The 57,671-nt window shown below is 38.3% G+C and carries 51 protein-coding genes and 6 pseudogenes (2 of these 57 only partly in view); 31 read left to right on the top strand and 26 right to left on the bottom strand.

Annotation, left to right across the window (positions count from 1 at the left end; translation table 11 throughout):
* The 3 genes and pseudogenes from ACU8V8_RS08165 to ACU8V8_RS08155 form a co-directional block, all read left to right on the top strand.
* A pseudogene (locus ACU8V8_RS08165) lies at window positions 1-1,026 on the top strand (protein kinase domain-containing protein) (it extends 797 nt beyond the left edge of the window).
* Between the two features lie 65 nt (window positions 1,027-1,091).
* Complete coding sequence (locus ACU8V8_RS08160) at window positions 1,092-1,523, top strand: DUF3859 domain-containing protein (protein ID WP_446889424.1); 432 nt, start codon at window positions 1,092-1,094, stop codon at window positions 1,521-1,523.
* Between the two features lie 114 nt (window positions 1,524-1,637).
* Entirely contained in the window at window positions 1,638-1,826 is a 189-nt protein-coding gene (locus ACU8V8_RS08155) for an SEC-C metal-binding domain-containing protein (RefSeq protein WP_446889423.1), read from the top strand.
* Between the two features lie 159 nt (window positions 1,827-1,985).
* Here ACU8V8_RS08155 and ACU8V8_RS08150 read toward each other — a convergent pair whose 3' ends face one another.
* Window positions 1,986-2,507, bottom strand: coding sequence for a TetR/AcrR family transcriptional regulator (locus ACU8V8_RS08150; protein ID WP_446889422.1), 522 nt, complete (start codon window positions 2,505-2,507; stop codon window positions 1,986-1,988).
* A 110-nt stretch (window positions 2,508-2,617) separates the two neighbouring features.
* Here ACU8V8_RS08150 and ACU8V8_RS08145 point away from each other — a divergent pair, with 110 nt between their 5' ends.
* Window positions 2,618-2,803 (top strand): hypothetical protein, encoded by a 186-nt coding sequence (locus ACU8V8_RS08145; RefSeq protein ID WP_446889421.1) that lies wholly within the window; start codon window positions 2,618-2,620, stop codon window positions 2,801-2,803.
* 45 nt (window positions 2,804-2,848) lie between these two features.
* Here the strand turns inward: ACU8V8_RS08145 and ACU8V8_RS08140 are convergent, their stop codons facing one another.
* Window positions 2,849-4,060 carry a porin gene (locus ACU8V8_RS08140; RefSeq protein WP_446889420.1) on the bottom strand — a complete coding sequence of 404 codons (1,212 nt, stop codon included), beginning with the start codon at window positions 4,058-4,060 and terminating at the stop codon, window positions 2,849-2,851.
* A 282-nt stretch (window positions 4,061-4,342) separates the two neighbouring features.
* On the opposite strand from ACU8V8_RS08140, the gene ACU8V8_RS08135 reads away from it, so the two are divergent.
* The 6 genes and pseudogenes from ACU8V8_RS08135 to ACU8V8_RS08110 all read left to right on the top strand — a co-directional run bounded on the left by ACU8V8_RS08135 (window position 4,343) and on the right by ACU8V8_RS08110 (window position 12,549).
* A complete protein-coding gene (locus ACU8V8_RS08135) occupies window positions 4,343-5,929 on the top strand; it encodes an ABC-F family ATPase (protein ID WP_290209076.1) in 1,587 nt (528 codons plus the stop codon).
* A gap of 152 nt (window positions 5,930-6,081) precedes the next feature.
* Complete coding sequence (purE, locus tag ACU8V8_RS08130; protein ID WP_446889419.1) at window positions 6,082-6,564, top strand: 5-(carboxyamino)imidazole ribonucleotide mutase; 483 nt, start codon at window positions 6,082-6,084, stop codon at window positions 6,562-6,564.
* A 1-nt stretch (window position 6,565) separates the two neighbouring features.
* Window positions 6,566-7,714, top strand: a complete 1,149-nt coding sequence (locus ACU8V8_RS08125) for a 5-(carboxyamino)imidazole ribonucleotide synthase (RefSeq protein WP_446889418.1) — start codon at window positions 6,566-6,568, stop codon at window positions 7,712-7,714.
* Between the two features lie 133 nt (window positions 7,715-7,847).
* A complete protein-coding gene (locus ACU8V8_RS08120) occupies window positions 7,848-8,780 on the top strand; it encodes a YeiH family protein (protein ID WP_446889417.1) in 933 nt (310 codons plus the stop codon).
* Window positions 8,780-9,952, top strand: a complete 1,173-nt coding sequence (locus tag ACU8V8_RS08115; protein ID WP_446889416.1) for an endonuclease/exonuclease/phosphatase family protein — start codon at window positions 8,780-8,782, stop codon at window positions 9,950-9,952. The genes ACU8V8_RS08120 and ACU8V8_RS08115 overlap by 1 nt, the downstream gene beginning before the upstream one ends.
* 103 nt (window positions 9,953-10,055) lie before the next feature.
* Window positions 10,056-12,549, top strand: a pseudogene (locus ACU8V8_RS08110) (prolyl oligopeptidase family serine peptidase).
* Window positions 12,550-12,551: 2 nt separating this feature from the next.
* On the opposite strand, the gene rrtA reads toward ACU8V8_RS08110, so the two are convergent.
* A complete protein-coding gene (gene rrtA, locus ACU8V8_RS08105) occupies window positions 12,552-13,163 on the bottom strand; it encodes a rhombosortase (protein ID WP_446889415.1) in 612 nt (203 codons plus the stop codon).
* Window positions 13,164-13,250: 87 nt separating this feature from the next.
* On the opposite strand from rrtA, the gene ggt reads away from it, so the two are divergent.
* The 3 genes from ggt to ACU8V8_RS08090 all read left to right on the top strand — a co-directional run bounded on the left by ggt (window position 13,251) and on the right by ACU8V8_RS08090 (window position 17,709).
* A complete protein-coding gene (gene ggt / locus ACU8V8_RS08100; RefSeq protein WP_446889414.1) occupies window positions 13,251-15,005 on the top strand; it encodes a gamma-glutamyltransferase in 1,755 nt (584 codons plus the stop codon).
* 190 nt (window positions 15,006-15,195) lie between these two features.
* A complete protein-coding gene (locus tag ACU8V8_RS08095) occupies window positions 15,196-16,890 on the top strand; it encodes an NAD-dependent malic enzyme (RefSeq protein WP_446889413.1) in 1,695 nt (564 codons plus the stop codon).
* Window positions 16,891-16,998: 108 nt separating this feature from the next.
* A complete protein-coding gene (locus ACU8V8_RS08090) occupies window positions 16,999-17,709 on the top strand; it encodes an SIMPL domain-containing protein (RefSeq protein WP_446889412.1) in 711 nt (236 codons plus the stop codon).
* A gap of 74 nt (window positions 17,710-17,783) precedes the next feature.
* Here ACU8V8_RS08090 and ACU8V8_RS08085 read toward each other — a convergent pair whose 3' ends face one another.
* Window positions 17,784-19,133, bottom strand: a complete 1,350-nt coding sequence (locus ACU8V8_RS08085) for a DUF2254 domain-containing protein (protein WP_446889411.1) — start codon at window positions 19,131-19,133, stop codon at window positions 17,784-17,786.
* A gap of 109 nt (window positions 19,134-19,242) precedes the next feature.
* On the opposite strand from ACU8V8_RS08085, the gene ACU8V8_RS08080 reads away from it, so the two are divergent.
* From ACU8V8_RS08080 to miaE, 3 genes and pseudogenes are all read left to right on the top strand, one after another.
* On the top strand, window positions 19,243-19,617 hold the full coding sequence (locus tag ACU8V8_RS08080; RefSeq protein WP_446889410.1) for an MAPEG family protein: 375 nt from the start codon (window positions 19,243-19,245) through the stop codon (window positions 19,615-19,617).
* A gap of 293 nt (window positions 19,618-19,910) precedes the next feature.
* Window positions 19,911-20,543 carry a sulfotransferase gene (locus tag ACU8V8_RS08075; protein ID WP_446889409.1) on the top strand — a complete coding sequence of 211 codons (633 nt, stop codon included), beginning with the start codon at window positions 19,911-19,913 and terminating at the stop codon, window positions 20,541-20,543.
* Between the two features lie 73 nt (window positions 20,544-20,616).
* A pseudogene (miaE, locus tag ACU8V8_RS08070) lies at window positions 20,617-21,190 on the top strand (tRNA isopentenyl-2-thiomethyl-A-37 hydroxylase MiaE).
* Between the two features lie 120 nt (window positions 21,191-21,310).
* On the opposite strand, the gene ACU8V8_RS08065 reads toward miaE, so the two are convergent.
* Entirely contained in the window at window positions 21,311-22,036 is a 726-nt protein-coding gene (locus ACU8V8_RS08065; RefSeq protein WP_446889408.1) for a metallophosphoesterase, read from the bottom strand.
* 191 nt (window positions 22,037-22,227) lie between these two features.
* On the opposite strand from ACU8V8_RS08065, the gene ACU8V8_RS08060 reads away from it, so the two are divergent.
* From ACU8V8_RS08060 to ACU8V8_RS08035, 6 genes are all read left to right on the top strand, one after another.
* A complete protein-coding gene (locus ACU8V8_RS08060) occupies window positions 22,228-22,650 on the top strand; it encodes a hypothetical protein (protein ID WP_446889407.1) in 423 nt (140 codons plus the stop codon).
* A 505-nt stretch (window positions 22,651-23,155) separates the two neighbouring features.
* A complete protein-coding gene (locus tag ACU8V8_RS08055; protein ID WP_290208386.1) occupies window positions 23,156-23,545 on the top strand; it encodes a response regulator in 390 nt (129 codons plus the stop codon).
* Between the two features lie 7 nt (window positions 23,546-23,552).
* Entirely contained in the window at window positions 23,553-24,458 is a 906-nt protein-coding gene (locus tag ACU8V8_RS08050) for an AAA family ATPase (protein ID WP_446889406.1), read from the top strand.
* A gap of 18 nt (window positions 24,459-24,476) precedes the next feature.
* On the top strand, window positions 24,477-25,475 hold the full coding sequence (locus ACU8V8_RS08045) for a DUF58 domain-containing protein (RefSeq protein ID WP_446889405.1): 999 nt from the start codon (window positions 24,477-24,479) through the stop codon (window positions 25,473-25,475).
* The gene (locus ACU8V8_RS08040; protein ID WP_446889404.1) at window positions 25,459-27,450 is read left to right on the top strand and encodes a transglutaminase family protein; all 1,992 of its coding nucleotides are present in this window, start codon (window positions 25,459-25,461) and stop codon (window positions 27,448-27,450) included. Before ACU8V8_RS08045 ends, ACU8V8_RS08040 begins: the two co-directional genes overlap by 17 nt.
* Window positions 27,447-28,766 (top strand): Na+/H+ antiporter family protein, encoded by a 1,320-nt coding sequence (locus ACU8V8_RS08035; protein WP_446889403.1) that lies wholly within the window; start codon window positions 27,447-27,449, stop codon window positions 28,764-28,766. The genes ACU8V8_RS08040 and ACU8V8_RS08035 overlap by 4 nt, the downstream gene beginning before the upstream one ends.
* A gap of 157 nt (window positions 28,767-28,923) precedes the next feature.
* Here the strand turns inward: ACU8V8_RS08035 and ACU8V8_RS08030 are convergent, their stop codons facing one another.
* From ACU8V8_RS08030 to ACU8V8_RS08020, 3 genes and pseudogenes are all read right to left on the bottom strand, one after another.
* Window positions 28,924-29,355 (bottom strand): acyl-CoA thioesterase, encoded by a 432-nt coding sequence (locus ACU8V8_RS08030; RefSeq protein ID WP_256825947.1) that lies wholly within the window; start codon window positions 29,353-29,355, stop codon window positions 28,924-28,926.
* Window positions 29,356-29,360: 5 nt separating this feature from the next.
* Window positions 29,361-30,177: pseudogene (locus ACU8V8_RS08025) on the bottom strand (M23 family metallopeptidase).
* Window positions 30,170-31,027 carry a 6-carboxytetrahydropterin synthase gene (locus ACU8V8_RS08020; protein ID WP_446889402.1) on the bottom strand — a complete coding sequence of 286 codons (858 nt, stop codon included), beginning with the start codon at window positions 31,025-31,027 and terminating at the stop codon, window positions 30,170-30,172. The pseudogene ACU8V8_RS08025 and the gene ACU8V8_RS08020 overlap by 8 nt, the downstream one beginning before the upstream one ends.
* A 205-nt stretch (window positions 31,028-31,232) precedes the next feature.
* Between ACU8V8_RS08020 and fabA the strand changes: the two genes are divergently transcribed.
* Complete coding sequence (gene fabA, locus ACU8V8_RS08015) at window positions 31,233-31,748, top strand: bifunctional 3-hydroxydecanoyl-ACP dehydratase/trans-2-decenoyl-ACP isomerase (protein ID WP_087533817.1); 516 nt, start codon at window positions 31,233-31,235, stop codon at window positions 31,746-31,748.
* A gap of 64 nt (window positions 31,749-31,812) precedes the next feature.
* On the opposite strand, the gene rmf is transcribed toward fabA, so the two are convergent.
* Window positions 31,813-31,983 carry a ribosome modulation factor gene (rmf, locus tag ACU8V8_RS08010; protein WP_058558798.1) on the bottom strand — a complete coding sequence of 57 codons (171 nt, stop codon included), beginning with the start codon at window positions 31,981-31,983 and terminating at the stop codon, window positions 31,813-31,815.
* A 419-nt stretch (window positions 31,984-32,402) separates the two neighbouring features.
* Between rmf and acuR the strand changes: the two genes are divergently transcribed.
* The 5 genes from acuR (at window position 32,403) to ACU8V8_RS07985 (ending at window position 37,027) form a co-directional block, all read left to right on the top strand.
* Window positions 32,403-33,038 (top strand): acrylate utilization transcriptional regulator AcuR, encoded by a 636-nt coding sequence (gene acuR / locus ACU8V8_RS08005; RefSeq protein WP_446889401.1) that lies wholly within the window; start codon window positions 32,403-32,405, stop codon window positions 33,036-33,038.
* A gap of 47 nt (window positions 33,039-33,085) precedes the next feature.
* Window positions 33,086-34,084: an acrylyl-CoA reductase (NADPH) gene (gene acuI, locus ACU8V8_RS08000; protein WP_446889400.1), complete on the top strand. Its 999-nt coding sequence runs from the start codon at window positions 33,086-33,088 to the stop codon at window positions 34,082-34,084.
* A 119-nt stretch (window positions 34,085-34,203) separates the two neighbouring features.
* Window positions 34,204-34,620 (top strand): VF530 family protein, encoded by a 417-nt coding sequence (locus tag ACU8V8_RS07995; RefSeq protein ID WP_290208392.1) that lies wholly within the window; start codon window positions 34,204-34,206, stop codon window positions 34,618-34,620.
* Between the two features lie 282 nt (window positions 34,621-34,902).
* Entirely contained in the window at window positions 34,903-35,823 is a 921-nt protein-coding gene (locus tag ACU8V8_RS07990; RefSeq protein WP_446889399.1) for a hypothetical protein, read from the top strand.
* Window positions 35,789-37,027 carry a methyl-accepting chemotaxis protein gene (locus tag ACU8V8_RS07985; protein ID WP_446889398.1) on the top strand — a complete coding sequence of 413 codons (1,239 nt, stop codon included), beginning with the start codon at window positions 35,789-35,791 and terminating at the stop codon, window positions 37,025-37,027. Before ACU8V8_RS07990 ends, ACU8V8_RS07985 begins: the two co-directional genes overlap by 35 nt.
* Window positions 37,028-37,462: 435 nt before the next feature.
* Here ACU8V8_RS07985 and ACU8V8_RS07980 read toward each other — a convergent pair whose 3' ends face one another.
* From ACU8V8_RS07980 to ACU8V8_RS07940, 9 genes and pseudogenes are all read right to left on the bottom strand, one after another.
* On the bottom strand, window positions 37,463-37,864 hold the full coding sequence (locus tag ACU8V8_RS07980) for a GFA family protein (RefSeq protein ID WP_446889397.1): 402 nt from the start codon (window positions 37,862-37,864) through the stop codon (window positions 37,463-37,465).
* Window positions 37,865-38,199: 335 nt separating this feature from the next.
* Window positions 38,200-38,367, bottom strand: a complete 168-nt coding sequence (locus tag ACU8V8_RS07975; protein WP_446889396.1) for a hypothetical protein — start codon at window positions 38,365-38,367, stop codon at window positions 38,200-38,202.
* Between the two features lie 95 nt (window positions 38,368-38,462).
* The gene (locus tag ACU8V8_RS07970) at window positions 38,463-39,440 is read right to left on the bottom strand and encodes a hypothetical protein (RefSeq protein WP_446889395.1); all 978 of its coding nucleotides are present in this window, start codon (window positions 39,438-39,440) and stop codon (window positions 38,463-38,465) included.
* Window positions 39,441-39,770: 330 nt separating this feature from the next.
* On the bottom strand, window positions 39,771-41,168 hold the full coding sequence (locus ACU8V8_RS07965) for a M28 family peptidase (RefSeq protein ID WP_446889394.1): 1,398 nt from the start codon (window positions 41,166-41,168) through the stop codon (window positions 39,771-39,773).
* Between the two features lie 171 nt (window positions 41,169-41,339).
* Window positions 41,340-42,692 carry an NADP-specific glutamate dehydrogenase gene (gdhA, locus tag ACU8V8_RS07960; protein ID WP_446889393.1) on the bottom strand — a complete coding sequence of 451 codons (1,353 nt, stop codon included), beginning with the start codon at window positions 42,690-42,692 and terminating at the stop codon, window positions 41,340-41,342.
* Between the two features lie 304 nt (window positions 42,693-42,996).
* Window positions 42,997-44,240: pseudogene (locus tag ACU8V8_RS07955) on the bottom strand (lipoprotein-releasing ABC transporter permease subunit).
* The gene (gene lolD, locus ACU8V8_RS07950) at window positions 44,230-44,928 is read right to left on the bottom strand and encodes a lipoprotein-releasing ABC transporter ATP-binding protein LolD (protein WP_446889392.1); all 699 of its coding nucleotides are present in this window, start codon (window positions 44,926-44,928) and stop codon (window positions 44,230-44,232) included. Before lolD ends, ACU8V8_RS07955 begins: the two are co-directional and overlap by 11 nt.
* Window positions 44,921-46,135, bottom strand: a complete 1,215-nt coding sequence (locus ACU8V8_RS07945; protein ID WP_446889391.1) for a lipoprotein-releasing ABC transporter permease subunit — start codon at window positions 46,133-46,135, stop codon at window positions 44,921-44,923. The genes lolD and ACU8V8_RS07945 overlap by 8 nt, the downstream gene beginning before the upstream one ends.
* Before the next feature lie 141 nt (window positions 46,136-46,276).
* Window positions 46,277-47,146 carry a LysR family transcriptional regulator gene (locus tag ACU8V8_RS07940; RefSeq protein ID WP_446889390.1) on the bottom strand — a complete coding sequence of 290 codons (870 nt, stop codon included), beginning with the start codon at window positions 47,144-47,146 and terminating at the stop codon, window positions 46,277-46,279.
* 118 nt (window positions 47,147-47,264) lie between these two features.
* Here ACU8V8_RS07940 and ACU8V8_RS07935 point away from each other — a divergent pair, with 118 nt between their 5' ends.
* Together ACU8V8_RS07935 and fghA are read left to right on the top strand one after the other, a co-directional pair.
* Window positions 47,265-48,386 carry an S-(hydroxymethyl)glutathione dehydrogenase/class III alcohol dehydrogenase gene (locus tag ACU8V8_RS07935; RefSeq protein WP_087533826.1) on the top strand — a complete coding sequence of 374 codons (1,122 nt, stop codon included), beginning with the start codon at window positions 47,265-47,267 and terminating at the stop codon, window positions 48,384-48,386.
* A 56-nt stretch (window positions 48,387-48,442) separates the two neighbouring features.
* Window positions 48,443-49,285: an S-formylglutathione hydrolase gene (gene fghA / locus ACU8V8_RS07930; protein WP_446889389.1), complete on the top strand. Its 843-nt coding sequence runs from the start codon at window positions 48,443-48,445 to the stop codon at window positions 49,283-49,285.
* Here fghA and ACU8V8_RS07925 read toward each other — a convergent pair.
* The gene (locus ACU8V8_RS07925; protein ID WP_446889388.1) at window positions 49,239-49,619 is read right to left on the bottom strand and encodes a hypothetical protein; all 381 of its coding nucleotides are present in this window, start codon (window positions 49,617-49,619) and stop codon (window positions 49,239-49,241) included. The two genes, fghA and ACU8V8_RS07925, sit on opposite strands and share 47 nt — an antisense overlap.
* A 249-nt stretch (window positions 49,620-49,868) precedes the next feature.
* Between ACU8V8_RS07925 and ACU8V8_RS07920 the strand changes: the two genes are divergently transcribed.
* Complete coding sequence (locus tag ACU8V8_RS07920; RefSeq protein WP_087533865.1) at window positions 49,869-50,297, top strand: MgtC/SapB family protein; 429 nt, start codon at window positions 49,869-49,871, stop codon at window positions 50,295-50,297.
* Between the two features lie 38 nt (window positions 50,298-50,335).
* Here ACU8V8_RS07920 and ACU8V8_RS07915 read toward each other — a convergent pair whose 3' ends face one another.
* From ACU8V8_RS07915 to ACU8V8_RS07885, 7 genes and pseudogenes are all read right to left on the bottom strand, one after another.
* Window positions 50,336-51,934: an ABC-F family ATPase gene (locus ACU8V8_RS07915; RefSeq protein ID WP_290208402.1), complete on the bottom strand. Its 1,599-nt coding sequence runs from the start codon at window positions 51,932-51,934 to the stop codon at window positions 50,336-50,338.
* A gap of 134 nt (window positions 51,935-52,068) precedes the next feature.
* Window positions 52,069-52,686: an NUDIX hydrolase gene (locus tag ACU8V8_RS07910; RefSeq protein WP_446889387.1), complete on the bottom strand. Its 618-nt coding sequence runs from the start codon at window positions 52,684-52,686 to the stop codon at window positions 52,069-52,071.
* Window positions 52,687-52,772: 86 nt separating this feature from the next.
* Window positions 52,773-54,329, bottom strand: coding sequence for a SulP family inorganic anion transporter (locus ACU8V8_RS07905; protein WP_446889386.1), 1,557 nt, complete (start codon window positions 54,327-54,329; stop codon window positions 52,773-52,775).
* 153 nt (window positions 54,330-54,482) lie between these two features.
* Window positions 54,483-54,941: an Lrp/AsnC family transcriptional regulator gene (locus tag ACU8V8_RS07900; RefSeq protein ID WP_058558840.1), complete on the bottom strand. Its 459-nt coding sequence runs from the start codon at window positions 54,939-54,941 to the stop codon at window positions 54,483-54,485.
* An 89-nt stretch (window positions 54,942-55,030) separates the two neighbouring features.
* Window positions 55,031-55,672, bottom strand: a complete 642-nt coding sequence (locus tag ACU8V8_RS07895) for an MBL fold metallo-hydrolase (RefSeq protein WP_446889608.1) — start codon at window positions 55,670-55,672, stop codon at window positions 55,031-55,033.
* A gap of 1 nt (window position 55,673) precedes the next feature.
* Window positions 55,674-57,475: pseudogene (locus ACU8V8_RS07890) on the bottom strand (M14 family metallopeptidase).
* A 168-nt stretch (window positions 57,476-57,643) separates the two neighbouring features.
* A protein-coding gene (locus ACU8V8_RS07885) for a beta-ketoacyl synthase (protein ID WP_446889385.1) crosses the window boundary here: on the bottom strand, window positions 57,644-57,671 show its end. The gene runs 1,871 nt beyond the window's last position; 28 of the gene's 1,899 nt are visible here — the last part of the coding sequence; the start codon falls outside the window, past its right edge; the stop codon is at window positions 57,644-57,646.

Raw genomic sequence — 57,671 nt, 5'->3', positions numbered from 1 at the left:
CGCACAAGTTATTCCGGCTAGTTCGCTTGGGCTACCTATGGAATTAGCAAAAGTAATTGATGGCATGTTATCTAAGGAAAAACACATAAGAGATGGTGCCGGGGACTATTTTATGCGTAATATGCCTACCATGGCAAAAGCTTACTTGCCTCAGCTTAATATCCATAAAAATATAAAAGCGCATATTCCCTTTTGGTTTGGTACAGACGCTGAATTACCAGATACCGTAGTATACAGTTCCCGCAAACAGTTTTTACGCCAAGCTGATCATAAACAGCAGCTGCTTGATGTGAACGATGCCCAACTAGATCGTTACTACAAAGAATTTTTATTTGATACTGGCGATACTGAAAAAGCGTTCTTAGCTTCAATAAGCCGCTTAGCTAAATACCCCGTTGTTGGCGGGTTAAGCTTTCATTGGAAAGAAGAGTCACTGTACGTAGAGTCGTCTTTGATTATGCATGATGAAAGTTTGGCTGATGCATTTACTCAAGCGGTAAATAATACTGTGATGTTGGCACAAGGAATTAATCAAAAAGGGCTGTTCAAATGTTGCTTATTTGATGCTCGTAAAACAATTCAGTTAGAGCGAGATGGTACAGGGGCATTTAAATTTGAGCAGTTACCCGAACTCGAATACGAAGTTATGAATTTAAAAAGCAGTGATGTAACCCGACCCCATTCATACTTTGAAGATGGTAAAGACCCGGATGAACAACTACAACTTCCTAAAAAGTGATAAAATGTGTATTTGAGCTAAATCAAATTCATCACACAGGGTGTATTATTTTTGAAGCACTTCCCGATAGAATGAAAATTCACCACTACTATCGTTTGCTTGATGCAAATAAAGAGGACGAATTTAAACGATTGCTTAATAAGCTAATGCAATACGCTGTGAGTATAACTGATGTCGGTGTAGCTGGGTTTATGAAACTGCCTTATAAAAATACCCGAAAATTCTCACTCTGTGAAAAACAAGCCGATTTTTTCTACCCTAAAGATCCAAAGCGCTTTGAGGCTTAAAGCTTTGGTAAACAGTATGAGGTTAAAGCGAGTTAATTAAATAATGCGTAATAGGAATATCAATAATGGCAAAAATTAAACCATTAGTATCAATGCAAAGCTATGGTATTTATACTCAATGGGACTCATCGTCAAAAGAATTGCCACAGATACAATCGTTCACGACCAAAGTACCCGCAAAGCTTGATATTGAATTTGGTTTCATCATTAATATCAAAAAAGCGAAGGGGGAAAAAATTCATTTTTGTATTTACCACCCAGATATCCCCGATGATGATGGTATCGCCATGGCTCCATTTGAAGGTACTGAATATATAAAAAATAATGACTGGCACTTTTACCTAGGCGACACTCTATGGCAGCCTATAAATAATAAAATAGGTGATTGGCGGATGACCATTGAATTGAACTCAAAAATTATTGCAGATAAAACTTTTTCAGTATGTGAACAAGAGGCGATGTCTGAAATTGAGTTTTGGCAAAAGCGAGGTTATTAGTTTTTAGGCTAGTATTATTAAAGCGTTTTATTTATTAATAAACAGCTCTCGCGATACACCATAGGTTATGGTTATAATATAGCATAACTAAAAAACACTAAAAGTATCACGATTATGAATCAAACAAATGAAAGTATATCAAACACAGGCTTGAGGCCTGAAGAATCAACCTGTACAAATACAAGCTGTTGTCCTCCTCCACAGAGTCCACAAGTACGAACTGCCCCAAAAGTTGGCCGCAACGATCCATGTGTTTGCGGTAATGGACGCAAGTATAAAAAATGCTGTGGTAAAAACGCATAGAGTCAGTTTTATTAAGTAACTAGTTAACTTAATAGTTACTTATTGTTGTTTTAAGCGTTAAAAACACAAGCAAGAACACATCATACATTATTTCTTTAGTTAAATAATAAATTGCTTCGGTGGATAAATTAAAAGTTTTAAACAAAGTGGGGGATTTTCTCACAATAGTGCTAGTTTGTTGGTCAACATTCTTAACATCGTTTCGGGTTTAGGGTGTGTTTCATTTAAACCGCTAAGCAGAGTCATAAAATAACAATCCATCATTACGGTAGCTTTTACTTCATCATATTGAGGTTGTTCACTAAAGAGCATTTTTTTAAATTCGTTGAGCTGAAAATTAAAAAAATCTGCTTGCCAAATTATATCGCTGATTAACACTTTACTAAATTCTTTATTTTCACAATAAAATGTAAATAAGGGCAGTGCATAATGGCGTAACTTCAAACGAGGAGAGTGTTGTTCATCAGTTAAAGCTGCTGTAGTTATGATGTTATCTATTTGCAATAACATACCAGCTTTAAGTAAATCAATTTTGTTTTCAAAATGGCTAAAAACCGTTCCGGCTGCAACACCTGCATTATTTGCAATTGCTCTGGTTGAGGTTGATTCATAGCCCAGCTCTATAAATAGCTCCCAAGCTGCGGCTAAAATTTTATTTCGTGTTATTTCTTTTTTACTCATATTTCAATGCTTTAATTTTTATATTACTTAAAAAGTTTGAATTGCCTTGCTTTATTGAGCGTGCTCAATTAAATTTATGAGCGTGCTCATTTCTAAAGGGGAAATACACAATGAATATCATAAAACGCGTTATAGGCTTCGTTTTATTTATACCTTTTATCTTTTTTTATTCTTACATGCTTGGCCCTATACTAAAAGCGATATTAGTTCCTGGGGGCATAATATTATTATGGCTTATTTTAGGTCCGAGGGAGGGTTATAAAGCAATAAAAAAAGCGTTTATTGAGGAGAGATAAAGAGAGTGTTGCTCGTTGAACCAAAGTAACGAGCAACATTTCATTTTATAATACGTAGTGGAAGCCGATTGCAATACCATCATCTTCTGATAAGCTCATTTGTTCTTCTTGCTGTTTGTCTGCACTTGCAAAGTCACTAAAATCTTTTCTTGCTTCGAGATAAACAAGGGTATTGTCATCAAACAAGTAATGAACGCCTAACACGCTAAATTGTCGTTTAAAGGTGTCATTTGGATCAGCATTAAAGTTGGGTTGGATAACATAGTCGTCACCTGCATCAAAGACGTTGTATGCTAAAAATGTGCGAATGTTGTTGTCGAATCTATACGAGACAAGAGATTCTAGTCCAACGGCTTCCTTAATTAACCTGCCTAAGTTATCTGTATCATGGTTTTTGTTTTTATTTAAATTTGCAGCAGCATAAAATCCTTTTGCATCAAAATTACCATAAGTAATACCTGCACCATAAATTAAGTCGACCGCTGTTTGCATTGTGGCATCAGTGCCATAAACGATATTAAATTCACCGCGGTTAAAACCTGCTGTAAGGGTCAATTTATCACTCAACGTATAGGTAAGTGCTGCACCGTATGTAGAATTAAACTCAACTTTTTGCGCTAAGTTACTTTGGTTATTAAATAGTGTTTCGCAATCAGATTCTGAGATTGCTTCTACATCACATGTATAAAAGTCATTATTTTTAAACTGTACTTGAGCTGCAATACTCAAATCGCCGTAATTATTTCGGTATTGGAGTAATTTATCGCCACGGCCTGTACCATTTATTGCACCGTCATCTTTGTTATAGGTATAGACACCTGCAGCATTACCGTCCCATACTAGGCTGTAGTTAGTACTGTATACAACGTCGTACCATGCACCCCATTGTTTACCTATCGTCAGTTGACCATATTGATCGTGGGCAATGCCTACATAACCTAAACGATTATATAAAAATTCATCTTGGATTGATTCAAATCGGTTGTTATAAATGATATCGCTACTACCAACAGGATTAACTCCCCATTCAAGCAGGGCGATTGCAGACCAATGTTCTTTTAATTGTCTTTTAAAATCAAAATTTATACGCGAGGCACCATTTACTATTTCAGTTTGTCCTTGAGTGTGGATGACCCTTGCATCAATAAACCCACCAATTGTTAGTGAATTAGTCGAGTCATTATAGATCTCAAGTGCTTGCACACTACAAGAGCTGAAAATCGTAGCGGTTAAAAGAGTAGATAGTCCTTTGTTCATTAACTGGGCCTTTATATATATTGTGTGTTGCCATAAACGCGCAATCCTAACAAAGGGACGCTATGGGTAAAGTGAAAAAATATCATTAAATTAGTATAGAGGAAATTTAAAATGTTAAGACTAAATTTATCCTTGCTTTGTTAAGGTCTCAGCTAGGTCATTAGTACTGTAAAAGCGTAAAACTCGCTATTTAGTTCAGTAATATTCCATAGAAAAAACACCTGTTTTGGTTTAAACTCCAGCCAATTAAATTTCTATGATTTCCCCTTGGAGGGTAGCGCTATTATTAGTACAGCTAACATCACCATGCAATTTGGTGCTAAACCATTATTTGAAAACATTTCTGCAAAATTTGGCGAAGGAAACCGTTACGGTTTAATTGGTGCAAATGGCTGCGGTAAATCGACTTTTATGAAGATTTTAAGCGGTGAATTAGAGCCTTCATCAGGTAACGTTAGTACTGATCCAAATGAGCGTGTAGCTAAGCTAAACCAAGACCAGTTTGCATACGAAGAATATTCAGTTGTTGATACTGTGATCATGGGCCATAAAGAATTATGGGAAATCAAACAAGAACGTGACCGCATTTATAGCTTGCCTGAAATGAGCGAAGAAGACGGGATGCGTGTTGCCGATCTTGAGACTGAATTTGCAGAAATGGATGGGTATTCAGCTGAGTCAAAAGCAGGTGAATTATTAATGGGCGTGGGTATTGATACTGCGCAGCATTATGGTCCTATGTCAGAAATTGCACCGGGTTTTAAACTACGTGTTTTATTAGCTCAGGTTCTATTTTCAGACCCAGATATTATGCTGCTGGATGAGCCTACTAATAACTTGGATATTTACACGATTAAATGGCTTGAAGATGTATTGAATCAACGTGATTGCACTATGATCATCATTTCCCATGACCGCCATTTCTTAAACTCTGTGTGCACACACATGGCTGATATAGACTACGGTGAGTTACGCCTGTACCCGGGTAATTATGATGAATATATGTTTGCGGCTGAGCAAGCCCGTGAACGTTTGTTAAGTGAAAATGCGAAGAAGAAAAGCCAAATAGCTGAATTACAGCAATTTGTATCTCGCTTCTCGGCGAACGCATCAAAAGCAAAACAGGCAACATCTCGCGCTAAACAAATTGACAAAATCCAACTTGATGAAGTTAAAGCGTCATCTCGTCAAACGCCATTTATTCGTTTTGAACAAGAAAAACAATTGTTCCGTAATGCACTAGAACTTAATAATCTTGGTCAAGGTTTTGAAGAAATGCTTTTCACCGGACTTGAAGGCTTAGTTGAAGTGGGTGAGAGAATAGCCATCATCGGTGAAAATGGGGTTGGTAAAACAACACTATTAAACACATTAGCAGGTCGCCTTGCACCAAAACAAGGTGAATTTAAGTGGTCTGAAAATGCAAATATTGGCTATTATGCACAGGATCATGCCGATGAGTTCGAGCAAGATATGAACTTATTCCAATGGATGGAGCAATGGCAACAAGAGGGCGATGACGAGCAGGTGGTTCGTAGCTTTTTAGGTCGTATGTTGTTCTCACAAAACGATATTAAAAAGTCAGTTAAAGTTATCTCAGGTGGTGAGCAAGGTCGCATGTTATTTGGTAAAATTATGATGCATAAGCCAAATATATTGTTAATGGATGAACCAACTAACCATATGGATATGGAGTCTATTGAAGCATTAAACTTAGCACTTGAAGCCTACGAAGGTACATTGCTATTTGTATCACACGATCGTCAGTTTGTATCGTCACTTGCTACCCGCATTTGGGAAGTGAAAGATTCTCAGATTATTGACTTTAGAGGCACATACTCTGAGTATTTAGCCAGTAAAGAAGCATAACTCTGTATTTAATAGTTAAAAGCCATGCATGTCATGGCTTTTTTTATTGGCTGTTTATCGCGATTTTATATTTAATACGTGTATAATGACCGCCTTAAAATGAGGACATAAGTCCGCTATTAGTTCGAAAATTAGTTTACTGAGGAGTATTTATGACTGTTGGCATTATTATGGGTTCCAAATCAGATTGGCCAACTATGGAACACGCAGCGATTATGCTTGATAAATTTGGCATCGCTTATGAAACAAAAGTTGTTTCTGCACATAGAACTCCTCAATTACTTGCTGATTATGCAAGTTCAGCCGCGGAACGTGGTATTAAAGTTATTATAGCCGGTGCCGGTGGTGCAGCACATTTACCAGGTATGGCCGCTGCGTTTACATCTCTACCTGTATTAGGTGTGCCAGTTAAGTCTAAAACCCTAAATGGTGTTGATTCACTATTGTCTATTTGCCAAATGCCCAAAGGTGTTGCTGTTGGCACACTTGCAATAGGTGATGCTGGTGCTGCAAATGCAGGCTTATTAGCGGCGCAAATTTTAGGCTGTCAACAGCCTGAGATCTTCGCAAAAGTTGAAGCATTCCGTAAAGAACAAACAGAGACTATTTTAGCCAACCCTAATCCTGCAGAGTAATATGAAAATTTTAATTTTAGGTGCGGGTCAGCTTGCTCGAATGATGAGTTTAGCGGGCGCGCCATTGAATTTAAATGTTGTTGCTTATGATGTTGGCAGCAAAAACATTGTTCACCCTTTAACTAATGAAGTTTACAGCACAACCTTAGAGCAAAGCATTGCTGAGGTTGATGCAATTACTGCTGAGTTTGAACACATACCAAATGATGTGCTTACACTTTGTTGTGCCAGTAATAAATTTTATCCAGGTAAAGTGGCTATTAAAACCGGTGGTGATCGTGCTATTGAAAAAGCACTGTTAAGTAAAACTGAAGTCGCTTGTGCACCTTATAAACTTATTACTGAGAAAGCGCACCTTATCGAAGCAGTATCAACGCTTGGTAAACCGCTTGTTATTAAAACTTGCCAAGCAGGTTACGATGGTAAAGGGCAGTGGCGTTTAAAGTCAGATGATCAAATCGATCAAATTTGGTCTCAAATGGCTGACTTTATTGCATCGGGTACTGAACAAATGCCGCATACGATTATTGCTGAAAAAATGATCCCATTTGATCGTGAAGTGTCAATTATTGGCGCACGCGATAAATCTGGCAACACAGCTATTTATCCATTAACAGAAAATCAGCACACCAATGGTGTACTTACCTTATCTGTAGCCGGGAAAGAAAAATCAGCAATACAGCAACAAGCAGAAGATGCCTTTAACAAAATAGCCAATGAACTTGATTATGTGGGCGTATTAGCTATAGAATTTTTTGATGTTGATGGTCAACTATTAGTGAACGAATTAGCTCCGCGAGTGCATAATTCTGGCCATTGGACTCAGCAGGGCGTTCAGTGTTCGCAGTTTGAAAACCATATGCGAGCTGTTGCGGGTTTACCGCTTGGTAGCACACAGCTTAAACAAGTTAGCGCGATGATCAATGTTCTTGGTCAGTCAGCGATCCCACGTGATGTTTTGAAAGTTAGCGATGTGACAAGTCATTGGTATGGAAAAACACCAAAACCAGGGCGAAAAATGGGCCATATAAATGTATCAGCTTCAAGTTTACATGAACTTGGAGAGCGTTTAGCTGAACTTGCAGAATACCTACCCGAAGATCAATACCCTGGAATCCTAGCAACCGCTACCTCCCTTATTTTGAATTAATTATAAGCTAGCCGAGCAACAAGCTCGGCTTTTTTATTTTTCTACCGCTTTTTCTTTTTTATCCAATCGATTATGTCAGCCTATACTTAAATTCAGATAATAAATCATACGAAAAGTATTATTTAGGAATATTATGCCTGCGACAATCCACTTTCATAAGCTAGCTTATTTACTGTTATTAGGTTTATGCCTTACTCCTTTCATTGGTGCCGGTTCTGCTCTTATTATGGGTGCTGTATTTGCAATCATTATTGGTAATCCATTTTCAGATTTTTCTCAAACCGCGAGTAAATGGATGCTAAAAGCAGCCGTAGTAGGCTTGGGCTTTGCTGTCGACATTAACCAAGTAATTGAAGTAGGCCGCAGCTCGTTAGTACTTACAATTGTTAGCATTACTGCGATTATCGGTTTGGGTGAAATACTTACTCAAGTCTTTAAGTTAAACAGAAACACAGGTGTGTTAATTTCATTTGGTACAGCAATATGTGGTGGTAGTGCTATTGCCGCCATGGCCCCGGTTATTAAAGCCAAAGATCATGAAGTAGCGGTAGCGCTAGGCGTTGTATTTTTACTAAATGGCGTAGGCTTATTGTTATTTCCTGCAATAGGTCATTATTTTGATTTAAGCCAAGAGCAATTTGGAATGTGGGCTGCTCTAGCTATTCATGACACCAGTAGTGTTGTTGGCGCATCAGCAACTTATGGTGTGGCAGCGCTGAGTATTGCAACAACCGTTAAATTAACTCGTGCGATGTGGATTATCCCTTATACCACGTTAGCGGGGGTATTTTGGCGCTCAGAAGAAAAAGCCAGTATTCCGTTGTTCATTGTGGGCTTTTTAGCAGCAGCATTAATAAACACGTATTTACCAGATTATTCTTCAACGTGGTCATTTTTAAACAGTGCTGCTAAACAGTTATTAGTGATGACCTTATTTTTAATTGGCAGTGGTTTATCCATCAATGTTTTAAAGCAAGCGGGTGTTAAGCCATTTTTAATGGCAATCCTTTTGTGGGTTGTTGTCAGTAGTGTAATTTTAATATTAATTTTAGACGGGTTTATTTAATGAATATAAAACTGATTGTTGCCGCCGTTGCGAGCATGTGTGTGACGTGCACTTTAGTAAATAACGCAAAAGCAGCAGGCAATATAAGAGTGGCGACCTTTAACGTAAGTATGGATGCCACTAATTACACTGCACAGGGTGAAAGTGTTAACCCAAATGCGCTAGTGAATGCGTTAAAAAGTGACCATCAACAGATAAAAAACATTGCAGAAATTATCCAGCGTGTCCGCCCTGATATCTTGCTCTTGAATGAGTTCGATTATGTGAGTAAACCCCAAGGCATTGATTATTTTATACAGAATTACTTAAAAGTAAGTCAAAATAAACAACCTGCAATTACCTACCCTTATACATACATAGGGCCTGTTAATACAGGAGTTGCGTCAGAGTTTGACTTTGATAATGATGGCAAAAAAACGGGTAAGCTTGGCGATGCTTATGGTTTTGGGTTTTTCCCAGGTCACTATGGCATGGCTGTGCTTTCTCGTTACCCAATTGATTTTGATAAAGTACGTTCATTGCAAACATTTAAATACAAAGATATGCCAGGTGCGCAAATGCCAATTGATCCTGAGACAAATCAGAATTGGTACAATAATGATGAATGGCAAGCAATGCGCTTGAGCTCAAAATCTTTTTGGGATCTCCCCATTGATGTCAAAGGTAAAACGGTTCATTTACTTGCATCGCACCCAACTCCGCCAGTGTTTGATGGCGAAGAAGATAGAAATGGCAAACGTAATCACGATGAAGTTAGGTTAATTAAAGATTATATCGAAAACGCAAGTTACCTTTATGATGATAAAGGGGTTAAAGGCGGACTTAAAACTAATTCTCGATTTGTTATTGTGGGGGACTTAAATGCAGCGCCAGAGGGCGATAAAAAGCGCCCAAATACAACAAACCAACTATTAGCAAATCCGCTTATTAATAGTGAATTTTTACCAGTGAGTAAAGGCGCTGCAACAAGTTATACAGGTACGTATGCCGCTGCTTATACCGCACATTGGCAAGCACGTGTTGACTATGTTTTGCCATCAACTTATGGTATTTCGGTTCAAGACGGAGGCGTTTTTTGGCCAACTAAAAATAGTGAACTGTATCGTTTGATAAAGGATAGAAATGCATCTTCTGATCATCGTATGGTTTGGTTAGATATACTAGTTAAATAGCAGGTTATTTAACGGTAAACTTTGGCTGTTTATCCTAAATAATTGCAATACCTATGGTGCTTCTGCTTAAATTACGGGAATTATAATAATCCCTAGAAGCACTATGAACTTAAAAACAGCAAATAGAACCTTAGTAGCCATGGCGATTGCATCAAGCTTTGTGCTTGCTGGTTGTCAAACTACCACCTCTACTTCTTCTGAAGAAGTTGCAAATACCCCCGTTGCAAGTGTTGTAGCAACGCCTGCAGATTTTGGCAGCAGTGAAATCACTCTCGAACAAGCTATGGCGCATCCTGATTGGTTAGGACGTCAAGCGGAACGAGCATTTTGGGCTGCGGATTCAAGCACTATTGTATACGCTCAAAAGCAACAAGGAAATGAGTTAAGGGACTTATATGTACAAGGGGTCAATAGCCAATCGGCAAGTAAAGTTGCGTTGAATAAACTCCATACTTTAGGTGCAAGCAATGCCGTTTATTCTGCAAACCGTTTGCTTCAAGCTTATGTGTATGAAGGAAATATATTTATAAAAAATATAAAAATAAATGAAATTACACAAATAACTCACGACAGTGCTAAACAATCTAACCCACAATTTTTAACAGATGGTAATTTAGCTTTTCGCCAAGGAAACACTTTTTATAAAGTAAATCTAACAACAGGTTTGCAAACTGAGCTTGCAAATTTACATTTAAATGATGCCCCAAAAGGCGTTATTGAACCTCAAACGTATATTGCCAAAGAGCAGCATAAACTAATTGACTACATTGCGTTAACGCATAAAAATAAGCTGGATAAACAAACACGTAAAGAGCAATTAAAGAGTCAAAATGCAAGTATTGCGAATGCACAATTTTATTTAGGGAAAGGAAATAAAATCTCTGATGTTCAATTATCACCAAGTGGTAAAGCATTAATTGTAGTAGTAACGGATAACCGCTCATGGCGGGAAGACAGTGATATAATGCCAAACTATATTACTGATGATGCGGGTGTAAAAGCTGAAAAAGTCCGTCGCCGCGTTGCCGATGCAAAACCACAAACATCTAAAGTTATCTATATTGATTTAGAAGAAAACACGCAAAAAACACTCGCTTTTGATACGTTACCGGGTTTCGATGAAGATGTACTTGCTACAGTAAAAAAAGAAAATTATGCACGTGAAGGCAAAACATACGAATCGAAAAAAAGAACCTCGTGCAATTAACTTGATTATGGACTGGGGCTGGTCACAAAGTGCTATTGTATGGAATCATGATGGCTCACAAGTAGCGTTAATGCTTGAAGCATGGGATAACAAAGACCGTTGGATTGCATCTGTTGATTTTGAAAACAACACATTAGTTTCTCAACACCGTTTACATGATGATGCATGGGTTAACTATACATACAATGATTTTGGGTGGCTCAATAATTCAGACACACTTTATTATTTATCTGAAGAGTCGGGTTACAGCCATATTTATAAAAAACCATTAAACGGTAAAGCAACCCAACTTACGAAAGGCCAGTTTGTTGTATCTAACTTAACCCTCAGCGATGACAATAGTGCTATTTACTATAAAGCTAATGTTGAACACCCTGGATTGTATGAGATTTACCGCGTCAATCCACAAACTGCGCAATCTGAGCAAATCACAAACTTAGATGGCATGACTGACTACCAACTTAGTCCTGATCAAACCAAGCTATTATTAACACATTCTAAAATAATGGCTCCGCCAGAGCTTTATGTAGCAGACGCAAAAGCAAATGCCAGTGCAAAGCAGCTTACAAGCACGGTATCGAGTGAATTTTTAGCAAAACAACTGATAGCCCCTAAAATTGTTGCTGTACCATCAAGCCATACTGACCAGCCTATTTACGCAAAAGTTTACTACCCAGCCGATTATGTTGAAGGAGAAAGTGGTAACAAGCGTAAAGCGGTTATTTTTAATCACGGCGCAGGTTACTTACAAAACTCGCATATGGGTTGGTCAGGTTATTTCCGTGAGTTTATGTTTCATTCCTTATTAGCCTCTGAGGGTTACGTAGTGATGGACATGGACTACCGCGCATCAAAAGGCTATGGTCGTGATTGGCGTACTGCAATTTATCGTCAAATGGGCACGCCTGAAACCCAAGATTTAATGGATGGTGTAAGTTGGATGGCCGAGAATGCGAATGTTGATACCGGTGCTGTAGGCACTTACGGTGGCTCATACGGTGGCTTTATGACGTTTATGGCGTTGTTTACACAGCCTGATTTATTCCAATCAGGTGCAGCACTTCGCCCGGTTACCGATTGGGCTCATTATAATGCGCCTTATACATCTAATATTTTGAACCACCCAGACGTTGACCCGATTGCGTACGAAAAAAGCTCTCCGATCTACTATGCAGAAGGCTTGAAAAACCACTTATTGATTAACGCACCAATGGTTGATAATAATGTATTTTTCCAAGATTCAGTACGTTTAGTACAACGTTTAATTGAGCTTGAAAAAGAAAACTTTGAGACCGCAATTTTCCCTGTAGAGCCGCATGGCTTTGTGCAGCCTTCGAGCTGGTTAGATGAATACCGTCGTATCTATAAGTTATTTAAAGAAACACTGTAAATTTAGTTAAAAAAAAACGCCAAACTTAGTTTGGCGTTTTTTTTTATCATTTTAATAATAACTGGTGTTGCTAGCACTATACCACCAATCGCACCAATTAAATGTGCGTCAATAGCCACCCGTGAGGCAATTAGTTGACCGATTTCAGCACTCGGGCCAGCATATTGTTCATGGGCTACCTTGAGCCAGACTCCTATAAATAATAAACTGCCTGTTCTCATACCTACACTAATATCTTTTATAGCTCCCCAAACAATCACGCCATGTAATAGGGCGCTTAACCCTGTGTAAATTTTTATATCTGGACAAAAGAAGTAAATACCCAAGCCACACCAAATACCCAAAACTAATGAGTTGAGTGCATATTGACTCGGTGTAGTGTGCTCGGCATGCAGTAACCAAATAAGCAATATACCGGCACAGTTTAAGCCTAAATGTGCCCAATTAGCATGCACATATTGGCTACTGAGTAATCGCCATACTTCACCTTGACTTATTAGCTGGCGATTGAACTCTAAAAAATCGTTCAAATTAAAAACAGCAAAGAGTGAGCTGATTGCGATTAAACACAGTGGTGGTAGAACGTAACGGGGTTGAAGAGGTAAATTAACCATTTTTTTCTTATTTTTACAGCAAACTTTTGCATATTGTGCACGTTTAACTTTAAGATGCCAAACACCTAGGCGCAATAAAGTTATTTTATGTTTTTAACGTTTCCAAAAGCACTGGCATTTACTGCCTCATTATTATGTATTCCTTCTTTAGCCGTTAGTGCAACAACGCCGCGCGAAACTCGCGAACCAGAAGCTGCTACAGGCCATCAGCTTAAACAACAGGTTGTTGGCGCTAATTTTATGATTGCTGCTGCAAATCCCTATGCAGTTAAAGCAGGTCAGCAAATTCTTGCCAAAGGCGGTAGTGCAGTTGATGCCGCTATTGCTACACAACTTGTTTTAACATTGGTAGAACCTCAATCGTCAGGCATTGGTGGTGGTACATTTATGATGTATTACGATAAAAAAACTGACACGCTAACAAGTTTTGATGGGCGTGAAACCGCGCCTGAAAATGCAGATGAAACATTATTTTTAGATAAACATGGTAAAGCGGCAAAATGGATTGATGCAGTTGTAGGAGGTCGTTCAGTTGGTGTGCCAGGCATTTTACATGCACTTGCAAGTGCTCATAAGCAATACGGTAAACTTGATTGGCACACACTATTTAATCCTGCGATAGAGCTTGCAGAGCAAGGGTTTGTTGTCTCCCCTCGACTGCATGCATTACTTGCTAAGCAAATTAACCCTGGCGTTACTAAACTTGATGTCATTAGCGATTATTTTTTTGAAGATGGTAAGCCTGTAGCAGTGGGTACAGTAAAGAAAAACCAACCATTAGCAAATCTATATAAAGACATAGCTGCAAAGGGCATTGATGCCTTTTACAAAGGGGATAATGCTAAGCAGATGGTAGAGGCTGTTCAGCAAAGTAAGGTGGCACCGGGTACGTTAACTCTTAACGATCTGGCTGAGTATAAAAGTGTACAGCGTGACGCTGTGTGCGCGCCATACCATGATTATAAAATCTGCTCTATGGCACCACCAAGTAGTGGTGGGGTTGCAGTAATACAAATATTAGCATTACTAGAAAGTAAAAACATGGCCCAGTTCTCGCCTAATTCGGAGCAAGCCATTCATTACTTTACCCAAGCATCACGTTTAGCATTTGCTGATCGTGATGTGTACATGGGCGACCCCGATTTTGCCTATATTCCTACTCAAGAACTGCTGGAGGCAAATTATATCAAACAACGTTCAGCCCTTATTACTGAACAAGACTTACCAGCTGTAGCCGGAGAGCCTAAAGACAAATTAGCTTATGCACAAGATGATGCCTATGAATTGCCTTCGACCACCCACGTATCTATTGTAGATAGCAGAGGCAATGCAGTTTCGATGACCAGCTCAATTGAAATGGCATTTGGTTCGACCGTTATGGTTAATGGTTACATTTTGAATAATCAATTAACTGATTTTGCCTTATCACCAAAAAAAGACGGCAAACTATTAGCTAACCGAGTTGAGGCAGGCAAACGTCCACGAAGTTCTATGGCGCCTGTTATGGTTTTCAACAAAGATGGAAGTTTACGATTAGTGGTTGGTTCTCCTGGTGGCAGTCGTATAATAAATTACGTAGCACAGGTATTAATTGGAGTACTGGATTGGGATTTAACAGCCCAACAAGCCATTAATTTAGGCCGAGTAACAAATAGAAATCGTTATACCAGCTTAGAAAAAGGAGCTGACATTGCTGCATTAAAATCGCAGTTAGTTAAACGCGGTCACACTGTAAAAGTTGTCGATTTGAACTCAGGACTACACGCTGTTGAAATTAAAAAGGGCGTTTTATACGGAGCAGCAGATCCGCGACGTGAAGGGATTGCTCTTGGCGATATGTAGTATTGTGCTTAATGAGCATAAATAGCCCTTATTTCAATTAATAAGATACTGTACAATATGCTGTAAGTACGGCCTATTCCGTACATTTCTCTTACTGTAAATGGTCTGACAAGATTGAATGTCATTGCTTTTTAACATTCAATCCTAATAATGGCAGATCACAATTAAAGACATCGCTAAGCTTGGAATTATGACTACAAATACCGATCCAAATTATCTTTATATTCATCACTCAGGTCCAGGCCTGATCGAAACTCCTCTGCTAAATAAAGGTAGTGCATTTACACAAAAAGAGCGTGAAAGTTTCAACCTAGCGGGTTTATTACCACCTCGTTATGAAACAATCGAAGAACAGGTTGAACGCTGTTATCAACAATATTCAAGCTTTAACGATAACCTTAATAAACACATTTATTTACGCGCAATTCAAGATAATAACGAAACACTTTATTACCGTTTAGTACGTGATCATCTTGAAGAGATGCTGCCAATTATTTATACCCCAACGGTGGGTGATGCCTGTGAAAAATTCTCAGATATTTACCGAAGTGCTCGTGGCTTGTTTATTTCGTACGAAGATCGTTATCAAATTGACGACATCTTGCGTAATGCAACCAAAGGAAAGGTAAAGGTTATTGTTGTAACCGACGGCGAACGTATCTTAGGTTTAGGTGACCAAGGTATTGGTGGTATGGGTATTCCAATTGGTAAGCTTTCGCTGTATACCGCTTGTGGCGGGATCAGCCCAGCTTATACATTACCAGTCATGCTTGATGTTGGTACTAATAACGAAAAGTTACTTAATGATCCAATGTACATGGGTGCACGTCATAAACGCATAGCCCAAGATGAATATGATGAATTTTTAGATCTATTTATTAAAGCGGTTAAGCGTCGCTGGCCAAATGTATTATTACAGTTTGAAGATTTTGCCCAACCTAATGCGATGCCTTTATTAAAGCGTTACCGTGATGAAATCTGTAGCTTTAACGATGATATTCAAGGTACTGCAGCCGTTACTGTGGGCTCTTTACTTGCCGCATGTCGCGTTAAGAATGCAAAGTTATCTGAGCAAAAAGTGGTATTTGTAGGTGCTGGCTCTGCCGGTTGTGGTATTGCTGAACAAATCATAAGCCAGATGGTTTCGGAAGGTATCTCAGATACGCAAGCACGCAGCCAAATATTTATGGTTGATCGTTTTGGTTTATTAACCCAAGGTATGCAAGGTCTTCGTGATTTCCAACAAGCACTTGCTCAACAAACCGATGACTTAGCACAATGGACTTACAGTGGTGAATACGCGTCGTTACTTGATGTTATGCATTGTGCAGAGCCTGATATTCTAATTGGAGTATCTGGTCAGCCAGGATTATTTACTGAGCAAGTTATTCGAGCGATGCACAGTAATTGCGCACAGCCGATTATCTTTCCATTAAGTAACCCATCTAAACAAGTAGAAGCCTTGCCTGCTGATGTGATTAATTGGACTCAAGGCAACGCAATTGTTGCAACCGGTAGCCCATTTGATCCTGTTGTATATGAAGGCCAAACATTTACTATTCCGCAGTGTAATAATAGCTATATCTTCCCCGGTATTGGTTTGGGTGTGATTGCTGCAAAAGCAACCAGAATTACCGATGCAATGCTAATGGTCTCAAGCGAGATATTAGCTGAGTCTTCACCTCGTGCAAATACTGGACAAGGTAGCTTGTTGCCAGCACTCACAGAGATCGAAACGTTAAGTAAACGCATTGCATTTGCCGTTGCCAAAAAAGCAATCGAAGAGGGCGCGGCGCTTGAAATAAGCGATGATCGACTCTGGTCTGCAATTGATTCTAACTATTGGTTACCAAAATACCGAAACTATAAACGCGTTAGTATCTAATTAAGAATGTTAATAAAAACAGGCTACGGCCTGTTTTTTTATACTTGTTCATTTTAAATTAACCAGCTAGGGTATCTAATAAGCTTAATTCACTTAATGAGGAACTTTATGCGTTATTTACCTTTACTTGCAGCCGCGATGACTTTCAATGTGTTTGCCCAAAGCACACCAAGTGCACCGCATATTTATATTCAAGGTCAAGCTAAAATCACAACAGCTGCAGACAGTGTTTTACTCAACGTAGGCATACTCGAAGTTGACAAAAACCTCATGGCAGCAAAAGATAAAGCTGATCAAACCATGGCAAAAGCGATTAAACTTTCTAAACAAGCAGGTGTGTTAGCTAAAGATATAAATGCAGGACAAATCAGTATTCATCGTGAAACGCAGTATAATAGAGAGACTAACAAGCAAGAGTTTATTGGTTTTAGGGTGTCTCGTAGTTTATCTTTAACGCTTAATGATGTTGATAAATACCCTACGCTTTTACAAAACCTAGTCAATGGTGGTATAAACCAAGTTAATCAAACTCAGTTTGTATCTAGCAAATATAATGAACTTCATAATCAAGCTCAAAAATTAGCAATTAAAGACGCTAAAAAAGCAGCATCAGAGTTTGCAAGTGATTATGGTGTAGAACTTAAAGGCCTTTACAGTGCATCTATGAAGCCGATGGATACCGGGGTACAACCTTATGTAAGAGCTAAAATGGCAATGTCAGCCGATGCAGAATCAGGCTCTGTAACCCCTGACTCTTATCATGCTGGTGAAATCACGATTTCTGCATCAAGTTACGCTATTTATTTGATTGAAGATTAATAACCTCTGATTAGTTCTACGTTTTATAAAAAGTCTCCAGTTGGAGACTTTAAGTTAATCCACTCAATACCTATTTATTTTGGCTGTTCAAATCTCTCTAACAAAATATCGCCACGCTCAGCAGAGATCCTAGCGATTGAATTTAGCATATTAATAACTTCGGTACGGTCATACAAATTAGTCGTGTGTTCATTAATATCATCTACTATTGCAGCAAGATAATTGAATAACTTTTCAGTAGCATCTTCGTTGTCATTTGCGACGAACAAAATATTCTTAAATGCCTCTAACACATTTGTCATTACATACGCATCGGCTTTGGCGTAATTACGAAGTGGGGTGAAGTTATCATGTAATAGCTCCTCAAATGAGGTTTCATGAATGTATAATAGTGGCGTATCTTGTGCGTGTTTTAGCGAATAATTGATATCACTAATTTTTAAGCGTTCAATTAGTAAGATACTCAACATATCAATTGCTTTAACGGCAGTACCGGGATCGTTAATTCCTGGACTCATCGCTTTAACTGCAATTTCAGAAATTTGCGTTAAACCATAACGATAATGGTCGCTAATGTATTCTTCTACATAAAAAATAAAACAGTCTAATAATTTTTCAATGAGTTCAGGGTTATTAGTAAGATCTTTATCTGACTTAAGAAAAGGGTAACCTTTAACAGTAAAATACCCCTGGTTAACGGCAATAAAGAGCTTTAAATCTTCTTGGGCTAGAATCTCACACAATTTATCGGCATGAACCCCTTTGAAATAGCCTTCGGTTTTACTTTTAATTGAATACCAGTCAGAAAAATCAGGGAACTGGCTTATATTATGCTCCTCTTGACGGCTGATTATCGACTTAATAACACCTTTGGTGTCTTTAAATAAGTCATTAAGCACATTATCGACTTGAATAGCTTTTGAAATTGAATGAATAAAATAAACAAATAAAGCTAATGAAATTAAGCCAAAAACCAAGGAAAAAAACACCCCCAGTGCAGGAATTGAAACATCCCCTCCAGCGGTCTGTTTGATATTGATAAGCATGATTATTGAATAAATAATACTGCCTAAATAAAACCCTAAAACTAGTTGATGTGACTTACGAGTGATCAAACCAGGGATCACCCTGGGTGATAAACTTGCGCTTGCGGTATTTAAAACAATCATTACCATTGAAAAGCTAAACACGGTTAAAGAAATTATACTGCCAGCTAAGGTACTTAATATGGTTCGTGCATTTTCTTCGCTATCAACTAATAGAAAGGCGATAAGCTCTTTTAACTTAATGATAGGCGCGGTGTACTCTACCGACATAGTGATAATGGCAAAAAGCAGAAATCCCACAGACAACATTGAAGGGTAAAAGCCAATGCTGTTGATCATTTCTCGATAATTATCAGCAACTTTACGTGGAACAAACATATATATCCTATTAATCAGCTATTTTAGTACGTTATCATAAAAAGCTAGCTTGTAACTATTTCATGTTTAAACTTGTGGTATCATTAAAAAAAATTATAGGAACTAACGCGTGATTATTTCATTTTATGCGGCCGTCTTGGCTTTTATGTATATTTATTTAAGTATGAATGTGGTTAAAGTGCGTAAAGCAAACCAGATATCGCTTGGTACTGATAATAACGAAGCGCTGATCAGAGCAACGCGTGCTCATGGAAACTTTATTGAGTATGTACCATTTGCTTTGATATTAATATTTTTAGCTGAATTTCAGGGTCTTAGCAGTCACTATTGTCATATTCTTGGTTCATTATTAGTCTTTGGTCGTATTTGCCATAGTATCGCAATCAAAGACGGTACTTTTAAATTAAGAGTTATTGGCATGATATCAACTTTTGCAACATTGGCATTAGCAGGATTCGTATTAATTTTCAGTCGGCTTTTCTAATATGAAATTACGGTTGCTTTGTGTGCCTTTTTTAGCTTTGTTGTACTGTACACATTCACACAGTGAAAACCCACACTTAATGAGCAACCGAATATTCAAGTAGTTCCTCATATTGCGCTTTCGTATCCAGCAGCCGTTTATTATTTTGTAAACTCCAAACGCCCATATATACGCCAAGCAGCAATACAGTTAGGGCTTGAAAAAACCGTTACCCATCTAAAAATTACTCACATGTTAAAGTAAACACCACTTGAAAATAAACAACCTTGGTTTAATCCAAACGAATAATTATAATGACAGAAAATAAAATCTTTATTATCGGCTTACCTCGTACAGGCACAACCAGTGTATGCCATAGCTTTTTGCAACTTGGCTACAGCTGTGCACACACGGCTTATACAAAACAATGTTTTAAAGATGCACAAGTTATTGCTGACACGCCCATCTTTAATGATTACCAATATCTTGATAAAGCATACCCTGGCTCAAGCTTTATATATCTTGAGCGGGAAACGTCATTATGGCTACCTTCAATTCGTCAACTATTAACGCGAATGTTTAAAAATTTAACTCGTGAAAATGGTGGATTCAATCCACATATAAAACGTTGCTACTTAAATACGTTCTCTAATTTAAATTTAGAAAACCTTGAGTGTGATGATTACCTACGCCAGATATATAAACAACACAGAGATGAAGCGTGCCACTATTTTTCAGCAAGAGAGAGTGACTTTTTAAAAATCGACATTAGCGAGTCTGAAAGCTTCAATTCATTATGTGATTTTTTAAAATGTTCAGCTCCTAATACTATGCATGATTTCGAAAGAATGAATATAGGCGGTAAAGTAACAGCGTGGAATAACATTAAACATCCACTAAAAATAGCGTCTACTGCCAATGGAAAAATCGACAAGGTACTCTATTAACTACTGCTCAAAGCAAGATTTTATAAGTTAATTACGATAAAATTGCGACATTGAACTAAGAGTAAAATTAACCATGTTTGAATTAAAATACCATACTCCATTTTCGTGGACAGAAGCAGTACTTGCTGACTTTGATACATTTTTACAAGATCATGCAGCAGCTGAAAAAAAAGCATCAGGCATGGCTATGTCTATGCTTTCACATTACCCAGATCGCCGAAAACTTGTTAAAGCGATGACTGATTTAGCACTTGAAGAAATGATTCATTTTAAGCAAGTTTTAAAGCTATTAATAGACCGAGACGTAAATTTAGGTAATGACCAAAAAGATCCTTACGTTAAACAAATTCGCGCTGTTTTTCGAAATGGTCGTGACGAATTTTTAATGGACAGACTGCTTGTAGGTGCCGTTATAGAGGCGAGGGGACACGAACGATTCTCTTTAGTCGCACAAGCATTGCCTGAAGGGAAAGAAAAAAGATTTTTATGTGGCGATTGCAAAGTCAGAAGAAAAACATAAAAATTTATTTGTAGAACTAGCGTACGAATATTTTGCTAAAAAAGATGTTGATACACGACTAGAGGAAATATTGATAGCAGAAGCAAATATTTGTAAGAGTATCCCTTTTACTGCTGCACTACACTAATAAGGCATTATATTAATTAGGCTGTTATTTATTTTTAACAGCCTAAATTCCAGTGATTTATTATTATCATTAGTGATAAATTGTTCATTAATCAGTTAATTAGCAATGTATGTTGTAAAATTAATTTTTTAATGTGCGATACTGTGAAATTAAATCAGCTACGTTAATAATCGTTGGTCTACCTGCTAAATAATTGGTATCAATATGGTACGTATTACCAAGCCAATAGGGGGTTTGGGTTGTGTTATGGCCGTGAATTGAAAATAACACGCCGGGGTTTATTACATTACTTTGGGTTTTTACACGAGTTCTATCCCATAAAAACTCTTGCACTATCGTATCTGTTGATAGTGTCTCTTCATTTAATTCTAAGTTGTTCCAATCACATGTAAGTGGTGCAGTGTGAGATAAGGCAATCACTTCATTTTGAAAGTGGAGCTTTAATGTAACCGGACATGTTTTAAGATAATCACATACAAGTGATAAATTTTTTTCACTTTCATTAAAATGCCAAGCGCCACCATTTTGCACCCAAAGCTCAAAAGCATCGTAGTCTTTATCAATAAGAGCAGCTAACATCATATGCTCATGGTTCCCCAATAGCATAATTAGATTATGTTCAATTGCGTGCTTTATTAGTTTTGTGCTGTCATTGCCGCGGTCAATTACATCTCCGAGCATCACCAAAACATCATTTTCATAATCAAATTTAACCGAGTGCAGGGCGTCGACAAACTTTTGAAAATCAGCGTCTAAATCGCCAATGACAAAAACACGTTTATCATGCTCAATGTGCAGGTTCTTATGCATGTGTGATTTTGATAAGCAAGCAGTGGAAAAAGCCATATATTTCTTCATTAAAAAGTTTAAAACTACTATAGCAATTTGAAGTACTAAGTTCCAAGTCAACAATCTTGTAATAAAAGTATTAAAATATAAATGTTGCTTTAGACTGAAACTCAATTTGTGATGGGCATTTAAAAGAACGCAAACTCTACTTATTATACTTAAGAGACATTGCAGCGGGTAAATCAGTAATGAGTTTATCAACTGACATTCAAAAGTTAGCAGTACCACAATTTAACGAAGCAGTTTTAAAATCTCAGCAGTACTATATAAAGCAAGTAAACTTACAAGCAGCAAAGTTAACGCTTAAAAAGTCGGTACCAGATAGCCAGCAATTTACGTTAGGGCACTTGCCTGTAAATTTACTAAACGAGCTATCACGTAAAAACGCACCTATATATAGTAGCGCTGTTACAGTCAGCAGCGCTCAAATTGAAAAGTTCTTAACTGGCCAACTAGCAATTGAGCAAGTACACGAACTAATGAACGCTGTTCAAAAACCAAATACGTTTGCTTATAGTGGCAATCAAGTAAAAATATCGTACCAAGGTTTTATGGTCACAGTAGAGCTAGGCCCAACGTTTAATACAATTGTAGCTGCCGAAAAAGTTTAAACAGCGTTTAAAAGGCGTTTAAAAGGCGTTTAAAGTGTATTTAAAGGAAAGTTAAACGATCAACAATGATCTAATTCTAAACGTATAATGAGCAGGAATGATCGGGGAATGAGTCAGTTTGAACAGGTTTCGTCTAAAACCAAGCGTAATCCAAATTTACTTGATTTTGCGTTCAGGGTTAGCCAAACCCAGTAATAATGGGCTTTTCCAAAACACGAGGGCGAAAATCCTCATATCATCATTATTCTAGAAATGAACAACCCCTTACAACAACCCCTTTAAATGCATTTAACATAATATAAATTATAGGCCGTTATAATTATACATCAAAGGGTGTTTGTTACCCGCTTGTATATCATTGCTATGTCCAATACTAGACGGTATCGGACATTAATGCGGTTTATTTCAAATAGTTGGGTTTATTGCGGTATCTTTCTTGAGCTTCATTATCGCTTAGCTTAGTATTGAAGCTACAATTTAAGCTGTATCACAAGAAGTAAACAATATGGAATTTGTGCGCCCGTTAGAACCTATTTTGATTATTGATGATGTTCAAGATATTCGTGACTACTTAAATCAAATCTTAACTGAGTTAGGCTTTGAAGATATTTTAGAAAGCCGTGATTTTGAATCTGCAAAATCATTAATCAAAGAAAAATCTCCTAATGTCATCTTTCTCGATATTGAGTTACCAGATACTGACGGAGCTGAAATCCTTGAGTTTTTAAATGATAATTACCCAAACACCCATGTTGTGATGTGCTCTGGACATAATAGTTTAGAGAATGTGCAAAATACTTGGGAGCTTGGCGCCAAAGGTTTTATTGCCAAACCATTCAACGCGAAAAAAGTTGATACAGTAATGAAGCGATTAGAAATAGTCGAACATTTTTAAGGTTACTATGCACTCTACAGTTACAGCTATTATTGATGATTTATCACAGGTAATTTTTGGTAAAAAAACACAAATTAAACTCGCCTTAACCTGCTTATTTAGTCAAGGCCATTTACTCATTGAAGACTTACCAGGTATGGGTAAAACCACGTTATCACATGCACTTGCTTCTGTTTTAGGCTTGTCATATCAGCGAGTTCAATTTACCAGCGATTTACTGCCATCAGATATTTTAGGTGCTAGTATATTTAATTCAAATGAACACACTTTCACATTTCATAAAGGGCCTGTTTTTAGTCAAGTAGTTTTAGCCGATGAAATAAACCGTGCTGGACCAAAAACACAAAGTGCATTGTTAGAAGCAATGGAAGAAAAACAAGTGTCGATGGATGGTGATATATACCCCCTACCAACACCATTTTTTGTTATTGCTACACAAAATCCTTTATATCAATCAGGTACTTACCCTTTACCTGAGTCACAATTAGATCGTTTTATGATGCGGATAAGTTTAGGGTTTCCACCAAAAGAAGCGGAAAGAAAGCTTATTTTAGGTGCTAATAATCGTGATTCTGATGCGCTTCCTAAACGGATCAATTTTTCTCAACTAATTGATATACAGTCTAAAACTAAAAAAGTGACTATTTCAGAACCGATCGTTGATTACATTATTGAGCTTGTATCTTATACCCGAGAAAACGGTGTTTTTGCTAATCCGCTATCGCCAAGAGCCAGTATAGCGCTAGGTAAAGCTGCACAGGCTTGGGCTTATATTGAAGGTCGAGATTTTGTAACTCCCGATGATGTACAAACTGTGTTTAAAAGTGTGGCTGCTCATCGATTAGGAATTGATGAACAAACAAGTGAATTACAAATAAAACAGTTATTAAACGCTGTTCCAGTGCCCTTGTAAAATATGCTATTTGCAAAAATGCGAAACAACAAAAATAGTGGTTTTTTATTTGCTGATTTTAAACAAGCACTCTTTACTAAGCTGTTAAAAAATAAACATACAGGTAATACACTTACCCTAAAACATAATACGATTTATGTTTTACCTTCAAAAATGGGCTGCGGTTTTTTATTTGTCACAGTTTTGAATTTTATATTAGGAATTAATTATCAAAACAACTTAATTTTGGCTATGGCTTATTTAATGCTGGTTGTTTTGGTATTGGCTATTTTAATTGGTTACTCCAATGTAAAAGGTTTAACTATACACTTTAAAGTAAAGAATAATGACTACTCCCCTATTTCACCCCGCTTAGTTTTCGACGTTTCAACCGATAAGTTATGTCAGTCATTACTTATTCTTTATCAAAATAAATTATTGCATCACCTCGATAATATAGAAGGTAAGACAAGCATTACAGTATCATTGCCTTATAAATATAGAGGATGCTACCCGTTAAAACGCATAAAATTACTTAGCCAATACCCATTTGGTTTAGTTTCTGTTTGGAGTTATATGCAAATCGAAGAAACTGTTTTTGTGTATCCAGAGCAAGTAAACCCACAGAAAAATAATAACTTAATGGTTGATGAGCATAACGCTGACGGCGATTTAAAACATCCCAATGGAATTGACGAATTTGATACCTTGGTTGATCATCAACATGGTATGGGACTGCAAAGAGTATCGTGGAAACATTATGCAAAGACACAGCAACTGATGGTGAAAGAATTTGTTAACTTTGCCTCCACACCAATGACCTACGATTATTCTCAATTACAAGGTAATGCCGAAACAAGATTAAGCCACTTAAGCTATTTGATCACCCAAGCCCATTTGCATGATCATGCTTTTGCCCTTAAGTTAAATAGTCAGCTTTATTCAATGTCTAAAGGCTCAGATCATTTTACTGCATGTTTAATTGCATTGAGTCGTTTTAAGGTAAACTCTGAGAATCAAGATGCCGACCATTCATAACGAAAAAGCAATAAATCTCACCTTGTCGATAATTTATGGCTTGGTCGTTTTATTTATTATGTCTGAACTGACTCTTATATTTACTGCGTTATTGGTCTTGTTATGTGCTTGGAATTTTACAATCACCTTAATGAAGAAGCCTAAACCAAGTACATTATATGCTAATATTTTGGCCGCTCTTTCTCTTGTGTTACTACTTTACGATGTTGGATTGGGTGATACGGTAACTTTATTTGTTGCTATGCTTATTTTGTCCAGCTTGTTTAAATTGTTACAAGCCAAAACCAAAAAGCATTATCAAACAATTGTATTATTGAGCTTTTTTAGTCTCTCTACTGTTTATCTTTTTTCGCAGTCAATCATTGCAACATTATGCGTGAGTATTTTGTATGTGTTAAATTTTTCGGCACTTGCACTTATAGAAAATAAACACAGTTTAAAGATAGCGTCTAAGCAAAGTGGTAAAATGTTATTGCTCGCTCTACCTATCGCTGTTTTTTTATTGTTATTTTTACCAAAAATGCCTGCTTTTTGGCAATTACCAGGGCCCAAACTTGCTAAAACAGGCTTGTCTGAAAGTGTTAACCCCTTTGATATTGCAAAGCTTTCTCGTTCAGACGAACTTGTATTTAGAGCGAAATTAAGTACAAATAAGCCCCCTGCACCTCCATACTATTGGCGAGCCATTATCCATGATGAATTTGATGGAACTACCTGGCTAGTATCGGACTTATTGAAAAGCCAACAACGAAATAAAACATCTGCAACCAATGCTCTTGAATTTCAATCACAGTACAATATTATCGCAGAGCCCTCATCTAAGCCTTGGTTATATGGCATTGGCCAAGCATTTTCAGCAAACTCTGATGTTAAAAGTACAGAGCAAGGTTTACTCATTCGCAAGCGGTACTTAAGTAATAATATAAATTACCAAGTAAATAGTTCGTCATTTAATGAGTCCCAATTAAATAAAATTAATCGTTATCAAAACTTAACGCTTGGAAATTCTGAGCAAAACAATCTCCAATCTCAGCAATTAGCGTTGTCTATTTATGAAAATAACAACAGTGATAGAGCATTTTTTACTGCCTTGACAGAGCATTTTTCAAATCAAGGCTTTGCGTATACTCTTACACCAGAGCCTATGACGGGTGATAACACTATTGATGAATTTATGTTTAATAATAAAAGCGGTTTTTGTGGACATTATGCCAGTGCAGCTGCGTTTATGTTTAGAACGGTAGGTATTCCTGCCAGAGTTGTATCGGGTTATTTAGGTGGAGAGCTAAATGAGCAAGATGAATACCTAAGTGTGTACCAGTATGATGCCCATGCATGGGTTGAGGTATTTATAAAGGGTAAAGGCTGGCAAATTTTTGATGCAACTGCGGTTGTTTCTCCAGAGCGATTAACTGGTTCACTGTCACAGATGCAATCACTCAATAGTGAGTTTACTAATAACTTAGAATTTAGTTTGCTCAGGTTTAACCAAATACCTGGGTTTAATTGGTTGCGTTTAAATTTAGAAAACTTAGATTACAAATGGACAAATTGGGTGCTGGGCTTTGATCAACAAAAGCAGAGTTCATTTTTAAAACGCTTGTTTGGTAATAACCAACTTTGGAAAATTTCTTTATTTGTCATTTTATCTATCATCGGTGTTTTTATAAGTTATTTTGTTTATTTAAATTGGCCTAAGAAAGCAATAATGGATGAACATCTGCTTGCTAAGCACTATAAAGAAATTCAATTTTGGTGCGATAAAAACGGTTTTAACCAAAAAGCCAATCTCACTCCACTGCAATACCTTAATCTAGCTAGAGATCATTTCACTGAGAAAGGTTCGCTTTTCATGCAGTTTGCTCAGTTATACAGCGATGTACGATATAAAGGTGAGGAATTTACTCAGCAACGTAAAAATCACAGCTATGATCTGGTAAAATCAATTAAAACAAAAGCTAAGAGATCTCTATGAACGCAGTTGTAATTGGTGTTTTATTAATGCTTGGGTTAACTCTGGCCCGTGTAAATGTTATTGTTGCTATGACCCTTAGTGCTCTCGTTGCTGGGTTAAGCGCAGGGCTTGGCTTAACCGAGACATTAAATGCTTTTAACGCGGGTTTGTCTGGCGGTGCTGAAATTGCGCTTAGTTATGCCATGCTGGGTGCTTTTGCTGTTGCGATATCAAAATCAGGTCTCACCAGAATTCTCGCCGCAAAATTGTTATCGAAAGTGAACACTTCAAATAAAGGCGAAACCGCCCTTAGTTACTTTATATTATCGATAATACTAGTATGTGCTATTTCATCACAAAACCTTATTCCGGTGCACATCGCGTTTATTCCAATTTTGATCCCACCACTATTAGTTGTGTTTAATAAGCTGCGATTAGACCGTAGAGCCATTGCCTGTATTTTAACATTTGGTCTTGCAACTTCTTATATGGTACTACCATATGGATTTGGTGGAATTTATTTATATTCAATATTACATAAAAACTTAGTTGAGAACGGGTTAGAAATAATAAATACGCAAGTACCTATGGCCATGATAATACCTGCAATTGGCATGTTTATCGGGCTCTTGATTGCCGTATTTATCAGCTACAGAAAACGCCGGACTTATAAAACAAATGAATTAGAAGAGCAAACAATCAACGTCACTGTGCAGCAGCCCAAAAAAGTTTTGCTGGTTGGTATCACTGCGGTATTCACATCATTAATAGCTCAGAATGTAAGTGGTTCGATGATATTGGGCGGCCTAGTTGGAGTGATGATTTTTAGCTTATTTGGTATTGTTAAATGGGAGCAAAATAACGACGTATTTAGTAAAGGTGTTGCTATGATGGCAATGATTGGCTTTATTATGATCGCAGCTCAAGGTTTTGCTTCTGTTATGAAAGCAACAGGTGATGTTTCATCTTTAGTGCAAAGTGCCGCTGGGGTTATAGAAGGTAATCAACCTTTGGCAGCGGCATTAATTTTATTAGTAGGCTTAATGATCACCATGGGAATTGGTAGTTCATTTTCCACAGTGCCAATAATAGCCACCCTTTTTGTTCCATTATGTTTAGAATTAAACTTTTCTGTTATGGCAACTGCTGCTCTTGTAGGTACCGCTGGAGCTTTAGGCGATGCAGGCTCCCCTGCTTCAGATTCAACATTAGGTCCAACATCTGGCTTGAATGCGGATGGTCAACACGACCATATTTGGGACTCTGTTGTGCCTACCTTTATTCACTTTAATCTGCCATTGCTTGCTTTTGGCTGGATTGCTGCCATGGTGTTATAAACGATTTATTAGGAACAAAGATACCGCCTTTTTTGATCTTTTTGACTTTAATTATGACCTCGGTGTTAAGTTTATAATTAAAGAAGATATAGTATGATGTGTTCTTTTAGTTGTATAATAATAGCACTCACAAGGAGTGCTGTTAAGTATGCTAAATTTAAAAACCGTATATCATTTTATCGCACACCACTGGTGTAGGTCTGTGATTATCATCGACAGCTACGAAGGTAAAGCTACCCGTAATGGCTGAATGCTTGTCATCTTTGTGCATTGTTTCAAGAAAGATTTCCACATCAACACGTAAGCTTGTATTACCTACATGAACCACTTTAGAAATAAGTTCAGCAAACGTACCTGCTGGGATAGCTTCTTTAAAGTCGACTCTATCAGATGAAATTGTCACCAGGGGTTTACGACAAAAACGAGTTGCAGCAATAAAGGCTACTTCATCCATCCAAGCTAGAGCATCACCACCAAACAACGTATTATGGTGATTTGTTCGGCCAGGAAAAACAGTCTTTGTGACTGATGTAGTTGAGTCTTTTATACGCTGTGCAATGATTTCATCGCGATTAACTTCAGTTGTCATGTTCTCTACTTTTTATTCGCTAAGGTGTCTAACATCATAAGTGCCGGATCAAGGCGTTCGCCCTTCCAGTTAAATCGCCAATCTAAATGCGGGCCAGTTACTCGCCCTGTTGCACCTATTTCAGCTATTTTTTCACCACGTTTTATCTTATCACCTACTTTTACATCTAACTTGCTTAAATGAATATAGGTTGAGGTAACACTGTGTCCGTGATCTAAAATCAGTGTACCGCCAGAATAATATAAATCATTATTAGCAAAAACCACCGTTCCACTAACTGGTGCATACACAGGACTGCCGGTTTTATTCGCAATGTCCAGACCAAAGTGAGGACGACGAGGTTCACCATTAAAGTAACGTTGGCTACCATAGACACCTGAAATACGCCCTTGGGCAGGTTTATAAACAGGGTCTAAAAAGTACGTTAAATCAGAATCAACATTGCGGGCATTTCTAACAGCCACGGCTTCGCGACTAATTCGCTCTGTGACTTCTTTCGGTGGAGACACATATTTTTTTTGCTACACCGGTAATTTTATCGATATCGTAATCGCGTTTGGTGATCAATAAAGGCTGTTTATGAGTTTTACCTTCAGTGTCTACCCAGCTTAATTCATGATTTAGCTTTGCATCTCGACCAAAGCCAAACACAAATGTACCATTAGCCGTGGTTTTTAACTTTTCACCGTTAAAGCTCACTGATTTTGCACCATCAAGCTGGCCTGTCACTAAACCACCTTGAGTAAGATTACCTTTTAATTCTACAGCATGAGCAAAAACGCTCAACGACGTTAATACACTCGCAAGAATCAATTTACGCATAACAAATAGACCCCTTAGCAACCCCTTCATACGCTGTCACTTTAACATCAGAGTCACTGTATTGTGTTTTAACTTGCTGAGCTAAATAAGCTGCTATACATTCTACAGTGGTGTCTACCGGTAAAATATCACAACGTTCATTGCTAATAGCCATTTCAAAATAACCTTGCGCAGCGTTGTACGCAAAACACAGATCAGACTCTTTAGCTCGAACATGTTTTAATTGTGACGCTTCAATTTGATCCTCTGCAGTGGCTAAATAAATATCTTGCCATTTGTCAGCCCATTGCTTTTGAATACGAGGCATAGACATTCCATCTAAGGATATACCCAACTGAGAACGGTGACCATGAATAATACGTTGACAATTACCATCATGTTTTTTAAGGCCATGACTGTAATGATAATAAAAACTTTTGCTATGCTCAGGTTTTAATTCAATTTCAATTTTATCAATATTGCTTGGTAATTGCGGCATAATAGTCGCAATTAAAAACTCTATAACTGATTGCTCATTTATAACTGGTGCATCAATTAAACAGTATGCTTGATTAGGTGCACTCATCGCTAAGTGATGATCATCGCCAAATGTACAATCAAGTGTTTTATAGTCACCATGAGATATAACTTCACCATTTATGTGTGAAGGTATCGCTAATTTATGGTCTATGCATTCATCAATAATGCCTTTGATTTGTTTTTTTACTAACCCAAAATCAAGCACCATAGACTCTTCATTTAATTTGCCATGCAAAGTTAAATCAACAATCCAGCTCTCGCCAACTGCGCCTCGTTTATTACACAGATAAGAAAAATCAATTACTGTAAGTGCGTTAACAAAAAGGATCATAAACTTCCTTTATACTGGTTAAAAAATCAAAGTGATTATAATGATTTTTACTCGTAATTGCGCGTTCTAATCGCACAATTAGCATGTTCTTTACCTAATCGATGATATTTCATGCAGAAATATTGTTTTTTTAACTGCTCAGAGTTGTTTAGCGTACAAGTGTACGCTAAAGTACTCTGCAATTTCTAAGCGACGAAAAAGTGTTATGGAACCTAAAAATAGCTATACAAAAGAAGAATTGGTCCTTTGTGGTCAAGGTGAAATGTTCGGTGAAGGCAACTGCCGCTTACCTAGTGATAACATGTTAATGATGGACCGTATCATCTCCATTACTGATGATGGGGGCGAACATGGTAAAGGTCAAATCGTTGCTGAACTTGATATAGATCCAAGCCTTTGGTTTTTCGATTGCCACTTTAAGGGTGATCCAGTCATGCCGGGTTGTCTAGGGTTAGATGCAATGTGGCAGCTTGTAGGATTTTTCTTAGGTTGGTCTGGTGGTCCAGGATTAGGGCGCGCATTGGGTGTTGGCGAAGTTAAGTTTACAGGTCAAATTTTACCGACCGCTAAAAAAGTGACTTACCGCCTAGAAATGAAACGTGTTATCAAGCGTAAATTATTTATGGGCATGGCGGATGGTACTGTTGAAGTTGACGGTCGAGTTATCTATGAAGCGAAAGATCTAAAAGTAGGCTTATTCCAAGATACTAGTGCATTTTAATTAAAATGCAGTAACAAAAACGCCCTCATTCGAGGGCGTTTTTGCTTAAAATTCGTTTATAATATTACGTTTTGTACATGTTGCGATTTTCTATCGCTTCACGCCAACCACCTAACCACTCTGATTTAGGGTCTACTTGTTGATAAGGGCAAATATCTTTTGAACGTCCTGCCAAACCTGCTTTAAAACCTTGAGAATGAGCTCTTTCTAACCGATCTCTTTTCTGTCTCTTCATAGGTAAATCCTCACCTTTTATATTTATAAATTTGTAGTGTAAATGACATCTACAATTAATGAATAGTTAATAAAACTGTTAAATTCAAATCATAAAAGCAATTAAATAAATTGACTTTAACTAAGCTGCTGATGCAAAGATGAATTAACATTAAAAAATTACAGTGGTCATACCACGGATGTACATTCAATATTTATATAAAAAAATTACGACTATCTAATCACTAACATGCAGTATCCTGCTTTAAATGTGACTACCTATATAAGACAAAAGTTCATCAATAAATTGTAATTATGACAATTTTATTGCAAGCATTTAAAAACTAGGCTTTTATTGTTTTATTAAGTGAAATTAAAAATTATGTGCAAATAAAATACAAATTACTTGCACATTTAAATACGATCGGTCTAATATAAGGTATGCAAACAAGCAAACAAAATCCACCCAGACGTGGTCGCCCACCTAAAGTAGTTCGTAGTAATGCAGATACCAAAGCATTACTTATCGCTACAGGGCTTGAAACATTAACAGAATTTGGTTTTAGTGCCACGGGTATAGACACTATCTTAAAAAAAATAGGTGTGCCTAAAGGTTCTTTTTATCACTACTTTGAAAGTAAAGATGACTTTGGCTTAGCTGTAATAGACGCATACAATGATTATTTTATTGCTAAATTAAAGCGATACTTAAATCAAGATGATGTCCCTCATTTAGAACGGTTAATAAATTTTACCCAAAGTGCCGCAACTGGCATGCAAAAGTATAACTTCAGCCGGGGTTGTTTAATTGGTAATTTAAACCAAGAGCTTAATCATTTATCAGCTGAATTTAAAACCAAGCTATTACACAGTTATGAGCAGTGGCAACTACAAGTACAGCAGTGCATTGAAGGCGCACAAGAGCAAAAGTTAGTCAGTAAACATATCGATGCCGCTCAGATGAGTGAGTTTTTTTGGGTTGGTTGGGAAGGCGCTGTGATGCGCGCAAAACTAGTCAAAAACTCACAACCTTTAATGCTATACACAGAAATGTTTTTACGTGCGCTACTTAGGTAGTGCCTTTTTTTATCAATTAAAAGACGATCGGTCTAAAAGGATTCGTAATGGAAAGTTTTTTCAACGCTATTGTTATTAATAAATCAGACGATACCCCCTACTGTGCAAAGCTTGACACTTTAAGCACTAGTTCGTTACCCGATAACGATGTGAATATCGATGTATTGTACAGTACACTTAATTATAAAGATGGGCTTGCTATCACTGGCAAAGGACCTGTTGTGCGCAGTTTCCCGATGGTGCCGGGAATTGATCTGGTCGGCAAAGTATCAAGCTGCAAAACTGGTGAGTTTCAATTAGGTGATACGGTAATTTTAAATGGTTTTGGAGTAGGTGAAAAACATTGGGGCGGACTTGCACAAAAAGCCAGTTTAAGTGCCGATTGGTTAATACCTAAGCCATCAGGTTTAACCGCAAAACAAACCATGCAAATAGGAACGGCTGGCTATACGGCGATGCTCAGTGTAATAGCGCTTGAAAAACAAGGTATCACCCCCGCTTCTGGTGATATTTTGGTTACAGGCGCAAATGGTGGTGTTGGTAGTTTTGCCATTTATTTACTTAACAAACTTGGTTTTAATGTAATTGCAGTAACTGGTCGGCCAGAGCAAACAGACTATTTAACTCACCTAGGCGCAAAACAGATCATTCATAGAGATGAATTTTCAAAGCCAGGTAAACCTTTAGCAAAAGAGCGATTTGCAGCAGCCATAGATTCTGTTGGTAGTCATACCCTTGCTAATATTTGTGCATCATTAAAATACGGTGGTGTTGTAACAGCCTGTGGCCTTGCTCAAGGCATGGATTTACCTGCATCCGTAGCCCCCTTTATTCTACGCGGTGTTTCTCTTATTGGGATCGACAGTGTTATGCGCCCAAAAGCTGACCGAATAGAAGCATGGAATAGACTCAGTGCTTTAGTCAGCGCAGACTACCTAGATACCATTAGCAATGAAATAAGCTTAAAAGAAGTTATCAATTGTGCTGATGATCTAATGGCCGCAAATGTAAGAGGCCGTGTTGTGGTCAATTGCCAAAAACTCTAACTCTCACTTTTTTATATGAAGCTGTTAAATAAATGACAGCTTTCTGTTTTAATTTCTACTATCTAATTATTGATTTAAAAATTATAATTACTGCATTAGAAATTGAAATGAGAGTGACCATGAGTAACGAAGAATTATTTGGCAATAACCCGTTGCAAGGCGTTAAACTTGAACAGGTAGTATCTGAGCTAGTTGATCAATACGGCTGGGAATTATTACATGCTTACTTGCAGCTAAATTGTTTTAAAAATAATCCAGATCTAAAGTCTGCGGTCAAATTTTTACGTAAAACTCAGTGGGCGCAAGACAAAGTTGAAAACTTTTATCTTTATCGTTTAAAAAACTTACCTAAACCTGATGATGTACAATATCAGCTACCACCACGTGACCGTGTAATTCCTGCTGATCATAAGCCAGGCGAACCATGTGAGCTAAGCTTTAGTGATGCAAAACGTATCCAAGCTAAAAAAGAAGCGAAAGACCGCGCTCGAACCCGTAAGCAACGCTCAAATGCAAGTAATCCGTGGGGTAACTAATCTCACTGGTATTATAATTTTAGCTGGCTTTGCTAGCTAAAAACATGTCACTAGTTAAATATTCGCTACCAATTTGGTGCATTCAACTATCCAGTTTTGTGCAGTAATTAAAAGAAAATTTATATTGCCAATAAATAATTTAGATAAAACCCTATTTATATCTTAACTATACATAACATGGGTTAAAAGTGCATTCTCAACTCATTATTACTACGTGGTCAATATCTTGCATTAGCGGGATACAGCAATATCTGTTTTGCACTGGGCCATAAGGGGTATTAAGTGAGTAGTAGATCTATGCATTTGAATAAGGATGAAAAGGCTTGGTTGCCTTATTTTGGTCGAAATGGAAAAATAGCTTTAGGCTTAGCGTATTTTTTAAATCGTAATCGAACAACATTTATAAAAAATACCTTTGAAGGAATATCAAATACACGACTCGAGATTTTACAAGATTGGACTAACAGCCAATGGCAGTTTTTACAAAGTGTTGCGAGTGATATACAGCAAACCAGCCATAATGAGTTTAGTGAATTATTAACCAGTAAACTTAAGTACTCGAATGATATATCTGAATTATTTTTAATTACACAAACCGCTGAGGTGCTAGCTTCAAGTTATCAATCGCATATAGGGCAAAGTATTTTACCTTTGCCGGCCGTTCAACAAGGCTTTAAACACCCACTCCTTCATGGACCATACAAAGATAAACAAACAAAACAATTAGGTCCCACTTCTTCTAAGTTTCACGATGCCGTTACACTGATGTTTTATTTACCTATTGAACTGGCAAATAATCAAATATATTGCTTATGTGCAAGAGTACCTAATGATGTCATCGGCGATCTTATACAGCGTGAAGCTGGACATATATTTCAAGAGTCTGGTGATAACTACCTGTTCATGGTCAAAGCGAATTTTGATAAATCTATCGAAGCTGGTACTGCCCTATCTCGCTCTAGGTTTGAAGATCGTACTTTCTCCTTGGGTGATAACCTTAAAGACGGCGTTAAAACTGATTGGGGTGTACTTAAAGTTAAGGAGCACACAGAACTAGAGCTAAAGTTTACCGACCCTGCAACAGGCCAATTACACCCTGGTATACGCGAAACGATTAAAGCAGGTAGCAATGTATTTGTAGATTATCCAGGGTACTCAGACTACCGCCATGAAAGGTGTTACATTCTCTCTTCCTGGCTCTAAAGATACATGGGGGATGATGTGTGAAGGCGATCTTGAAGAGGTTTATCGTAGTCGCTCTATCAGTCATACGCTTTTACGCCAACACTTTATTTATAGCTCGATAGTTGCCTTCACAGCACCTATTTGTCACGAAGTATTTGGCCTCAGTTGGTTTGTATCTACGGGTATGGCATTGGCTACTTTAACTATAACAAGTTTAATATTCGCAAAAAGTGGCCCTGCAACTGTAGCCAGTAAATTGCAAAAAATGACAGATGTAATTAGGGGGATAGCTGAGGGCGGCGGTAACTTAAAGCAACGTTTAGATCATAAACTATTATCAAGTGATGAAACCGGTGAGTTAGGAAAATGGATAAACAGCTTTATTGATAGCCTTGATAGCACCGTTGGTAAAGTTATTAATGTATCTAACGATGTTCAACTCGCAAACCAAGTTTTAATAAAAAAACAAGATGAATTTAGTCTAAATGCCAATACTGTGTTATCTGAAACACAAAAGTTATTGTCTCGAATAGAAATTCAGCTTAATACTATCAATGACGCCACTAATGATGTTGAGATTATTCGAACGAATTTAGAAACTGCAGCAGCTCAAAGTGTGATGCAATTTCAAACAATAAGAGAACAAACGCAAGGAATTCATAACTCAATTGATAGTTCTAGCAATACTATTAAAGGGCTTCATAACCATGTAAATAATGTCGGCTCAGTAGTGGGGTTAATAAGTCAAGTTGCTGATCAAACTAATCTTCTAGCTCTAAATGCCGCAATTGAAGCTGCTAGGGCCGGAGAACAAGGTCGTGGATTTGCAGTTGTCGCTGATGAAGTAAGAAATTTAGCTGCAAGAACTGGCGAAGCAACAACAGAGATCAGTCAATTAATTAGCAAGATACAAAGTAGTGCAGCTCAATCAGTTGAAATTATGCAGTCAAGTATGCAAAGTGTAGAAAAAGATATGCTTTCAACGGAAGAAGTTATACATGATGATACTGAATTAAATGAAACATTAGCCCATATGATTGATACGTTAACAGGAATAAATAAAGAAGGAACGCAGCAACTACAAAGTGCTCAACAAGTTAATGATATAAGCTCTTTGTTACAAAACTCACTCCGTGAAGTCCGCCTAGGGACAAGCTCTGTAGATAGAAGTGCCACTGAACTTGAGCGCTTAATTTCACGTTTTCAAGTAACAAACAGCTAAAAATAGAAATTAACATTGCGTTAGGGAATGACGACTTAACGCCACAAGGTTTAGTGTCATTGAATGATATTTGGATCAATATTTATTACGGGAGATTAACCGTCCATTGCACTTCCTGTTAATAAAAATTCATGGTTGGTGTTGTGGGGGGTGGAGGAGTTCCCTGCTGCCCAACTATTTTGCAGCCTACAACAGACTAAAGATTAATTTAATTAAAAGGTCTGTAATTGACACGAAAACAAAGACTGACCTTTCAAGATTAAAATTTATTCAAACTAGGTGCGATTTAATCGCGGCGAGATTTGTAACCTAGTGGGCTAAGTAAGAATCGAGTCAAGTTTCCGCGTCCTGCTCCCCCCCCCTTTGCCTACATTCATGTAGGCAACAAAGAGTTACTCGCCCCCTTTATCTTGCTTACCTGGGTTAGTTATTTGTTTACTCAGGAAGTTGATCATAAGATTGAACCTTATCTAAGTTTTTTGCCCATGCAGCCTCACTAGATTTATAAATATGTGCTGTAGGTTTAATAGTAATATCTTGATTTAAACACCCCGCTGGAACAACAACTAGCGTGTTATTCATTTGTATGTTTGGAACTGCTGACCCACAGTTGGAACAAAAGCTCTTAATATGTTGAGTTCTCGGAAGTTGATAAGTTTTAACTTGGTTTTCGCCTGATCGCCAAATAAGTTTTGCTGTAGCCGAAAATAAATTTGAAGCATATACTGAACCAGTATCTTTTTGACAATATTCACAATGACAAAGGTAAAAGCTTTCAAACTCACCGTTGATCTCAAAACTTACCTCACCACATAAACACGAACCTGTATAAATCATCTTAAACCTTACTCAATGTACCTGACACATAACAAGCCAGTAGAATAACTAATTTTTTAATTTTTTTATTAATGCATTAACCATAGCCGAGTTGCTATTTTGATTCAATCGACAACTGACTTTCATGTAAAATACAAAAAATAAAAAGGGACAGGTACATATTCTCTTGAGCAAGATTACGTTATTTTCGGTTGTGGGTAACCTTTCCATCATTTTTCACTCAGCTTACTATAGATTATAGAGTCGAGTCGCTTGAGAGGGATTTTAGGTTATAAAGATAAGCTAGGAATTGAATTATTTATTTTGTATCAATCATTTAATGGGGCTGAATTTGCTTAGCCTTTGTACCATTTTACAACAAGGTCGTAGTGATTGCTCATAACTGCATAAGTGGCAATTTCTATGGCAAATACACTACTTAATAGCTTTATTTGATCAACTAGCCACTCCCATCGATGATCAACATTACAAGGTTTAGCGTCATTGAGAGATATTTGGATCAATATTCATTACGGCAGATGAACCGCCCATTGCACTCCCTATTAATAAAAGCGCATGATGGGTGGTGTGGGGCTGGAGGAGACCTCCGGCTACCCGATTATGTTTTACTTACGCCAAGTCTAAGCTGGTACCCTTTTTGGTACTCAAAATGCAAAGCATTGGTAATATTGTTCAGATACGAAAATATACATGATGACTTATTAATTATACCTCTGTCGGCAGAAACTAAGGCATTACAATAAGATGCCATTCCAGCGTGCTGCCCATCTGACATTACATTCTTAATCTTATTTCTTTTCGCAAGACCTTTGTCAGGGCTTATACCTACCATATTGAGCACAATGTATGCACCAGATATTGCACTGTGCTGAGTATGCTGAACTCCCTCAATACCCGGAATTGGCTCAAAACCAAAGAACTGATTTTTTGTGATATTTGGTATTGAAGGTGAAATCAAATCCCAAACTTCATCAATTGCGGATTCAGACTTTTCAATAGCCTTACGATCTTCACTTGAAACGCCTAACGCGCTTCTTGTTTTATCAATTGGCATCTTATTTTTTAGGTGCTTTTCAATGGTTGCGCCCATTTCTTTGGACACTTTTGATGCTTTCTCGACTAGATCTTCACGTCTTTCATCAGGAATAATGCTTGTTATTCGTTCTATTTCATTTCGCATTTGCTCTGGGGTTTCACTTAGCTCTTTAAAGTTGTCAGCTCCAAAAGAGCGTATGAGGTGCTCCACCATGTGATCTGCTATGCCTTCATGACCAGCAATTGCCTCTAAGTGTCGCTCATATCTCGAAAAAGGATCTATGTAATCCCTTATCACAATATTACCTTCAGATTGAAAGTCTTGATTCAGAACATCACATATCTCAACGGCTTTCAGCAATGCCATCCCTTCGAGTGCATCTTGGTTTCCATTCCTATGGATTTCATCAAGATGAACATGAGAATATACCCACCTGAATCTTTCTGGTTCGAGTATCGAAATGTCTCCACAAGCCAAGTACCGAAATACATTCATATCTGCATAAATGATTGGCTTGTCCGAAACTAAATATGAATTCATTCAAGAACCTTGGTTAATTAAAAAGAAACATAGCAGTGTTTTACCAAGAATACCGATAAACACTTCATGAAAGTGGTCGTATTCATGTCTACACGCATTAAAATTTATAATAATATTATTAACTTACTAACTTATAAGAAAGATCGCAACAAAAATTCGCCACTCCCACAGCGAGAATTTACTTAATCGAGAATCAACATTTTTTATACGAGAACAAGCGTAGTAAACACGTTTAAAGTCAATAAGTTAATTTATTATCACCGCCCTACTGCTATTATGGCTAAAACAATATAGCGGTAGCGCAAGAGAGGCTGCGCTACGCATAACTAATTACTTTATAACATGCTCAAATGCGCCCACATCACCTGGGAAAACCACAGGTGATTCTATCCCGTCTTTATTCACTGCGGCGACACCAAAGTAATAATTATCGATAACTACATTTTTAAGCGTTGCTTCGCTTACATCACCAACATAGCGGCTAAACTGCCATTGTGGCTCGCTGGTATAACGCCAGTAAATTCTGTAGCCAACGGTGGTTTTATCAGTGTTTTTTTGCCATTTTAATGTTGTACTTGGTTTTACCGCACCAGATATTTCAACGCCTTTAGGTGGTGCGGGTGCCCAGGCCATGGCGGCTAAACTCACTGCATTAAGTGAAGTGAGTTTTGCGGTGTAGTCAAAATCTACGCCGTCGATGGTATCGCCATAAACAATGCCGTTTTCTGTACGTAGGTCTTGATGTTGATGGTTATAGTTTTCGTTAGTTTCCATCACCCTGACGGCAGCATACCCCATATCGTTGAAGGGTCTATGGTGACCACCACGGGCAAAACGGTCGAGTCTGTACACCAACATGGTATCTAAATTTGGGATGTACCTGTCGGCGATGGTATCAATATAACGCGCTAAGTTGCGGCTTGCTGAGTCTACTTCACCACCGGTAAAGCGGCGTTTATGAGCTTGCTCCTTGGTTTCTATGACCCGTGTGCCTTCAGAGAAAATACGGGCTGTTGTGTTATCGGTTACACCATTAATGCCAGTGATATTGCCAATCATGTCGTTATTCAATACGCCATGAACTTGCCAACCTTGTTGCTGTGCATGTTTAGCGAGGATTTTACCACCAAAAAGTCCTTGCTCTTCACCTGAAAGCGCAGCGTAAACAATGGAACCATTAAATTTATAGTTTGATAAAACACGTGCGGCTTCAATAACACCTGCAACCCCAGTTGCATTATCGTTTGCACCGGGAGAGTCACTGGTAAAGTCCATTACGTCACTGACCCGTGAGTCTATATCCCCCGACATCATCACCATGCGATTTGGCTCATCCATTCCGCGCTGAATAGCAATAATGTTAACCACTTCAACAGGGTGTGGTATACGTTTTTCACCAGAGATTGTATCTTTCACTTCAATCACTTCTAAGCAGCCACCACATTGTTTAGATATCGCCTCAAACTCAGCTTTTATCCAGCGTCTGGCTGCGCCAATACCGCGGGTATTCGATTTCGTATCAGACAAGGTATGACGAGTGCCAAAATCAACCAAGGTTTGCACATCGCTCTCAAGGCGCTCTGCTGAAACAGCACTGGCAATATTATGTAGCTTTTGTTGATCTTGATAATCAAGTGGCTCAGCCAATGCGGCATGAGATACAAATAAACTGCTTAATAAAAGCGTGGTATTGATTACTGTCATTTTAGTTTTAATTCGGTCAGACATAGTTGAAACTCTTTGCTATTAGTTATACTCACAGTACGTGAGCTTAAACTGATAACAAAGTAGTTTGAGATAAATATCGAAATTATCCGATAAATAACAATACTGTAATGGCAACATAAATGAGTACCCAACTACAACCAATTGGGCACTCAACTGGGGAGCACTTAATAACTAAACAACGCCTTGTTCAATCATGGCATCGGCAACACGCCTAAATGCGGCAATATTAGCGCCTAACACTAAGTTGTTTGGTTGGCCAAACTCTTTTGCGGTGCTGCTGGCAGTATCGAAAATATTTTTCATTATTTGCTGAAGCTTTGTATCCACCTCTTCAAACGTCCATGTTTGCATACTTGCATTTTGAGCCATTTCTAACTGGCTTGTTGCAACCCCACCGGCATTAGCGGCTTTGCCGGGGCCATAAGCTATTTTTGCAGCTAAGAATACATTAATTGCTTCTTGGGTAGCGGGCATGTTTGCGCCTTCACTGACTAAAATACAACCATTTTCAATCAGTGCATTGGCATCGGCTTGAGTCAGTTCATTTTGCGTCGCACAAGGGAAAGCCGCATCTGCATTAAAACGCCACACAGCGTGACCATCTTCAGGGTAGTCAGCTCGTGGAATAAAACGTGCATCAGGGTGAGAGTCAATATAAATAGCTAAACTGGCTCTATCACCTTCTTTAATTTGTTTGATCAGCGCTAAATCTATACCTGACTCGTGATATAAAGTACCACCTGAATCACTACAACTAATTGGCGTTGCACCAAGCTGATATAGCTTTTCTATGGCATATATAGCAACATTGCCCGCGCCCGACACCAAACAACGTTTACCTTCGAGTGTGTCGTTAGCTTCTTGTAGCATGTAGTTGGCAAAATACACTGCGCCGTAGCCTGTTGCTTCTTTACGGGCGAGTGAGCCGCCCCACAATAAGCTTTTACCGGTAAACGCGCCCTCATAACGACCTGTTAATCGTTTATATTGGCCAAACATATAACCAATTTCGCGCGCACCGACACCAATGTCACCTGCGGGCACATCGGTAGTTGGGCCAATATGGCGATATAATTCGTTCATAAATGATTGGCAGAAACGCATAATTTCACCGTCAGAACGACCTTTAGGATCAAAATTAGAGCCACCTTTTCCGCCACCAATTGGTAAACCGGTTAATGCATTTTTAAATATTTGCTCAAAGCCTAAAAATTTAATAATGCTGGCATTAACACTCGGATGAAAGCGTAGGCCACCTTTATAAGGGCCTAACGCTGAGTTAAACTCTATTCGATACCCTTTATTGACGTGTATCTTACCTTTATCATCAACCCACGGAACTCTAAACATGATCTGACGTTCAGGCTCGACTAAGCGTTCAATTATGGCATTGATTTGATAGTGTGGTATGTTCTCAAGAATTGGCTCAAGTGATTCTAGCACTTCTTCAACTGCTTGATAAAATTCGCATTGCGCTGGACTGGTTTTTTTTAGTTGTGCAATTGTACTATGGATATAATTCATATTTATTCTTCCGTGGTGATTTTTCAAATATTAAAATAGACGTAGTCAAGTTTAAAGATCATAGTTAGGTCGCCCCTATAAATGGTTTTCTTTCATAACCATACCATGATTTTTAAAAAGCCAAGTCATAACCAACGTGAATTTTTTTGAACTTACACACTAACCAATGATTATTTCTTTTGAATAAGTAGTTAGTATTTTTACATATTTAACGAAGTCAATATTGTTAATGATCACCGTTTATAGCTAAAAGAATATAGATAACAACGCCAACAATGCAGAATCCTTTTAATAAATTAAAAAGTTAGTTACCGAGTACTTTGGCGGGATCAACACGTGTTGCTTGCCATGCGGGGTATATAGTGGCCAGCACTGCTAATATAAAGGTCACAATAACGGTGATAACTATATCTTGCCAGAGCAATTTACTGGGTAAAAACTCAATAAAATAGACGCCTTCTAGCGGGTTAGCACCTGCCAATTGGCTCAACCAGGTAAATAAACTACTAATATTTAACGCTAAAAACACACCAACAAAACATCCTAAAACCACACCAACAAAGGCTTGAGTTAGCCCTTGCATAACAAAGGTTGCTAATATAGTGCTGTCTTTTGCACCCATGGTTTTTAAAATTGCGATGTTTGCTTGTTTTTCACGAACCTCCATCACTAACGAGGAGACAATATTAAAGCTCGCAACGGCAATAATTAAAAACACCACAATATACACAATGGTACGCACCATCTGGATGTCTTGATATAAACTGCCTTGGGTTCTAAACCAGCTGGAGATATAAACATAATCAGGAATGGTTTGCCCTACTCTTAGTGCTATTTGATGAGCATAAAAAACATCATTAACCTGCAAGCGTAATCCAGTTACTTGCTGCTGGCTATAGCCAAGTAGCGATTGCGCTTTAGCCAAATGAATAAACGCTGCTGTGCTGTCTATTGGCCCCCCATTTTTACAATACCAGCTAGGGTCAAGGTGACCCGTTTGGGTGCTAAAATATCGCTGCCGGTTTGGTTCACTTGAGGAATTAATAAGGTAACTAAATCGCCTTGCTGTAACTGCAATTGCTTAACAATTTGCGCCCCTAAAATAACGTCATCAAGATCTAATTGGCTGATCAGTTTACCTTGAGTATATTGATTAATTGATGAAACATTCTTTTCAAGTTCAGGGCTAACGCCACGTACTTCAACCGCTTTTAAATCACTTTTATATTGCGCCATGCCATTTACACTAATAAAAGGGGCTGCACCTGTTACACCCGGTTGTTTGGCTAAGTTTTCAACCTTACTTGGCCATTGCTCAATCGGCCTGTTTGGCGCAACATATTCTACTTGCGGTACCACACTTAACAAACGGTGGACGAGCTGCTGCTCAAATCCATTGATCACCGACAAAGCAACAATTAGCACAGCAACGCCAAGCAAAATACCTATGGTCGATGCTTTTGCTATAAAGCTTACAAAACCATTTTGGCTTGCGTTTGAGCCAGAGTGTGCTCTAAACCGCTTACTTAAAAACGCACTAAGCAACATAGCCACTCTCTTTAATAGCAATTTTTCCTTCGTCTAAATAGGCTATTTTACCAAGCTTATCAGCTAACTCTAAGTCATGGGTAACCACCACAAAACTGGTATTTAAACTGACATTAAGCTCTTTAATTAAGTCGTATATCTTTACTGCATTTTGTTTATCAAGATTACCTGTGGGTTCATCGGCAAGTACTAAAGCAGGTTGTGTGACCAACGCTCGTGCAATAGCAACCCGTTGTCTTTCACCGCCGGATAAGGCAGACGGTTTATGTAAACTACGGTGAGAGAGTCCGACTTTGTCGAGCATTGCTAAGGCCTGAGTGTTTGCTTCTTTGGCATTCAACCCTTTGATAAGCAGCGGCATCGCGACATTTTCAACGGCATTAAATTCCATTAATAGATGGTGAAACTGATAAATAAAACCCAAATTTTCATTTCTAAATTTGGCTTGCTCTGTTCGAGACAAATCAGCAACACGTTGTCCTTTTATTTTAGCAACCCCATCACTTTGACTATCAAGTGTACCTAAAATATGCAGTAATGTGCTTTTACCCGAGCCTGAACTACCAACAATAGCGAGCATTTCACCTTGTTGCAGTGTTAGGTCAACCCCTTTTAAAACATCAACTTGGTTCTCACCATCTTGATAGGATTTACTTAATTTTTCACATTGAATAACCAAATCATTCATAACGCAATACCTCTGCGGGGCTAACTTTAGCGGCCTTTTTGGCCGGATATAAGGTCGCTAAAAAACTCATTGCGATGCTTCCCAGCGCAATCAAAACTAAACTTGTCACATCAAACTTGACCGGTAAGCGAATACCCGTTAATACATTCAAACCAACGGCTGATAAAACTTCATTAATATTAGCACTGAGTAGTAACCCCAATGCTGCACCAATACTGGTGCCTATCACACCGTTATATAAACCTTGAATCATAAATACATGTTGTACTTGGTTAGGAGTCAAGCCGAGTGTTTGTAAAATAGCCACTTCGCTTTGTTTTTCGCTGACCATCATGGTCAAAGCTGAGACGATATTGAACACCGCAACTAATACAATTAAAGCGAGTAAAATCGACATAATTCGTTTTTCCATAGCAACAGCTGCAAATAATGTTCCTTGTGATTGGCGCCAATCCGTCACATCAAAATCAGTAAATAAGTTTGTACTTGCTGAAAAATCGTCCACTAAAAAGGGGTCGTGTAATGAAATACTTAAATTAGGTGCAACGCTACTTGATTGCTTTAGTACTCGTTGTAATGACTCGCCACTGGTGAAAGCCAAGCTCATATCAATTTCTGAGCCCGTTTCGTAGATTGCGGCAATGGTAAATAACCGCTGACTAGGCACGCGACCTAGGGGCGTATAGGTTGACGCTCCAGGCATAATCACACGTACTTTATCGCCTAAACCAATCCCTAGTTTGCGAGTTAAATAACGGCTGACAGCAATGTTATAGCGTGAGGCAAGTACTTTGCTCCAATCACCTTGTACTATTTTATCGCTAATTTTATAAAGTGAGGCGTTATCATCATATAGACCTTGTAATAACACCCCATGTAAATCTTTGTTTGTTTGCAATATTGCCTCACCATGGCGGTAAAGGCTGGCGTGTTTTACATAAGCTGACGAAACAACATTATGTTGTAACGTTTGCATTTGTTGTTGAGTTTTATTCGTTGATGCAATTTCAACATGGGGGATCAAACCGAGCATATTCGATTTTAAATTATCCTCAAACCCATTCATTACTGAGCTGACGGTATAAAGCGCCATCAAGCCAATGGCAATTCCTGCGATGGAAAAAAAAGAGATAAACGAAATAAACGCATTCCCTTTCGAGGAGCGACTATATCTGAGTCCAATGAAAAGACTAACTGGTTGAAACATAATTAATTATGGTCACATTTGAGGCCAAATAAACTGCAATACTAGCATGGTTTTGTATTAAATTGGTATTAGGCTAACTGTAAAAAATAATTATAAATCTGATACTTGAACCTTTCATTAATACTGACATCGCAATATAGGCTAATTTAGAGTTGCAACTAAATGATCCAACAAGGCTTTTACATTGGTGGCAACAAACTGACGAGGTGGATACACCCCCCAAACCCCCTCCGGCTTGGGTTGATTATTGGTTAAAATTGGCACTAGATTACCCGCGGTTAAATCATCTTCAATATAGTAATTGGGTAACTGAACAATCCCCAATCCCTTTTTAGCGGCATCGGCTAACGCCCAACCACTATTGCACTGTAAGCGACCTGCTATTTTAATATGTTTATCTCGCCCTTGCTCGCACACCCGCCAATAACTACTGTTACCAATTAAACATTGATGTTGGTGCAATTCAGCCAGCGTGTGAGGCTCACCAAACCGCGTTAAATAATCGGGTGAACAGCAAATCACAAAATGCCGTGCACTTAAGCGTCGCGCTTTCAGGCTTGAGTCTTTTAAATGCCCTAATCGTATGGCTAAATCAAAGCCACCTTCTAACAAATTTTCTTGCTGATTACTCAGCGCCATTACCACTTCTACATCGGGGTGTTGTTGCATAAAGCTATGCACTGCAGGCATAACAAATGTTTCACCGTACATTACAGGGGCAGTGAGTTTAATTTTACCTTTTGGGGTATTTTGCTGTTGTGCAAGTAACGCCGTTGCATCGTCCATCGCATGTTGTAAGTGCTTTATTTGGTGTAAAAAGGTTTCACCTTCTTTTGTCAGTACAACTTTACGGGTTGTGCGTGTTAATAACTGCGTGTTTAATCTTTGCTCAAGTGCAGTTACTTGGCGGCTTATATGGGCAACCGATACATTTAAACTCGCAGCTGCGTGAGTAAAGCTGCCCTCTTCACCCACTGCAATAAACTCATCAATTCCTAACCAACGGCTCATTATTACCATACTGTAAAAGTGTTTTATTAAAATGAAGATTAACATTGTTTGAGAAACAAATAAAATAACGCTATTGTTTTTATGTTTATAACGTCACTAACCAAATAAGCGAGTCATTATGTCAGAATTTATTAAATCAAAAGCCGCTATTGCCTGGGGTCCAAAACAACCACTGTCTATTGAAGAAGTGGATGTAATGATGCCTAAAAAAGGCGAAGTCATGGTTAAAATCACAGCTACTGGTGTATGTCATACCGATGCTTTTACGCTTTCAGGTGAGGATCCTGAAGGGATCTTTCCTGCAATTTTAGGTCATGAAGGTGCTGGTGTTGTGTATGCCGTAGGTGAAGGCGTAACAAGTGTTGCAGTGGGCGATCATGTAATTCCACTTTACACCGCTGAATGTGGTGTTTGTAAAATGTGTACTTCTGGTAAAACAAACCTGTGCTCAGCGGTACGTGAAACACAAGGCAAAGGTTTAATGCCTGATGGTACAACACGTTTTTATAAAGATGGCCAACCAATTTATCATTATATGGGCACATCTACATTCTCTGAATACACCGTATTGCCTGAGATCTCACTCGCTAAAGTAAACAAAGAAGCGCCACTTGAAGAAGTATGCTTATTAGGCTGTGGTGTTACTACAGGCATGGGCGCCGTAACTAAAACAGCTAAAGTTCAAGCTGGCGATACTGTGGCTATTTTTGGTTTAGGTGGTATTGGTTTGTCTGCCATCATCGGCGCAAAAATGGCCGGTGCTGGTCGTATTATTGGTGTTGACATTAATACATCTAAATTTGATTTAGCGACTAAACTTGGCGCGACTGATTTAATTAACCCAAAAGATTTCGATAAGCCGATTCAAGAAGTCATCGTTGAGATGACTGACGGCGGTGTTGATTTCTCATTTGAATGTATCGGTAACGTTGACGTAATGCGCTCTGCTCTTGAGTGTTGCCATAAAGGTTGGGGAGAATCTGTGATCATTGGTGTTGCTGGCGCAGGCCAAGAGATTTCGACTCGGCCATTCCAATTAGTAACCGGCCGTGTATGGCGTGGAAGTGCATTTGGTGGTGTTAAAGGCCGTTCTGAGTTACCAGAAATTGTAGAACGTTATATGGCTGGTGAGTTTGCTTTAAATGACTTCATCACTCATACCATGGAACTTGAAGGTATTAATGAAGCATTCGACTTAATGCACGAAGGTAAAAGTATTCGAACTGTCATTCATTACTAATATCTCTTAATGATGCAAGCCATGAATCTGTTTCATGGCTTTTTAGCGAGGACAACATGCTAGATAATTTAACCTCAGTGAAAGTAAGCGGTGGCTGGCATAAACAATACAGCCATAGTGCCAGTAGCACCCACTGTAAAATGCGCTTTGCCGTATTTTTACCACCCGGTGCAAGCCAAACAAATAAGGTTCCGGTGCTTTATTGGTTATCAGGTTTAACCTGTACTGATGAAAACTTCATGCAAAAAGCAGGTGCATTTAAAAAAGCAGCAGAGCTTGGTATTGCTATTGTAGCCCCAGATACCAGCCCTCGTGGTGAAAATGTACCTGACGAAGACAGCTATGACTTTGGCCAAGGTGCTGGCTTTTACGTTAATGCAACCCAAGCCCCTTACAACACTCATTACAATATGTACGATTATGTTGTTAACGAACTACCGGCTTTAATTGAACAACATTTTCCTGTGTCTGATAAAAAAGCGATTAGTGGTCATTCAATGGGTGGACATGGCGCGCTGATGATAGCACTGCGTAATCCTAAAAGTTACACCAGTGCATCGGCATTTAGCCCTATTACTAACCCGATGGCCTGTCCATGGGGCGAAAAAGCGTTTAGTCATTATTTGGGTAATGATAAAGCAACGTGGGCGCAATATGATACATGCGAGCTTATGCAACAAGCGCAAGCAAGTGATTTTGTACCAATGCGTGTTGATCAAGGTGAAGCGGATAACTTTTTGGTTGAACAGCTTAAAACCGAAAACTTATTTCAACAAGTAAATGAAAAAGACTACCCTGCACAAATTAATATGCATGCAGGTTATGACCACAGTTATTTTTTCATCAGTAGCTTTATAGACGAACACCTATTATTTCATCAACAGTATCTGCTTGATTAGATTCTGTACCTGTGAGGTTGTGTGTATTCACTTCCTCACAGATTTTCACTGATTTTGATACTCTTGTACAGACAACGTCAGGTTCAACACCTTGCTGTACCAACTCCACTAAATAGCGGTCTACGGCTAAACCTAAATCAGTAAACGATAAAGTAGCAACATCAGATGCTAAGTGTTTACTTTTGACTGTTTCACTTGGATGTGACAGAGCTAAGTCTGCCTCATAGTTTTCATCAGCTTTGGTATAAACTGTACTATCAACAACAAAGCCCGCTACCGTACAACCACTCAAGGTTAAAATAAGGCATACTTTGCAAATAATGAGTTTGAGCATTTTATATTCCCTGTGATCAAAGCCAAGTTAACCTGAATAAGTACTTCGTTAGTAGCTATGAATTATAGGCGTAGACATTAATAAAGTATTAGTTAAAGTTTGTAATTAACTGTATGAAAACTACGTTGGGTCTGTAAAATTTTCCCATTAAACTCGTCAACCTAAACTAAGCAATTGTTTTATAAATATTTATAATTGGATTGCTATTTGCTTAATAAGTCTAATGGTTAATTTTTGGAACTAGCAAAAATGGAATTAGACTTACAGTGGAACGAAATTGTTAAGAATTTAGTGCAATTAGGTATTGCTTACTTGCTTTCATTGCCTATGGCATTTGACCGAGAGCGATCAAATCATGGTGCTGGTTTACGCACCTTCCCTTTAGTTGCTGTTGCTTCTTGTGGCTATGCATTGGTTGGCATGTCGGTACTGACATCATCAGAAGCTGAATCTAAGGTACTTGAGGGTATAATTACCGGTATTGGTTTTATTGGTGGCGGCGCTATTTTAAAAAATAAAAACTCGACCTATGGTACGGCCACTGCAGCAAGTATCTGGAATATGGGTTTAATTGGCATTGCAGTCGCATTTAGCCGATACGAAATTGCATTATTGATGGCTATTATTAACTTTGTGACACTTAGATATGTGAAGCGAATTAAACCATCAGTAAAATAACAAGAACAGCTAAACTGCCGTTCTTGTTTTATAATGTATTACTGCGCCGCCTCTGCTTGGCTGGCCATAAACTCGTTAAATGTACCGTGGAAATTAACCACTTTTTTATCTCGGATATCAATAATGCGCGTAGCCAATGATGAAACAAATTCGCGGTCATGACTTACGAAAATCAATGTGCCTTCAAAATCTTTTAATGCATTATTAAGTGCTTCAATGGCTTCCATATCCATGTGGTTAGTTGGCTCGTCCATCACCAGTACGTTGACATCCTGCATCATCAGTTTACCAAACAATAATCGGTTTTTTTCACCACCTGAGCAGTTTTTAGCTTTCTTATTGGCATCATCTGCTGTGAATAACAAACGACCCAACATACCACGCACCATTAAGTCGTTATGTTTAGCTGTACGCCATTGAGACATCCAATCAAACAGTGTTAAGTCGTTGTCAAAGTCTTTACTGCTATCTTGCGGGCAATAGCCAATAGATGCATTTTCTGACCATTTAATAACGCCGTGGTTTGGCTCAAGTTCATTCACTAAACAGCGAATGAAAGTTGACTTACCTACACCGTTCTCACCAATAATAGCTAATTTTGAGCCTGCTTCTAAAATAAGCTCGCCACCTTCAAACAATACTTCGCCATCAAAACCATGACCAAACTGTTCCAGGATCAATGCTTGGCGATGCATTTTTTTGCCCTCATCAAAATACAATGATGGTGCCATTCGGCTTGACGACTTAACTTCATCAAGGCTGATTTTATCCATTTTCTTAGCTCGAGAGCTTGCCTGTTTTGCCTTTGACGCATTTGCCCCAAAACGATTTACGAAATCTTGTAGTTCATCGATTTCAGATTGTTTCTTGGCGTTTCCTGCCAGTAGCTGCTCACGAATAAGCGTTGATGCTTCAATGTATTTTTCGTAATTCCCTGGATAGATACGTAATTCACCGTAGTCTATATCTGCCATGTGGGTACACACAGCATTTAAGAAATAACGGTCATGAGAAATGATGATCATGGTGCATTTACGCTGATTAAGCTCATGCTCTAACCAGTTGATTGTATGTATGTCCAAGTTATTGGTTGGCTCATCCAGTAATAAAATGTCTGGATTAGCAAACAATGCTTGCGCAAGTAACACACGTAATTTCCAACCTGGAGCGACTTGTGACATTAAGCCAAAATGAAACTCTTCTTCGATACCTGCTTTTAATAAAATATCGCCAGCACGGCTTTCTGCACTGTAGCCATCCATTTCAGCAAAAATGCTTTCAAGTTCGGCCACTTTCATGCCTTCTTCTTCACTCATTTCAGGTAGTGAATAAATACGATCGCGCTCTTGCTTTACTTTCCATAGTTCAACATCACCCATGATCACTGTATCTACCACTGAGTATTGCTCAAAAGCAAATTGATCTTGACTTAAGTTACCTACTTTCAAACCCGGTGTAATTGACACATTTCCAGAAGTCGGGGTAAGTGCGCCACTTAGGATTTTCATAAATGTTGATTTACCGCAACCGTTAGCCCCTATTAGGCCATAACGATTTCCGTTACCAAATTTAGCGGATATATTTTCAAATAACGGTTCGGCACCAAACTGCATGGTGATATTAGCGGTTGAGATCAAGATGAATTCCTAAGCAAAATGAGCAAGTAAACTCATCGTCCAACAATGAAGAGTTAATACAGGCAATAACACAATATAAAGAGGCCGCGAATTATACAGCCCACACACCATACAGTCGAGCTTTGTGAACAAGCTTAATCAATATACTGAGGTTTAGTCGGGTTTTGGTAATAATCAAACAGCATACAGATATCTTCCTTTATCACTCGTCCTGTTGAAAGTTCAGGTAAATTGTCTAAAGCAAAAAAGCCTATGTCAGAGATTTCAATATTTATTTTCGCCTCACCACCAATGAAATCACATAAAAAGAATAGCTTATAAATATGCTGTACAGTTACAGGCTGATAAGGGTGTAAGGCACGGTCTTTTAAGGCAATCAACCGCGGGCTCCTTACCTGATAACCAGATTCTTCGAGTACCTCGCGTATAACACCTTCACTAGGTGCTTCATTGACATCAGCCCAGCCACCTGGTAAAGACCAACGATCGTCCGTGCGTTCTTTAACCAATAAAATTTTATTATCTTTAATAACGCCTGCACGTAAATCAACTTTTGGTGTTGGGTAGCCTTGTTCAGCAATAAATAAATTAGCCACTTTTTCAACTGGTTGCTCAGAAAGGCTGGCTATCATTTTATAGCTTAATTGTTGTAATTGCTCGTAACGCTCCATGTCGTAATCGTCTTTAGTATACGCCTTCCCTGTTTGGCTAATAGCTTGAATTTGCTTAGCCCATGCAAGCCAATTTTGCATTTTTATGCTCCTTACTATTTTTATTTATTATACCGTAAAACGAAAAAAGCGAAGGCAGTGCCTTCGCTTTTTAAATAACTGACCGTTTAAGCAAGTTTATCAGAGGCTACTTTATATTTAGGATCCTCAATAACATTCACTTCAACCAGATCACGTGCTTTATGCAGTAACTTAGTACAGTCTTGACTTAAATGACGTAGATGAAGTTGTTTTCCGGCTTTGGTGTATTTATCAGCAAGAGTATCAATTGCTTCTATCGCACTGTGATCAGCAACACGACTGTATTTAAATTCGATGATGACATCTTTAGGGTCGTTTTTAACATCAAATAATTCAGAAAAACTTTTTACTGAGCCAAAAAATAATGGGCCATGTAATTCGTATACTTTAGCACCGTCTTGGTCGATATAGTTAGTCGTATAGATATGTTTAGCATGTTGCCATGCAAAGACTAATGCAGATACGATAACACCCACACATACTGCAATTGCTAAGTCAGTCACGACGGTTACGCCTGATACTAATACAATAACAAAGGCATCAGATTTAGGAACGCGCTTCATCATTTTAAAGCTAGCCCACTCAAACGTGCCAAGTACCACCATAAACATAACACCGACAAGCGCTGCTAGTGGGATCATTTCAATTAAGCCTGCGGCGAAAATGATAAAGCCCAGTAACATTAATGCAGCAGTGATCCCGGATAGACGAGAACGGCCACCTGAATTAATATTGATCATAGATTGTCCAATCATGGCACAACCCCCCATTGCACCGAAGAAACCACAGGTTACGTTTGCAGCACCTTGACCAATACATTCTTTATTACTTTGACCACGAGTCTCGGTTATTTCATCAATTAAACTTAACGTTAGTAGTGATTCAATCAAGCCTATTGCCGCTAAGATTAACGCATAAGGGAAGATAATCTTAAAAGTTTCAAAAGTGAAAGGCACCATAGGAACGTGAAACTCAGGTAAGCCACCAGCAATGGTTGCTGCGCTGTCACCTGTCATATCTTTTAAGAAATCGAGCACGGTACGCGCTTCAAGGTCTAAACCAATTACAATAAGCGTTACAGTTACAATCGCGACTAAGGTTGATGGTACCGCTGTAGTCAACTTGGGCAAAAAGTGAATAATAGCCATAGTGAGTGCGACAAGCCCCAGCATGATCATCATCGGCTCCCCTGTCATCCATTGCATAGTCCCATCGGCAGCTGGGGACTTAAATTGACCCAGTTGAGCTAAAAATATCACAATTGCTAGACCATTCACAAAGCCAAGCATAACTGGGTGCGGCACCATTCGAATGAATTTACCTAATTTGAAAATACCGGCGAGTATTTGCAGTATCCCCATTAATAACACAGTGGCAAATAGGTATTCTACTCCATGGTCTAATACTAAACTTACCATTACTACAGCGAGTGCGCCTGTAGCACCAGAGATCATGCCAGGACGACCACCAAAAATAGCTGTAATTAAGCCAACTATAAATGCAGCATACAAACCAACCAATGGTTCTACGTTTGCAACAAATGCAAAAGCAACAGCTTCAGGCACGAGGGCAAGCGCCACCGTTAAACCTGATAAAATATCATTTTTAGCAGAGCTTGGCGCTTTGCTGAGTAAGTTAAACATTGAGTTCCTCGTGGATGTAGGGATCAAAAAAAGCGCTGAATTCTATCAAATTAAGCAAAAGTTAACAATTGGTTATTGTAAATGCACTATTGAGTATAGTGCATTTGAACTGGAATGATTTTTACTATTTGATTAAATCAATAGTCAATAATTTTATAGAGGAAGTGAAGTGCTACGCTTTACACACGTCATGGTCACGTTTGAATGAACTTCTTGCACAAACTCAAGATTTAATAAGTTATCACGTACAAATTGCTCATATCCTTCTATGCCCTTAGAGATAATTCGTAACATAAAGTCCATAGTACCTGCCATGCTATAACACTCAGTGACTTCGTCGTAACTCAAAATAAGGCGTTCAAATTCAGCCAAATTAGTACGGCCATGGTTAGATAAACGCACATGGGCATAAACTAACATATCAAAGCCAAGCTTTTTCTCATCGAGTAAAGCAACTTTGCCTTTGATATAGCCATCTTGTTCTAGCTTGGCAATTCGACGCCAACAGGGTGACTGAGACAATCCTACTTTATCAGCAATGTCAGCGGTTGAAAGGCTTGCATCTTGCTGTAACAGTGCCAATATTTGGCGGTCAACTTGATTTAGAGACATTTTATTTCTTTATTATTTTACTAAATTGATTAAATTATACATCGCTTTATCGGCTACGTCTTGTGTTTTTATGCATTTTTTATGCGTAACTAGCCAAACTTACCACTTATAAATGGATTCGATATGCGTTCAACGGCAACTTTCGTATCAGGTCCATGCCCTGATAAAATTCGAGTATCATCAGGAAGTGTTAACACTTGCTCTTTGATAGAGTTCAACAATTGCGCGGCATCGCCTTTTGGAAAATCTGTACGCCCTACTGAACCTTTAAATATTACATCGCCAACCAACACAACTTGATGGGTAGCTTCGTAAAAAACAATGTGCCCAGGGGTATGACCTGGGCAATGTCGCACTATAAAACTTAAATCGCCAATTGTATAAGTATCACCTGCTTCTAACCAAACATCAGGATAAAAAGTGTCTATTGTTTTAAATCCAAACATCTGTGCTTGCATCGGCAGAGCATCAAACCAGAATAACTCATCTTTTTGAGGGCCGATTATTTTAATGTCAAAGTGTTCAGCTAACTGTTTTGCCGCACCAACATGATCAAGGTGCCCATGAGTTAACAGAATACTTTTAAGTTCAACAGTATGTTTTGCAAGCTCGGCAATAATTTTGTCTGCATCACCTCCAGGATCAACAACCACCGCTTGACGAGTTCGTTTACAAATGACAATACGGCAATTTTGCGAGAAAGGTGTTACCGCAAGTGTAATAATGTCCATGTTAATTTTGTTCATCCGAGTTGGTTTCAAATGCCATCAATATTGGATACTTCAAATAAGCTTGGTCATAAAATGGCGTTCGTTTATATAGCCAATTTAAACGCGCTTGCGCATCTTTTGCAAATTTGGCGTCTTCACGAATTTTTTTATCAAACTCTAGTGCTAATGCTGGCTTATCTTTTAGCATCTGTCTGGCATAAGGTGCTAATGCGTAATTTTCCATGTATTCAGTGCGTTGAAAAATAGTATTGAACTCACCCCAAGCAAAAAACGAATCAGGGGCTTCTGGGTGTAATAAATGAGTTGCTAATTCACCAAGAGGTTGCGCTGTTACTACTTTATACCAACCGGTGACTACTTTTTCATTAACTGATTGGTAGTCAAATTCAGCCGTTACTCTAAAACGACCTTCAAATGGAGTTTTATCAAATTTATGCTTAGTCACTGCAGCCACTTTCAAACTAGATATTGCCGCTGTTTCAGTAACCTGCTGTACTTCAATACCGTGAAGCTTAAGCTTTTTAACTATTTCAGGATAAGCGGGTGGAATGTAAAATGCTTTTGGAACAGTTACTGTTTGCTGTACATCTTTTGCCAATAAATAGGTAAAGCCGAATACTCCTGCTTTTCCCCTAAATATTTCACCTCCATTTGACCACTTAAAGCACTCTCACTACGGCTATATTTTATGCCTTTAAACGTAAGGGTGTTAGCTTCTTTGGCATAACCACGCTTTACTATTAGTTGGCTAGGTAAAAAAGCATGCTCTTTAGTGACGGCTTCAGCAAGGTGTTGATGATGCTCTGATAATGCCGTAATTGCACCATCTAAAAATACATAAGTTCCTAAAACCCGCTGTTTGTATGGTTTAAGTGAGTGATTCTCTACTAGGATACTCGGTAATGAACGCAAGTCCCCCCAACCATTTGAATAACGTGGCGTTGCAACCCAGCCAGCAAGACCTTTTTTAAATTCACGTTTATCCATTACAAACACTAAAGGCCCTGGAATATGCCCTTGTTGTTCTAACTTAGCATCAATCACTGGTTTAAAGTACTGATCAAGTGCTTGCGAAACACTCGGTGATTCACTTGCAAACACTGGGTTATAGCCATATGTCACGTCATATTGATAATCTGCACCATCAGTAACATGAACATCAATATATAAATCTGGCTTATATTGATTTATTACCTTCATTACACCGCGAACACCTGGGGTGTCTAATTTAGTATAATCACGATTTAAATTTAAGTTATTGGCGTTTGTTCTAAACCCCATTTCAACCGGACCACGCTGGTTTATGCGGTTGTATTGGCTACGTCGTTCATGGCCATCAACATTTAAAATTGGAATAAATAAAATATTAACTTTACTTAGAATATCACGGCGTTTTCCCGTTGCGATATCTCTAAGTAGCATGAAAGTTGCGTCTTTTCCGTCGATTTCTCCAGCATGAATACCTGCTTGAATAAAAATAGTCGGCTTTGCACTATGACTTATTTGGCTCGCTGAAAAATCACCGTCTTCGCTGGCAATGAGCATTTTAATTGCACGCCCTGCATTACTTGTGGCAATAGTCTGAACTTGAAATTGAGTTGGGTTAGCCGCAACTAATCGCTCAACAAAGGCCATTGTTTGGTTATAATCTGGAGAGTTCAACCCGTTACTCAGTTCGAAGTCGGTTGTTAAAGGACCTTTATCTTGCATTAACTCTAAACTTTGGCCTTGCCAAGGTAAAAGTGGTGGCAAGTGACTATCCAAGGTAACGGTGGCACTTAACAATAATAAACTGGCGATCATAGGACTCTCTAACATTAGCCTTTGTAATTACATGAAATTATAACAAGGATAAATGAAGGGTCGCGTAAACTGCGGTGATTCAACAAAAAAATGCAGCCAATGACATAGCGCAAGATCAAGGCATGAAAAAAGGCGCTGTAAAAAGCGCCTTGCCACTCAAGAATGTGCTTAAAACATATCTTGATAAGGATTCGTT

Source organism: Pseudoalteromonas sp. SaAl2, from assembly GCF_052947895.1.
The sequence above is the reverse complement of the archived record's forward strand: the minus strand, read 5'-3'. Positions and strand labels throughout refer to the sequence as shown.

What these genes read in the sequence shown, in the direction of transcription:
- ACU8V8_RS07910 (WP_446889387.1), bottom strand. Translation starts at nt 52,686, where the DNA reads ATGCAAAATTGGCTTGCATGGGCTAAGCAAATTCAAGCTATTAGCCAA.
- ACU8V8_RS08040 (WP_446889404.1), top strand. Translation starts at nt 25,459, where the DNA reads ATGCCGACCATTCATAACGAAAAAGCAATAAATCTCACCTTGTCGATA.
- ACU8V8_RS07895 (WP_446889608.1), bottom strand. Translation starts at nt 55,672, where the DNA reads ATGGACATTATTACACTTGCGGTAACACCTTTCTCGCAAAATTGCCGT.
- ACU8V8_RS07940 (WP_446889390.1), bottom strand. Translation starts at nt 47,146, where the DNA reads ATGAGCCGTTGGTTAGGAATTGATGAGTTTATTGCAGTGGGTGAAGAG.
- ACU8V8_RS08060 (WP_446889407.1), top strand. Translation starts at nt 22,228, where the DNA reads ATGAGTTTATCAACTGACATTCAAAAGTTAGCAGTACCACAATTTAAC.
- acuI (WP_446889400.1), top strand. Translation starts at nt 33,086, where the DNA reads ATGGAAAGTTTTTTCAACGCTATTGTTATTAATAAATCAGACGATACC.
- ACU8V8_RS08065 (WP_446889408.1), bottom strand. Translation starts at nt 22,036, where the DNA reads ATGGCTTTTTCCACTGCTTGCTTATCAAAATCACACATGCATAAGAAC.
- purE (WP_446889419.1), top strand. Translation starts at nt 6,082, where the DNA reads ATGACTGTTGGCATTATTATGGGTTCCAAATCAGATTGGCCAACTATG.
- ggt (WP_446889414.1), top strand. Translation starts at nt 13,251, where the DNA reads ATGTTTTTAACGTTTCCAAAAGCACTGGCATTTACTGCCTCATTATTA.
- ACU8V8_RS07965 (WP_446889394.1), bottom strand. Translation starts at nt 41,168, where the DNA reads ATGTCTGACCGAATTAAAACTAAAATGACAGTAATCAATACCACGCTT.
- ACU8V8_RS08150 (WP_446889422.1), bottom strand. Translation starts at nt 2,507, where the DNA reads ATGAGTAAAAAAGAAATAACACGAAATAAAATTTTAGCCGCAGCTTGG.
- fghA (WP_446889389.1), top strand. Translation starts at nt 48,443, where the DNA reads ATGCTAGATAATTTAACCTCAGTGAAAGTAAGCGGTGGCTGGCATAAA.
- ACU8V8_RS07905 (WP_446889386.1), bottom strand. Translation starts at nt 54,329, where the DNA reads ATGTTTAACTTACTCAGCAAAGCGCCAAGCTCTGCTAAAAATGATATT.
- ACU8V8_RS07985 (WP_446889398.1), top strand. Translation starts at nt 35,789, where the DNA reads ATGAAAGGTGTTACATTCTCTCTTCCTGGCTCTAAAGATACATGGGGG.
- ACU8V8_RS08020 (WP_446889402.1), bottom strand. Translation starts at nt 31,027, where the DNA reads ATGATCCTTTTTGTTAACGCACTTACAGTAATTGATTTTTCTTATCTG.
- ACU8V8_RS08140 (WP_446889420.1), bottom strand. Translation starts at nt 4,060, where the DNA reads ATGAACAAAGGACTATCTACTCTTTTAACCGCTACGATTTTCAGCTCT.
- ACU8V8_RS08125 (WP_446889418.1), top strand. Translation starts at nt 6,566, where the DNA reads ATGAAAATTTTAATTTTAGGTGCGGGTCAGCTTGCTCGAATGATGAGT.
- rmf (WP_058558798.1), bottom strand. Translation starts at nt 31,983, where the DNA reads ATGAAGAGACAGAAAAGAGATCGGTTAGAAAGAGCTCATTCTCAAGGT.
- ACU8V8_RS07980 (WP_446889397.1), bottom strand. Translation starts at nt 37,864, where the DNA reads ATGATTTATACAGGTTCGTGTTTATGTGGTGAGGTAAGTTTTGAGATC.
- ACU8V8_RS08045 (WP_446889405.1), top strand. Translation starts at nt 24,477, where the DNA reads ATGCGAAACAACAAAAATAGTGGTTTTTTATTTGCTGATTTTAAACAA.
- acuR (WP_446889401.1), top strand. Translation starts at nt 32,403, where the DNA reads ATGCAAACAAGCAAACAAAATCCACCCAGACGTGGTCGCCCACCTAAA.
- ACU8V8_RS08155 (WP_446889423.1), top strand. Translation starts at nt 1,638, where the DNA reads ATGAATCAAACAAATGAAAGTATATCAAACACAGGCTTGAGGCCTGAA.
- fabA (WP_087533817.1), top strand. Translation starts at nt 31,233, where the DNA reads ATGGAACCTAAAAATAGCTATACAAAAGAAGAATTGGTCCTTTGTGGT.
- ACU8V8_RS08085 (WP_446889411.1), bottom strand. Translation starts at nt 19,133, where the DNA reads ATGTTTGTTCCACGTAAAGTTGCTGATAATTATCGAGAAATGATCAAC.
- ACU8V8_RS07970 (WP_446889395.1), bottom strand. Translation starts at nt 39,440, where the DNA reads ATGAATTCATATTTAGTTTCGGACAAGCCAATCATTTATGCAGATATG.
- ACU8V8_RS07995 (WP_290208392.1), top strand. Translation starts at nt 34,204, where the DNA reads ATGAGTAACGAAGAATTATTTGGCAATAACCCGTTGCAAGGCGTTAAA.
- ACU8V8_RS08090 (WP_446889412.1), top strand. Translation starts at nt 16,999, where the DNA reads ATGCGTTATTTACCTTTACTTGCAGCCGCGATGACTTTCAATGTGTTT.
- ACU8V8_RS08050 (WP_446889406.1), top strand. Translation starts at nt 23,553, where the DNA reads ATGCACTCTACAGTTACAGCTATTATTGATGATTTATCACAGGTAATT.
- ACU8V8_RS08075 (WP_446889409.1), top strand. Translation starts at nt 19,911, where the DNA reads ATGACAGAAAATAAAATCTTTATTATCGGCTTACCTCGTACAGGCACA.
- ACU8V8_RS08095 (WP_446889413.1), top strand. Translation starts at nt 15,196, where the DNA reads ATGACTACAAATACCGATCCAAATTATCTTTATATTCATCACTCAGGT.
- ACU8V8_RS07900 (WP_058558840.1), bottom strand. Translation starts at nt 54,941, where the DNA reads ATGTCTCTAAATCAAGTTGACCGCCAAATATTGGCACTGTTACAGCAA.
- ACU8V8_RS08160 (WP_446889424.1), top strand. Translation starts at nt 1,092, where the DNA reads ATGGCAAAAATTAAACCATTAGTATCAATGCAAAGCTATGGTATTTAT.
- ACU8V8_RS08035 (WP_446889403.1), top strand. Translation starts at nt 27,447, where the DNA reads ATGAACGCAGTTGTAATTGGTGTTTTATTAATGCTTGGGTTAACTCTG.
- rrtA (WP_446889415.1), bottom strand. Translation starts at nt 13,163, where the DNA reads ATGGTTAATTTACCTCTTCAACCCCGTTACGTTCTACCACCACTGTGT.
- ACU8V8_RS08145 (WP_446889421.1), top strand. Translation starts at nt 2,618, where the DNA reads ATGAATATCATAAAACGCGTTATAGGCTTCGTTTTATTTATACCTTTT.
- lolD (WP_446889392.1), bottom strand. Translation starts at nt 44,928, where the DNA reads ATGAATGATTTGGTTATTCAATGTGAAAAATTAAGTAAATCCTATCAA.
- ACU8V8_RS08115 (WP_446889416.1), top strand. Translation starts at nt 8,780, where the DNA reads ATGAATATAAAACTGATTGTTGCCGCCGTTGCGAGCATGTGTGTGACG.
- ACU8V8_RS08055 (WP_290208386.1), top strand. Translation starts at nt 23,156, where the DNA reads ATGGAATTTGTGCGCCCGTTAGAACCTATTTTGATTATTGATGATGTT.
- ACU8V8_RS07920 (WP_087533865.1), top strand. Translation starts at nt 49,869, where the DNA reads ATGGAATTAGACTTACAGTGGAACGAAATTGTTAAGAATTTAGTGCAA.
- ACU8V8_RS08030 (WP_256825947.1), bottom strand. Translation starts at nt 29,355, where the DNA reads ATGACAACTGAAGTTAATCGCGATGAAATCATTGCACAGCGTATAAAA.
- ACU8V8_RS08120 (WP_446889417.1), top strand. Translation starts at nt 7,848, where the DNA reads ATGCCTGCGACAATCCACTTTCATAAGCTAGCTTATTTACTGTTATTA.
- gdhA (WP_446889393.1), bottom strand. Translation starts at nt 42,692, where the DNA reads ATGAATTATATCCATAGTACAATTGCACAACTAAAAAAAACCAGTCCA.
- ACU8V8_RS07945 (WP_446889391.1), bottom strand. Translation starts at nt 46,135, where the DNA reads ATGTTTCAACCAGTTAGTCTTTTCATTGGACTCAGATATAGTCGCTCC.
- ACU8V8_RS07925 (WP_446889388.1), bottom strand. Translation starts at nt 49,619, where the DNA reads ATGCTCAAACTCATTATTTGCAAAGTATGCCTTATTTTAACCTTGAGT.
- ACU8V8_RS07935 (WP_087533826.1), top strand. Translation starts at nt 47,265, where the DNA reads ATGTCAGAATTTATTAAATCAAAAGCCGCTATTGCCTGGGGTCCAAAA.